Below are 55,610 nucleotides of genomic sequence, written 5' to 3'. Positions count from 1 at the left end.
ATATTATTGTCGTTCTCGGTTCATCGTTTGTCATCGGGGTAGAGAATACGATGTACACGGGAATTTCCATCTATATCAGTACAAAGATCCTGGATTACTTGATTGATGGTTTCGATACCCGAAAGGCCGTCACGATCATTTCCGCTCATACCGACGCCATCGCTGAAAAAGTGAGCGCCGAAATGGACCGCGGGGTGACCGTCATTAATGCAAGAGGTCACTATTCGAAAGAATCAAAGGATATCTTGTATGTCGTGATCAATAAACAGGAGCTCTTCCTTTTGAAAAAAATGATCCAGCAAATTGATGAAAAAGCGTTTGTAGTGGTCCATGATGTAAGGGATGTGTTTGGGGAAGGGTTTACGTTTCCGAAGACATGAAAAATAGGACCTGTCCCGTGGTGGATGATCGGATTGTCGATTGTCGTACCACGGGACAGTTTTATTTGGTCCCCATTCGCCCTGTGACTTGTCTCCTACACTCTGATTTTATGTAAAACAGTCCCTTTTTGACTCTAATCATCTGAAAATGTTCTATTTTCAAGCAGCAAGAATTGTCATAAAAGGTCTATAGCCTCTACAATCACCCTCCCAGCCACTTTTTGAACCGGTTTTCACTCTTTATGATCCACTTTTCAAATATATGAACCAGTTTCCCGCATTTATAATCCGGAATTCTGAAATATGGACCCCTTTTCGAATATTATGAACCCTTTGTCGAAAAATGTAGTTTCACATTGTTAAAATGAGGAGGATGGGTAGTCCTTCTTTTTTAAATTAGCCTTCATCAATGCTGAAATCCGTTGCTCATCTGTATGTGGAATGTGGTCAAGCTGATTGATCACCCGCTCTTGTCGTTGCAATGAATGATTTTGACTTAACTTCGCTTTCCCTTCTAATTTACTGATTTTTATTTTGAAACCCTGCACTCCCTTGCTCATACCAGCAAGATACTCAGCACCAGCATCTTGTAATCTATATGGACTCTCAGGAGCCTCATACTTCATGACCATATCATGGAACGAATCCATTAACTCCTTTTCATCCTCCAGAAGCTCGACTTCCCCATACGCATGAACGGTCACGTAATTCCATGTCGGCACTGCTTTATTCGTCTCATACCAGGACGGAGAGATATAACAATGAGGACCATGGAAAACCGCCAGGACGGTTTGATCTTCAATATCTTTCCACTGGGGATTCGGCCGGGCAAAGTGTCCGTATAAGTACTTCTCCTTTACTATTAACGGTAAATGAGTGGCACATGGCATTCCATCGTGTTGAGAAAAAAGAGTCGCAAAACTATGTTCTTTCATGATCTCGTAAGCTAATGATTCATCTGTGATCTTAAAATCCTTTGGGATATACATCATGATCCACCTTTCAGCTATCTATTTGTTCGACTCTCCACTGCTGCTACCGCTTCGATTTCCACCAATTGATCTGTGTACCCCAGCACAGTCACTCCTGATAACGTACTCGGGACGTCATGATCCCCAAACTCTTCTCTTATCGCGTTCCAGGCCGTCACTAAATCTGACTGATTATGAGAAGCCACAAGGACCCGGGTATATACGACGTCTTTCAAGGAGGCACCACTCTCTTTCAGTACTTCCTTCATATTGTCCACACACAGTTTGGCTTGAAGTTCGTAATCATTGATATAAGGAACTTCCCCTTCTTTGTTCAGAGGACAGGCTCCGGCCAAAAACAGGAGATCCATGTCCGAAGGTACTCTTGAAGCGTATGCATAATCAACATGCGCTAAATGTCCTGATCGAATCATTGATATTTTTTTGTTCATGTTGTTCCCTCCATTTGCTTTTACAAACCATGTTTAAGAGTTCAATACCCCTAAATATTCCTTCCATGGTCCCACATCTTCCATATAACGATTGGAAAACACCCGTACAATCTGAGAAAGATGGGTCAGATCATGCACCACCCAAGTGGAGATGAGTTCACGGGCACTGACCCTTCCGAAAGCAGGATGCATACCCGTTGCATCAAGGGAATGCTGAGCCGCTAACTCTTTTAACTCATTCACATTACTTGCTCTGAGGGAAGCAAATTCCATGATCTTTTCCTCAAGACTTCTTGAAGTTCCCTCTTCTAAATGTGAAAAACGATCAAAAACAGGAAACACCGTACTTTCACCCTCCTGGAAGATCATCTTCAATCTCGGAATCCAATTGTGTTTTTCCCCTTCGATTAAATGCTCCACAACTTGAGTGGCATTCCAGGTCCCTTCCCCTTCATCACACTCCAACCATCCTTTTGACAAACCGGAAAGGAAATATCCAAGGGTCTTCGGAGTCCTCTCCAAGACCTCGATTCCTTCATTTAATTCAAAGTTCATACGCTTTCCTCCTCTATGCTGTTCCACCTTCCACCTCTATGCCTTGCCCAGGTTAAGGAAACAATCCTATTGATCTCTTAAGTTAAGTTCGACGTGAAATAATGAATCCCTTGTTATATTCGTCTACATGCCCGACACACAAAAAATAGGCTGCCCGCTCGTCAGGGGCAACCTATCTGAATGAATTACATAAAATGTACCACAGTTCCAACCACTAAATATCCAATACAAATATACGTGACGATCGTCTTCACTTTCGAGTCGCCTTCCATGTTCATCATGCCATGGTGATGACCGGATTTCATGAACAGTCGATTCAAATAGATGGAAAGCATCGCAACGACGGCAAATACGATGTTTAACCAGAAGGTATAATCGATTTGAAAGGGTGATTCATTCATCACTTGTTTGGCGCTTTCCGGGATCAATCCGATAGCCGTAAACGCATAGTGCATCCCCATCGCAGTCAGGATAATGGATAAGTAGAAAATGCCTGCAATGTATAAGGCCGTCTTCAACCCATAATACTTTTTGTGAACCGCCACTATCGGTGGAACGACCAAATCAGAATAGATGAAGGCCATAATCCCTGCAAAGGCCACTCCGCTCGAAGCGAGGATCGTGGCAATGGGGATATTCCCCATGGACCCGATGAATGTAAGCATGGCAACGATCGGACCGATCAGTGCGTTCTCCAGTACTTTCAAGAATGAGTCCGGTTGATCGGCGAGGAAGAACATTTTCCACGTATCTTCTGATATGAATGTCGCCATGATCCCCGCAATGGTGAATCCGATGGTAATCTCTTTCCACACCATTTGCCAATTCATCACAAATTCATGTCCGACCTGATACCAGCCCTCTTTGGACTTGATTTTCTCCTTCCAGTTGAATCCTTCTTCGTCTCCCTCTTCGTCCTCTACATGATCCTTTGCTTCCTCCACCAGCTTCTTAGGATAGGTGGCTTTCACAAGAATCCAGGTAATAAAGATCAGAACGATGCCCCCGATCATCTCTGCAACCACAAACTGCCAGCCAAGAAAGATATAAATAAGTATGCCTAATTCAATCACCAGGTTGGTAGAAGCAAATAAAAAGGCCAGGGTAGGAATAAAATGAGCCCCTTTTTTAAAAAGGTTCCGTCCCGCTGCCAGGGCTGCAAAGGAACAGGAGGAACTGATCGCCCCGAAGATTGTCGATAACCCAACGGACTTCAAGCTTGGATTCCCCATATACTTCACCATTTTATCCTTCTGTACAAAGGCCTGAATCATGGAACTGATTAAATATCCAAGTACGAATGCCCAACCGGATTTCCAGAAATACCCCAGTGAGGTCTTCGCGGATTCTCCAATTAACTCTAACAAATGACCATCTCCTTTTCTGTAATTGATATCTGCTATAGGTTATTGTTACCCATTAATTTTGCAAAAACTATGCACATGTACGAAAACGGTTCTGCTCCCCCACACATTCGTTGTACCTTTACCACTAACTGTCTTCTGTAACACTTCAAATGTACAAAAAAATGCCTGCCCCGTTGCGTTCATACGATAACGCAACGGGGCAGGCACCAGAATCGGACCAAGGAACCTGTCCCCTCGGCTCCCTCATTCCACCACCCTCGGTCCCACCACATGCAGCACAATATCCGCTGTGAAATGAGCGATCATGGCGAATTCCAGTCCCACAAAGACGAAGAGTGCTCCGAACACAAGCCCTCCTATCCCATTGATGACGAGCATGCTGAGGAATAGGCCCAGGGTCATCTCAAAATTAGATGCCGCCACACCATAATGCATGATGCCGAAGACTAGGGAGGCAAGGACAATGGCCGTCCATTTCTTAGTCTTTGTCGCCGTTCCTTTGAATAATTTCATCTGGAGCCAAATCAGCAAGGTGACAAGGAACAGACGGAAAATCGATTCTTCATTCACCGCCGCGCCGAATGACCCCAATGTCCCGAGCCACCATACTGGTTCATTGAGTGAAGAATTGTCCACTCCAAGGGGCTTCGATACGATCAGGCTGAAGATACTGATCGCAACACCTGCCAGTACCCCATAGAGGGCGGATTGCAGGACTGGTTTGTTGAATGAACGAAGAGGCTGATTCTTGTTGAAAAATGCTTCAATGATCGGTGTCTTGAGCTTCACCTTCTTTGTGAGCCATAAGGCGATAAATAGCAGGATTCCCGCTTCCAACAGTACCTGGATGACGTAGAACAGGGTGAAGGACAGCTTGCTCAGTCCCATGACTTCATGAAGGTTCTCACGCTCCATGGCATAGGGGGAAATCGCCAAAGCTCCCAGTATGTTCAGGACAAGTAGAGTGAAATAGACCTTCCAGTTGATGATACTCGGTCTTTTCCCCTCATAAGCGGCAGCGACCAATCGATGTTCTTCCATGTCTTCACTTTCATCATAGCCGTCCACTTTTTCCTGAAGATCCATGATGAACGGTTCCGGGTTGTCCATCGATAGCAAAGCTTTCTTCACTTCTTTTTTCTGGCCGAAATAACCTCTAGCGTAAATCGGCTCCTTGAAGATGATTTCATATTTCAGTTCATCCATCATGCCGAACACACGGGTGAACACCCTTGGAAGCATGCTGACATGGTAGGCATTCTTCTCATGGATGATGCCGCCGCCCTTATTATACTGCGTCCTAGCCGGCTGAATCGCTGCCACATCCCTGATATGAAAGGTCAATGACCTTCTCACCCCGATGTTCATGACGACTTTGTTCCCTTTTATCCGGATCGGCGAGTTCCTGACTAAGTTATAGTCCCCCAGCATGTAGAGGATACTGTAGACATGCAGCACAACCAGGATATTTGCCCTGAGGGGATCGATTTCTTTTAAGTAGATATGAAAGACAATCCCTTCAATTACCTGCTCATGAAGGAGCGCGATGAACAGCCAGAAGTAATTCGATCCTTTGTGATAATAATAGCTCTGGATTCCTTTAGCATTGCCTTTCTTCCTCTTCCATTTAAACAAGGCATAGAAAAGAATGATCCACTCTTTTTTCAGGATGGTCATGAACGGGTTGCTGTCCATATCCCCCCTTCTGTATTTCACAAACAGGATGACGGCGCCGACCTCCGCCAGGGTGATGAGTATGATGATTGAGATGATCAACTGAGTATCCATCTGTTTCCCCCTTTAGCTGAATCGCTTCATATGGAACCAATAAATGAAGTATTGAACGACGCCCATTCCGATTAATAGAATGATAGGAAAGTAAGGAATATGAGTTAAATAAGCCGTGAGCGCAATGCCGAGGGGAATCGCGAAGGCAAAGAAGATATACACCTTCCTCGTCGCCTTGAACGTGAGCCACTGCATCCCCTCATCTTCTTCCCGCAGCTCCATCGGGATTACGCTCGGCTTGATCCGATTTTGCGGATGCCGTCTGTTATAAACGGGAATGATCGCCATCATGATGAGGATCGGAATCCCGAGCACCATCGAATCCACCACGAGCCAATCCGGGATATGAGCCGCATAATGATCTCCCAACATGATGATCCCAAAGCCAATGATGAGAACGGCATTGAACAATGGTGACTGAAATATCTTCTTTAACATGAACCTCTCTCCTCTTCCAAGCGAAATATCTCTTCCACTGGCACATTAAATGCGTGAGCGATTTTCAGAGCCAGCGTGATGGACGGTGCATAATCCCCTTTTTCGATCAATCCGATCGTCTTTCTGGTGACGCCGATTCGATCCGCCAGATCCTGCTGGGTAAACCGGAACCTGGCGCGCAATTCACGAACAGAATTATTCAACATCTGCCATTTTTCTCCTTTTATGGATTTATTACCTTAAATGTAAGGTATCCATTGCATTATGTATAGGATGATTTACTTTATTTGCTAAATGGACAATTGATTGTGTCTAAATTGTTAATAATTGGATTTAAAATTGACAAGGATGGGTTTATATGGAGTTGTTATATACTTTTATGTGACTTTGGGTAATCCTTTCTTTAGGAGATAGTAACGATAAAAAAAGAGGTTGATCAAACGTTGGCAAAGCAAACTTCAAAGCTTGATAAGGTAGAAGATCTTTCCTTCGAGGAGCAACTTAAACGGTTATCAAAATCCATGGGGATCATTGATTTTGGCGGAAATTTCGATCAACTCTGCCGGGAAGTTAGAGGAAAAGAATGATGACTGTTTACTTCCTTGAAAACAATAGCATCCCCGGAAACGATGATCCGGGGATGCTATTATTACATTCTATATTCAAGGATACGTCCTAACACCTCACATACTTACGCTTAAACCCAATCTTCCCTCTCTCCACTTGCTTCAGAATATCATCGGCAGCCTTGAGGATACTGTTCTTTTTCCCTTCCCGTACCATTTCCACAGGTCCGATCTCTTTTGCCGTCTGAAGAGCCAGTTCATGAAGAGGTACATAAGAAACCCCGACTGTTGTGACAAAATTACTCATTGCGGATTTCGTCCGTTCGGGGGCATTGTGGATGGTTTCTTTCACTTGCTCCAGCATACTCGCAAGCTTCGTTTCCGAAAACTCTTCATCCTTGCGATTCCCGAGCAGCCAGCAATAGCAGCTCCACCCCGCGGACATTTTCAACTCTTCCCCGCTTGAAATCCACTTATCGGCAACGTCTTGTCCGATATCGGCTTCAGCCAAAGTGACCGCCACCACGTAATCGGACAGCATATAAAAATACGCCCCATTGATCCATCGGTCAAAGTCTGCCTCCGTCATGGCTTTCGGATCGGCAATGACGCCGGCAAAATACATGGCGTCGTAGTTCCCCGTTGCATATAACTCTTCAGCCAATGCCTGATCCTTCTTGATTTTCCTGGCGATCGGCTTCATCGCACCTGTCGCGACGCCAAAAACCGGCTCATGGGCACCATTGGATATGTACATTTTCTTCGATCGTTCCTTGCCGAGAGCTTCCAGTTCCTGCATGACCGTTTGTGAATCCATTCTATCCACTTCCTTCCTATTATAGGTGGTCATCTTACCATAACTACACTTGAATCAAACCGGTTTATGATTTTTTTGCAAAAGACAGCCCTTTTTCTTTCAGAGCCTCATTCAGAATTCGCACTGCTTTCGGTCCTACCCCATGAATCTTCAGAATATCGGATTCCGACACGCCGGTAAATTGCTCAAGGCGATAAAAGCCGGCGTTATGAAGCTCACGGTACGCAGGCTTACTCATCTTGGGCAATTCGCTTTCTGGTGTTGAGTTATTGGTCATGCCCCTGTCCCCCTCTCTTTTCATCTGTCTTGCAAACTAAATCGAATGCTCTTGTTTAATATAAGTATTCTCCCTAAATAGTGCTGTTCCTTTATTTCATCACAGAAAAAAGAGCTGCCACAATGACAGCTCTTTTTAAGACTATATTCACTCAAGGGCAGGTGCAGGCTTCCCTGCTTCGATCAGCACTTGGTCGCGGCCCAGCATGACGGAAAGAAGAATGGTCAATACACCTGTTCCGATGAGGAGCCATTCAATGTCGATGATATCTGCCAAGGGTCCGAATATCAGCATGCCAATCGGCATCATCGAGGTGGAGATCATCCCCATGACCCCGAAGACTCTTCCCAAGTAATTCTCTTCGATTTTCTCCTGCAGCAGCACCATTGTCGGTGTATTGAAAATCGGCATGGCCACTCCAAATAATGCCATGAACACGAGATAGAACCAAAAGACCGGCACGATGCCAAGAGCGAAGGTGCAGAATCCCATAATCAGACTTGAGAAAGTCATCGTGGCAATCTTATTTTTAAATCCGCCCCATGAAGCAATGATGGCACCGCCTGCCATCATCCCGATGGAAAAGGCAATTTCGATGGCCGTCAGTCTCCAAATATCGTCCCCGAAGCTTCTGGTGACCTGCAGCGGAGTCAGAAAGGCTGCAGGTGCCATCAGAACAAAGAAGATCGAGAAGAACAGGAAGAACTTCTTCAAGAATCCATGGTTGTTGACATATTGCAAGCCTTGCTTGAAGTCACTGAAATAGCTTGTTGTTTGTATGCCAGCTGCCTTCTCATGCACCGAGATTTTCAAGAAGGCCAGCAGTGTGATGATCGCAATAGCTGCCGTAATGACATCGATGAAGAAGATGATCTCAATTGATGCCATCCCAAGTAATGCCGCACTGACCATTGGGGACACGAACATGATGACAGCCTGGATGCTCCCATTTGCCCCATTCACCTTCGTCAGCTTCTCCTTTGGGACAATCTGCGGCAAAATCGCGCCGACAGCCGGTGTCTGAATCCCGGTTCCAAGGGCCCGGACCGCTGCCATGACAAACAGCAGCCAGATCGAATCGTATCCCATTAAGAAGAGAATCGCGAGAACCAGTGTTGAAGTCGCGATTAATCCATCCGATAACACAATCAGCAACTTCCGGTTATAGCGATCCGCCCAGACACCCGCAACCGGGGACAAAAGGAAGGTCGGAATAAATCCGCAAATGATGAACAACGTCATCATCAACCCGGACTCCGTCTCTAACGTGATATGCCACATGATCGCGTATTGTACAAGGGACGACCCGAATAATGAGATCGTCTGACTGCTTAGAAAGAGAATGATATTCCTTAACCAATCTTCCTTCAGATTTTGATTTATTTTATTCATTTCCCACCAACTCATTTCTATTATATTTAATATAAAAATAAGCCTTGCCTACTTGTTATTTTTAAGACACAAAAAAGAGAGGAGACTCCTCCCCTCTTTAAAAATACCGACAAATACAGGTTTTCTTAAAAATAGACAGATCAATCCCTTTGCTCTGAACATAGGCAGAGCCTTCAAACGTATTCAATTAACGAGTGAAAAGCGGGAAACGCAATCTAATTGATGCTGTCAACAGGAAAACCTCCATTTCATTTATAAGTAAGATAATCATAGCAGAGGGGCCATGCTGGCGCAATCGTTTTTGAAGAAGAGGCCCTACCATCTATTCACTTTTGTATAAGGTAAATCAGGTTTCTCGTTAACATCTGAACCGAAGACCATAACTGTTTACCATTAAGAAAAAGAGGCCTGCCAACGAATGGTGTTAGGCATTTACCATGTAGTGAAGTATTTCACTCGTCCCTCTATTTGTGTCCCTTGCTTTAGTCAAAGCATTAAACGTGGGAAACGATCAGTTCTAGCACGCCGTCTATTTCAAATGTTCCTATAGTTGCTGGAAGGATAAAGTGATTACCCTTTGTAAGAGGATATACTTCACCTGCAACATTTAGTAACCCATTTCCATCCAATACACTTACAAGTTGGAAAAGTTTATCCTGAGTAAATGAGGCCCCTCCATCTACTTTCCATTTATAAACAGTAAAATATTCTGCTTCTACAAACTTAGTAATCTCAACCCCATCACGGTGTTCAACCATTGGTTCCACAGCTGCATTTCGGTGAGGAATGGTTGTAACTTCGATAGATTTATCAATATGAAGCTCTCGTATGTTTCCATCAGCATCCGTACGATCATAGTCATATATACGGTATGTAGTATCAGAGCTTTGCTGCGTTTCTAATACTAATGTTTCTTTACATAAAGCATGGATAGTCCCGCTTGGAACATAAAAGAAGTCACCTGGCTTCACTGGAATACTGCGCAACAAATCATTCCACTCACCTTTTTCAATCATGGATACAAATTCTTCTCTAGTCTGAGCCGTATGACCGAAAATCATTTCCGCTCCTTCAACGCAATCGATGATATACCAGCATTCCGTTTTCCCTAGTTCACCACTCTCATGTTCTTTGGCGTATGTATCATTCGGATGCACTTGAACCGATAAATCTGCGTTGGCGTCTAATATTTTCGTTAATAAAGGGAATACAGGTGATGTGTGTCCTCCAAATATATCACGGTGTTCACTCCATAGCTCTCCAATCGTCTTCCCCGAGAATTCTCCATTCACAACAGTAGTTTGTCCATTGGGATGACCGGATATTGCCCAGCACTCCCCTGTTTCACTGGAAGGTATATCGTAATTGAAACGATTTTTTAATGCTGTTCCACCCCAGATTCTTTCTTGGAATACCGGTTTTAAAAATAGTGGTTGGATCATGGCAGCCTCCTGTTAACATACTTTCTTCAATCATTGAGGTTGTGCAATTCCTCGTCAAATTGATCCGCTGCTTGATTATCAAGTTTAATACTGTCTAAAGGTTTCCTTAACCATATGATTGGATGTAAAATTCCTTACCACTTTCTGACGGGCAGCAAGAATGATGCACTTTCTTAGTTCCCAATCGGATTTTAATGATATGATCTTTTCACAAAATACTTCAAGGCAATGATTGTCTACCATCATTCCCGTTTCCCCGTCTGCAATGGCTTCCGATATTCCTCCCCGGTTAATCGTTACCACAGGAGTGCCTGTCGCCATTGCCTCCAGGATGACCATAGGGAATACCTCCCTCTCTGAAGTAAGCAGGAGTGCATCCATTGATTGGAGAAATTCATGGGGTTCTTTTACTTCACCGAGTAATGTTACCCGATCACTGATACCTGACTTTTGAATTTTTTCTAGGATAGATTCCCTTTCCGGCCCGTCCCCGGCAATATAGAACTGTATATCTTTTTCTGCCTTCATGGAGGCAGCAATATCTAAAAACAAATGATGATTTTTTTCTTGAGACAATCTTGCAAGGATCCCAACCTTAAATACATCATGCTGAGGCTTTTCAGTGAAAGGAAACTTTTCTAAATCAACCCCATTGTAAATGGTGGTGATCTTTTTTTCCTTGACCCCGTATTGTACGAGCACTCTTTTCTCGTACTCACTTACCGTAATGATGCCTGTTACACAATGATTCATCAAAGTCGAAAATAATTTGGGGAATTTTTCAAGAGAAGTAATGTTATGCTTGGTATAGACAATTTTCATCTTTCGTTTCCAAGCAAACATTCTTAAACATCCGGCATACAAGACCATCCGCAGGCTGTTCGCATGGATGACGTCGATTTCCTGCTTATTAATATGCCGGGTAAGTAGCCATAAATTTAGAATGTGATTTTTCCTGGATAATTCCATATAGTTATGCTTATTGGAAATATTATCGGTAAGTTCTCCTCCACCGGCAGCAGAATAAAAACGGAAGCCAGTGCCGTTCATTTTGTTTTCCAGCTCAATGAAATAATTTTCTGCTCCACCCATGGTCAATTTATCCGTCAACATCAATACGTTCATCCCTATCCTGCCTCCTTTTTCATATATACGTTTTCATTGCTCACACCAGTTTTTCTTTCATAGGAACAGTATGTAGATAAGATTGCAAGAAATAGTAAGAACATGTCATTAAAAACCAGAGACAGAAACATCATCTGAAAGATGAATCCAAGGAAAGTCAAAAAGAGAAATGGATGCTTCCTATGAAAATTGGCTTTGAAAATTTGAAAGAGTACGGTGAAGACAAACAGAAGATAGATAAGTAGTCCGATAAGCCCCGATTCTGTCAAGATTTCCAGGAATGTATTGTGAACGACAAGTTGATCACCGTATTTAAAAGCGTTGTAATCGGCGAAATTGCTAGCTCCAATTCCGAACAAAGGATTGGATGTAAAGAAATCCCACGCACGTCCCCATAACTCAAGCCTTCCGCTTCCTCCATCATTGGAAAAGTCCTGAAACCTGTTCTGGAGTATATCCAGGACACGGAAACCCAGAAGGTAGCTTGCCACCCATGCAATGCTTAGGAAAAAAAAAGTGGATATAAATAACCGCCATTGGTTAGCAGGTTTGTTGAGGAAAAAATAAACCATGAAGATTACCATAAGAATCAACAATCCCCCTCTAGAAAACGTGAGTACACTCGTTATTAAACACAAAAAGAGCCCGAAATTATTTTTCCACGAGTCACGTTTACATAGGTAGAAAGTAAAAAAAAGAGTATTATAAAATACAAAATAGTTAGGGTCCTCTATCAGGCCGATCAATCTGGGGTAATCTCTGTCAAACCAAGCCCCATATCGTATCACTCCGTCTCCAAATAAGGAAAACCCATTGCTTTTCAACCCCCACACATAAAGGAGAAGACTCCCACCGTTAAATAGAAGGCCAGCATTCGCAATCCCGTTTTCCAACTCCCTCTCCTTGAACATGCCGAGGATCCCCTTCATCAAGATATAGAATATGACATATAGAATAATCCCAAGCATAATTCTTAGACTTGAAGTAGCATACAGTGAAAAAGCACCGGAAAATACATACACTAAATAGAAAAAAAGAAGCATCACCTCAAAAACCTGCAGTTTTTGAAATCGAAAGGAAGCCGCAAGGAACAAGACAAGAATGCCTAAATACATCATATACGGTTTGAACGCGAAGCCGATGTAGATGTGATACTTGCCAAGCATAACTGAAAATAGCAATACAAACAGCATCAGGCTGTTTCGCGGTATGTTAGATGCATCAGGATACCCCATCGTGTGCCTCCTTTCTGAATTTCGCCTTCCATTTTTGGTACAAGGGAGACTTTCTCCTAAATTCCATGCTTTTCTTCCTCCATTCCTTGTCCAGGCCTGCAAGGGAAAGAATAAGAAGAAAATGGATGAAAAAAGCAAGGATCGGGAAAGAAGATAAGAATAGCTCTACCGCCAAAAGGCTGAGAAAAAAGGAACTCAAATATGGGAAGACTGCTCGTTTGAATAGGAAAGACCGATCCGGATGCCAGAACAATAATCCAAATAACAGAACCAATTCAATGAGAACTCCCGCTGTCGCTGCTCCTGCCAAACCGTAAAATCGACTGAATACTGTATAAAAAAACACCCCCGATGCTACGGCAACAGCTTGTATAATCATCCTTCTCGACTGAAGGGCCCTTGTCGTCAACCCATCCCCGAGAGCAATGCTCACACCCTGAAAAACCATGACCAAGGATAATAGTTTCAGTAAAAATGCGGCTTCCATCCATCTCTCCCCAAATAAAAGTGAGATGACAAAATCAGAAAGATGGTAAAAGGGTATGGCTGCCAGCATCCCAACGAGCCCCATCAATTTCACCTGTGAGATGCTCTTCCTTACATGCTCCTGATGGTCACCAGCCTGGAATAAACGGAATAAGACTGGATAAAATGCGCCGGCAATGATAAAGGGTACTTGTTGCAAAGCTTGCGGGATCCTGTAAGCTACAGCGAAAAAACCGACTTCTTTCCATGACAGTGTCTGTTCCAATACAATTGGACCAATCTGCGGCAGAAGGATAAACAATAAACCTGTCACCATAAAAGGAACCCAGTTCTTGCGAAGCCCTTTATAAAATGACGATTTGAAGGAAAATGTCAGATTTTTCGCCGTCCAGTATATTCCAAAGCATCCAGCCAAAAAATAGGCAGATCCATATAGGAAAAAGACGATCTTATGATCTAAGTAAAACCATTTTCCTACCATGACAACCGTAATCAGCAGCCCCGCGGAGATGATTCGTATTAATCCGGAATATTGCATCTTCTCTAACATCTGAAAATAGGTAATACTGATGCTCTGCATGGAAATCCCGGTCACAAGCGGAATGATCAAGCAGTAGGAAAGAATAATTAATTCCGTGTCATTTTGGTAAATCCAATGAATTAAAAGGAATCCAGTCACTAGCGTTGCCAGTGTCAATGCTAGGCGCAGTTTTATAAAAGATGCCATGATTTCCGGAATGGGGGCTTCTTTTTTCGCCCCTTCACGCAGGACAATCTGGTTTAAGCCGGCCTCCGACAAATAGGCCATAATCATAGCAAAGGCGAGCACCACACTAAATCTTCCATAATCCTCTGTGTGGATAAAAGACGCAAGAACAATCAATGCTGCTGCATTCATGATGCTTGATAGCGCGGTACTGTAAAACAGATGAAAAACATTCTTCACAATGGAATTTCTATTCTCCCTCATGAATGGTAACCCCTTCGTCATGAGTCATTGTTGGTAAACCACACCGATTACTTTACATCCTGCGGTTTCAAGCTTGGCTTGGATTTTCCTAATATCTTCGGTTTTATCCTTACGTTGAAGGACCAGCACCACCTCCCTGCACTCTTCAGCAATCAACTCCATTTCAACACCGGAATGTAAAGAAGGAGCAGATAATACAACCCGATCATAGGTCTCCCGCCAAGACACGATATGTTTCCTAAAAGACGGTGAAAGCCAGATATCTATCGGCTTTCCGGAATAATAGTTTGCCAAAACCACATCCAGACCAGGCAGAAAAGTCGGAAAGACGGTTTTTAAAGGCTCCTGATGAATCCCACCAGGTTGCTCTATATGGAACCATTCATGGAGCGAAGGTTTCTTCCAATCCCCTTCCACAAGAAGTACTCTTTTTCCTTGAAGGGCAATGGCTGCCGCAAGTTCTGCTGTAACCATGCCTACTGATTTTCCAGCAGGAATCGAAGTAACCATTAGCACTGAAGGACCATGCTTCTCTACTTTGCTACTGATTACTTTCATTTGATCAAAGTTAATAATCCCCTTTTTTTTCTGGTCCTTTCCACAGATGATATCCTCAATGGGACTTTGCATGGATTTCTCCTCCTTTTCCCACATTTCCTTTCGACTCTCTAAACTGTTTTCGGTAGACTTTCGGCAAATCGTCTTTAGTGGATACCACTACACCTAGCACTGGCAAACCCAATTCCTCTTCAATTTGAACTACACTTTGTACGGAATCATCCCAGTGGTCTTTTAACAAAGCCAATCCAATACCACAAAATAATCCCACCATCGTTCCTATCATTAGGTTTACGATTGGGTTCCCCACTTTTTCTGGTTTATTTGATCCCTCTTTTTTATTGAGCATTGTTATATCTTCCATTTCCAAAGAACTCTTCATCTTTTCCACTGAAGTGGTAGCCAGAAGGTGAGCAAGCTCACTGGACCGTTCCATATCCTTATCTCGTATAACAATCGAAATAATCTGGGAATCTGAATTGTTTTTTACTGTGATTCTTTCCTCCATCTCTTCTGGGGAAAGGTTGAATTGATCCTGTACAGTTTCCAAGACAATCGGACTGGTAATAAAATCAACAGTTGAAGCAATCAGCCTGTTAATCGTTTGGGTATCCGTGTATACCTCCCCGTCATAACCGAAGTTTCCTATCAGGATATATTCTTTTGCTTCATAAGTGGGTTTTAATAAGAAAAAAATAGCTGCACCACTTAATAGAGAAATGCAGATTGTGGTGATTAAAATGGTCACTAACCTTCGTTTAAATATACGGAAGAATTCTTTAATATCCATCTGTTCCCTCATGAACTCACCTCCTCAAACCTGCAAGAGATTCCTGCTGATAGAAATGAACGGTATCCGATAGTCCTTCTGGAAGTGAATGGCAAGGTAACCAGTGCAGCATTAATTGTGCCCGATCATTTTGTAATACACTTGAGCGAATGTCCCCTTCTCTCCCTGGTCTAAAAATAGGTTGGATAGGCTTCCCCATAATGTTTTCCAATTGATCAATGATTTCTTGTATTGATATTTCCTGACCAGTCCCTATATTAAGGGTTTCTTGATTACCGTTTGTTAACGCGGCAACATTTGCACGTGCTACATCTTTTACATAGATAAAGTCTCTGGTCTGCTTTCCATCCCCAAATATAATAGGTGATTCTCCCCGGATTAATTTCTCGATAAAGACAGCTATGACTCCAGCTTCTCCCCTTGCATCCTGCCTTGGCCCATAAACATTGGCGTAACGCAAAATGGAATAATCAAGATGATGAGTTTTTGCGAAGATTTGGATACACTTTTCTGCGTGTTCTTTAGTCAGTCCATAAAAGGATATAGGCTTAAGGGGATGCGCTTCATCTACGGGAAGATAAACTGGGTTACCGTATACGGCTGCGGTAGATGCAAATACGACTTTTTTGACATTATGACGAACACAGGCTTGTAGAATGTTGAGTGTACCAATTATATTTTCTTCACAATCATATAAAGGGTCTATGAATGAGTGACTTACAGAAACTTGTGCTGCCTGATGAATGACATAATCCGGCTGCTCTTTGGCAAAAAGATCATCTATATTCCTCCGAACATCCTGCTGATAGAAACGCACATGAGGTGGAATATTTTTTAAATGTCCTGTCACTAGGTTGTCTACCACGACAACCTCGTATTGCGTATCAATAAGTGCTTCCACAATATGCGATCCTATAAAGCCCGCCCCACCAGTTATTAACACTTTCATGGCAACCTTCCTCCCGATATTTATCGTAGAATATCCTATAACAATCGGTCACTCTTCCAAGGCTGATAAACGGTTACCCCGCCCCTCATCTTCGACCCTGTCTTGCGTTAAATTCAATTTCAAAAGATTCTCCGACGAATCTTTGGTCAATTCTATTAAGGCTTGACGATCTTTCATGAAAGCAATGTCCCACACCATACCCTCTATGATGTTATTGGATCCGGATAACATCACTACTTTGTCCGTTCGCTCTGTCAGTTGGACCTGAAGATTATCAAACATGTTACCCGATACCTCATTCGGAATGGTCACCCCGCTGTTGATCTGTATACAGACAATACAGTCATCCAACGTCATATTGACGAACCGGTTACCATTTATGAAATTGTAGTCTTCTCCTCCCTCAGGCGGTGTAGCCTCTAAAAGCACAGCTGAGTGAAATCCACTTACGTTCACTCCCGAAACATTCACAAAGCTGATAAATTCTCCAGATGATCCTGCGTTAAAAAAGATTCCTTTTCCACGATTGGTACCGCTGGAGTTGTACAAAGTCACATTTTCAATATTAATTCGATTAGTCGTCCAGACCTGTTCCTTACCACTAACATAAATTGTTGCGTCACGAAATTCAGGAGTCGTAATTTCAATGGTTCCGTTCGTAATCGACGTTTTTCCCTCTACCTCCAAAACGTTAAAATTCCCTTCAACCAAAAGTTTCGTAGCCATCCCCATTTCAAGCATGACTCCCTCTTTCAATTGCAGGCCACGTTTCAGTATGTAGCTCTTCCCCAGTAACAGGACAGGCTGATTATCGTTTTCATAGCTAAAATCAATTGCTGCTTGGATGGCTGAAGAATCGTCTTGTTGATCATTTCCATCAGCTCCAAACGCTTCTACCTTGACACCGCCAGGCTCTTTAATAACCTCTTTGGATAGTGAGCCAATTAACAGCACGACCGTTGCCGCGAGCAGGGCAATGGTTACGATATATATATACTGCCTCTTCATATTTATTCCCCGCCTATGAGTACTTCGAATACACTTGCTTCTTCGTGTCCACCTCAAAACTGTTGTTTTTTCTTCGATGTTCCATCAAGTGTTCCCCACTCCGGATGACGATCATTTCCATATCACTTCCCGCCTTCCAGGAATAAGTTTTCCCTGCTGGAATCGTAAGGGTGGTACCAGCGCCGACTTTCGAGAATTCATCATTCAAGACCAATGTTCCTTCACCCGCCGTCACCGTCCACACTTCCCGGTCCCCTTGACCCTGTTCATGTAAATTCCTGCCGGCGGTCACATGAACTTTTTCTGTAAGTGTTTCTGTCCCTACTTCCTTTTTGCTATACTCAAGAACCCTGCTCCATCCCCACCAGTACTCTTCATACATCGGACCATCTTGGAAATGGGTAACATACTCCTTGATTTTGTGGCTGCTCTTTTTATCCGTCACCAACAATCCATCCGGGCTTGCAGCCACCACGATATTCTCCACTCCAATCAATATGATGGGAATTTCCAGTTCATTCACGATACAAGATTTCATTACATCATTACTTATGACCCCATTTCCGATTACCGGGGTTTTCATTTCATCCGTCAGGGTGTTCCACGTTCCAAGATCTTTCCAGTAACCTGAATATGGAATGGCGATGATATTGCTCGCCTTTTCAACTATTTCATAATCAAAGCTATTGGATTTGAGCTGACCGTAATATTTCAGTAAAGCATCGTATTGTACTGGGATATTTTTACTTTTGAGCAGTTGAATAATATAACCCAGCCGGAAACTAAACACACCACAATTCCAAAGTGCACGCTGATGAATCAGCTTTTTTGCTGTTGTCTCATTCGGCTTTTCACAAAACTTGCTTACTTTAATAAAGTTGGCTGGCATTCCACTTTCCGGAACAATATACCCATACTTTTCAGCTGGGTAGGTCGGTGTTACTCCCAAGAGAGCTAAATCAGCACCACTTTCGTGCAGCGCACGTTCAAGCTCGATTACGGTTTCAAAAAAATGGTCTTCCACGAATGGATCAACAGGCAGTACTCCTATGACCTCATCCAGGCTACATCTTTCCACGGAATAAAGATACGCGGCTACTAATGCGATTGCAGGAAACGTATCCTTCCGCTCTGGCTCGACAACTACGGGAATATTCGGACCGAGCTGTGAATGGAGCATTTCTACCTGAGAACTGCTTGTTGTGACAATTGCCTGATCAGCAAGGTTAACTTTCCTGAGCTGCCTCCATACACGCTGAACCATTGACTCCATTTTTCCATTTTCATTTTTCAGTACTTTTAGAAATTGCTTGGACCTAGCATCGTTGGAAAGCGGCCATAGCCGCTTTCCTGAACCTCCTGATAACAATACAATCCGCATTTAATCACCCTCTTTCACTAATGAACGAGCATTTGCAGCATTTTTTCCGATGATTTAGGATCTCTATGCATAACGGCATCCTTCCAGGTTTGGACTAACCTGGAACAGTTATGTTCCCAGGAGTAATTTCTTTGGACAAAAGCTTGGCCTGTAACGGCATAATGCTCTCGTAATTCTGGACTTTCAATCAGACCCTTAACAGCGGCAATTATCTCTTCTTTACTTCCCGCGCAAATCAGCTCATCCCCTCTCCTTCCTGAAATCCCCTGCAAAGCTATTGGATAAGCGATTGTCGGAAGTCCGCACGCCATCGATTCCACAATTTTGTTTTGCATTCCTGTACCTGATTTCATTGGATAAATACCAATTTGCGCCTGTAGTAGTCGACTACATATATCTTCAACGAACCCTGTAACCACCACGTTATCTTTGCCATGCAAAGCTGTCACTTTCTTTACAGGATCTTTTCCTACAATATAAAATTGGTAATCCGGGTATGCATGATGAATATGTGGCCAAACCTCTTTTACAAAGTCAACAACAGCTTCGACATTTGGATAGTATTGCATGTTTCCATGAAAGAGAATGATTTTTTTCTTTGTAGTGTCAGGATAGTGGGACAAATGCTGTTTCGTGATAGAGGTTCCATTTGGATTTACGACAATATGTCCGTTACTTAAGTATTTTTTATCACTTTCTGAAACGATCATTGCCCGGTCAAATTTCTTCAATATCTCTTTCTCATATCGTCTCATCAGTTGTGACTCCAACTGGAATAACGGCTTTAGCCAATTGCTTTCCGTTTTGGCACGCCGCTCCATATTCAGTGACAGAGCATCAATCATATCGATACATTTCGGGACATTGGCATCGATGAAATACTCGGCAACCCTGGCAGTCTGGACGTGAATAATTTCCGGGTTAATCCTTTTATAAATATCCATCACACGTTCTTTTACGTTAGGATAAAAAAATAGGTTGACTTGAATCGGTTTTAAATTATATATCGTTTTTAACGACCTGAGCAGGCTTTGTAATGGATGGGCAGTAAATAGAAAGACCTCCTTACAGTAAGGGGCAAGTTTATCCCTAACGAGCTCCCTTTCTTGCTCCGATTTTACAAATGTAATCAGATGAACTTGGTAGCCATTTGCTTTTAGTTGCTTGATCTGTTCCCACGCAATCAGCTGGTCCCCTTTATGTGGTGGGTATGGTGGCCTGGAAGACATATACATTACGTTCATTAATGTTCCTCCTACTCATTTATCTAGCACCTTCACCAGTCATCACAACTTTGAAAGTCAAAAGAAGTATTTTTACATCGAGGAAAAAATTTCTCTTATGAATATACTCTAAATCGTAAGCGAGTTTTTCTTCAGGGGTAATATCATATCCTCCGTTTACCTGGGCCCATCCTGTCAACCCTGGCTTGATGGACAATCGCTTGATAAATCCAGGTGTTTTCTGATTGAAAATCTCGGTAAAGACAGGGCGTTCCGGTCTTGGGCCAATTATACTCATATCCCCTTTTAACACATTGATTAGTTGTGGAAGCTCATCGAACCTTTTCTTTCGAAGATACCTGCCGATTCTGGTTACCCGTGGGTCATTGGTGCCTGCCCATCTCGGTCCATCTTTCTCGGCATCCATTTCCATAGTGCGGAGCTTTAGCAACAGAAAATATTTTCCTTTCACCCCTACCCTCTCTTGTCGATATAACACCGTACCTTTCGTATCCAATTTTATAGCTATAGAAAAAATAACCAAAAGCGGAAAAGCTACTACTAAACCAGCAATAGCGAGAACAATATCAAATAATCTTCGGACCATGAGATATATAGTAGATGACAAAGAATTGTTTTCTATAAAGAACGAATCATCATTCATAGAATTACCTCTAATAACACTGGATTTATCGACTTCTATCGACAAAACCATCACCTCCTAAATAGTATTCAATGAATTTCACTGATTACTGTTCATTATAAAGAACTTAAGCTTGCATGTATATTAACAGATTTTCAGTTTATTAGAAAGTGTTTTTTAAAATTATCCCCTATTTTTTCATGTAACTGTGATCAACCCGTTCTGACACTTTGAGAATAGGTTGATGTTCCCGAAAGAAAAATACGTGACGATTAATCCAGAAGGGAATCAAGCAAATGAAAGTAAAAAATTTTGGAACAATTGGTATTTTCATAGAATAAGATAAAAGACAAGCATTACATTTGTGATGATTCTCATGGAACCATGCTAAACATAGGAAAGTAGGAACAAATGATGAATGAAGACATCTATGTGGAAAACTTCAGCGGTGCGAATGACTCCCTTAAAATACAGACTGCCATTGACTATGCTAGAAACAATAACGGAAAGACCGTAAAGTTGGGAAATAAAAATTATTTAATTACAGCACCAATCGTTATTAAGCAAGGCGTCAAATTACTGTTCGATTATGGAACGAAGTTTATCGTCGAGGGGAACTTTCGGGTATTAGAAATTCAACAAAACGCCTCACTGGAAGGAGCATATATTGCTATCAATGACCCGGCATTTAATTCAGAGGTTATCTTCTTAAATGGGAAATACAAATATTACAATACCTGGCACCGGACCCAGATAAAAGATATAAATATTGTCAACTGGCACAGTAGTCACAAAGGGATCGGCTTGTCATTATTCTCCGGCGGTGCTGGCCATGAAATCTCTTTCGTTCATTTTGAAAATATCAAAATAGCTGGAATGAAAATTGGTTTAAAGCTGGTCGCCAACCGGCCCTCTACTGGATTTGCCTGGATCAATGCGAACCGATTTCTCAGCTTGTCACTGGATGATTGTATTGAAATGATCACCATGACTAGCAGCTCTACAATCCCATATGAAATCAGTGGGAATCACTTTAAAAACCTCCAAATTCAACCCACATCCATAACAACCAAAATCATGAAAGTCACTGGACAGTTCAACTATTTTGATGGAATGATTTGGGATGTGTCATCTATCCCGCACAACGGCCCTGTGATTGAACTGACCGCTGACAGTATGGATACAACCCTTAATACTCCCTCCGTACCTGACAACCGAATTATCGATAATGGGCAGCGAAATAAGGTCAATCTCTAAGAAATAAATGTTGCATTCTGATTGGAAAAGAAAACGTATAGGAAAAACTGAATTAAACACAACTCCAAATGGAATTGAGCCAGTACTACACCTGTGGCATTCTCTTTTAACTCTGTCTTTAACCATTTATGATTAGAGTAACGGTTACAATTTCCTTACATTGCATTAAACTCCCCCTAAATCAAAAGAAAATAAAAGGTCCGTCCCTCATCACTGTAAAACTTTACCGCGATGAGGGACGGACCTTTTTCTTTTTTTATTATTGTACTATCCATTACGACATGGATTTCATTCTACCTTTCAGTTTTAAATTGCCGATCACGATTCCACATAAAATGATGACAACTCCCATCCATTGTGAAAAACTGACTGCTTCGGCTAATATTAGAGCGGACATGGTTACAGCCACTGGAAGTTCAGAAGCGGTTAAGATCGTACCAAGTCCTGGTCCAACATGGGGCATGCCGATTGAAAATAAAAGTGGTGGTAAAGCTACGCCAAAGAAGCCGAGCAATAAACCATATTGTGCGACCCCCGTCAAAGTAGGTAAATCAAACAAAAACGCCGGTGGAAAAATTAAAAATACGACAATTAAACCACCTGTTGAAAGGAAGGCACTTTTCAAGACGGGTGGAGAATCTTTTCCCACAGAACTGCTCAGTGAGATAAAAGTGGTAAACGTCAAAGCAGATAGTAATCCCCAGACAGTCCCTTGCATGGATAGAACGACTTCACTCTTTGCAACTGCACCAGCAGCTAATATGGAGCCGATTATTAATATGCCAATTGAGATGATTTTACCTTTAGTTGGCTTTTCTTTATATAAGATCCACTCGAATAACGTGCCAATCCAAACAAATTGAAATAGAAAAATGATGGCAAGCGAAGCATTCAGTGTCTGCAGCGCCTGGTAATAGAACACACCTGTCAATCCAAATGGAATTCCAGATAATAATAGTTTAAAAGCTTGATTGAAAGGTATTCTTTTCTTTTTTGTAAAAAGAACCAGCATCCAGGTAAGCAAAGCTCCAAATAAATATTGGCCACCTGTCACCTCTGTTACTGAAAAACCTGCTGAATAAGCAAGTTTGACAAATGTGGATAAGATCCCATAACAGCATCCACCCAAAAAAACAATCAATGCATATTGCCACGATTTCATTTTTCTCCCCCTTTTTACACATAAAAAAACCACACAATGGTCAATAGACATTGTGTGGCGAAAATAGAGCTGACTCTATAAAAATCCACTTCCTAAAAAGGTTTTATCATTATAATAAAATGTACGAGATTAAAACTACAGACTGCTTTTAACGCTAACTTTCCTACTAAAAGATTATACCATTTCCGATTTGCACTGTCAGGAGCTAGCCACTTTATTTTTTTCCAAATAATCTCTCAAGGAATCCAAATCCTTTGCGCAAGCTTTCTTAAAGACGCCTGCCATTAATTTACCGAACCATTTCGACAGGCCGGTCAATCCTCTGATTTCACCGAGTAACGTCACTTCAGTTTGATCCCCTGATGAGGCCAGCAAATAGGTAAATACAAATTCCTCTTTACCTGTCGTCCTTTTCGTACCGTAGCATCGCCACACAATCTAATTAGATCCTTTAAGCTCCACTACCTCAAAATGTTCCGAAGCCTCTTTGCCGAACATCTTCCTCGTTTCCCCCATTGACTGCCTTCACGGAGTGGTCCTTCATTCATCCGCTCTATTCCTACCAACCCTTGCATCCAGTGGTTGGCAGCATCAAGGTCTACTAGACTGCTATATGCTTCTTCTTTGGAAACAGGAAAGTTTCTTTTTACTTCGAAAGGGATACTCAAATGGGATGATCTCCTAATATAGCGTGCTTATGAATAGATTTGACAAGTTTGTCTTAATTCCCCTTTTTTCTTAATAAGGATGGACTATCGGCTTAAACCCGCCTAACTCCACCAACTCTTTCTTTCCATTAACCGTCACCAGGTAGAAGTCTTCCCGGTCTGTTCTCGCTATGTCTTCCACAGTCCATCCCTTGTCAGCATAAAACATTTCAATTTCCCTTCGATCATGAGGGGATACTTCGACTTCTAGCAGCGCTTCTGGAGGAGCCGGTTTGGACGTTTGCGATGTGGAGGGTTCCCGCTGGTTGAAGATCCCTTGAAGAAGCTTGATGATTTCGGAAAAACCGAAAAACACAATCCCCCACACGATTCCGTTTATCATCAAAGCGAACCCCAGCATTGCCTGTAGGGGACTAGGCTGAACAAATTCGTCATTCTGTCCATAAAATAAACTGCCAGAAATGATACCGATTGCGATGACGAAAAAACCCACAACTTTAAGAGCTGATGCTACTTTGTTTTCTTTGTTGGTCAAAATGGATCCTCCTCCCTCTATTAATAGAAGATGTTTAGTTATAAGGACATATTCTCTTTGCTCAGCACTATTTCCTTTTTTCAGGGATGATGGCCATTCAGTATTTAAATGAATGCTTGAATCTCCATTTGTGAATACTATGTTAAAATTCACCATCCTTGGAAGCTTCAAGCTTTCAATAAAAATTCTAATCTATTATAATGATAATTAAGAATTATTATAATTATCACACTTTTAATCGTGGTAGTTTCTTCACTCTAATCTTTGAAAACAGGAAGGTGAATCGTAATGGAAAATAATCATCGCCCAGACCAAAAGGATCACTCAGCAGCATCGGGCCAGTGCCCTGTCACCCATCATAAGGATAGTGCCATCACGACGACGACAGCTCCTGGGGGTACGACGAATAAACACTGGTGGCCGAACATGCTGAACTTGAACATCCTTCGCCAGCATGACACGAAATCGAACCCAATGGGGGAGAACTTCAATTATAAGGAAGAATTCTCGAAGCTGGATTATGATGCCTTGAAGCAGGATCTTCACAATCTGATGACAGACAGCCAGGACTGGTGGCCAGCAGACTACGGTCATTACGGTCCATTCTTCATCCGGATGTCTTGGCACGCAGCAGGTACATACCGGGAGACGGACGGACGCGGAGGCGGTTCGTCAGGTTCACAGCGCTTTGCCCCGCTTAACAGCTGGCCGGATAACGTCAATCTGGATAAAGCCCGCCGTCTGCTATGGCCAATCAAGCAAAAGTATGGGAATAAGATTTCATGGGCGGACCTGCTTGTATTAACCGGTAACGTCGCCCTTGAATCCATGGGCTTGAAGACGTTCGGATTCGGTGCAGGACGCGAAGATATCTGGCATCCTGAGGAAGACGTGTATTGGGGTAATGAAAAGGAATGGCTTGCCGATAACCGCTATTCCGGCGACCGTGAGCTTGAAAATCCACTCGCTGCCGTCCAGATGGGTCTGATCTACGTCAATCCCGAAGGCCCGAATGGTGAACCGGATCCACTGGGAAGTGCCCGTGATATCCGCGATACGTTCGGACGCATGGGGATGAACGACTATGAAACGGTAGCCCTTGTCGCCGGCGGTCACACGTTCGGTAAGGCCCACGGAGCCGGTGACGCTGATCTTGTCGGTGACGATCCGGAAGCTGCGGAAATTGAAAATCAAGGATTCGGCTGGCTCAGCTCACACGGAAGCGGGAAAGGCCGCGACACGATTTCAAGTGGTGTCGATGGTGCCTGGACGACGAATCCGACAAAATGGGATAACGGCTACTTTGATCTTTTATTCGGCTATGAGTGGGAGAAAACGAAGAGTGCGGCAGGCGCTTCCCAATGGGCACCGGTCGGCATGACGGAAGAACATATGGCACCGGACGCAGAAGATCCATCGATCAAAGTGAAGACGATGATGACGACGGCCGATATGGCGTTGCGTATGGATCCTGACTACGAAAAGATTTCCCGTCGTTTCCACGAGAATCCGGAAGAATTCGCCGATGCCTTCTCCCGTGCCTGGTTCAAGCTCCTTCACCGCGACATGGGTCCGAAAGCAAGATACTGGGGTCCAGAGGTTCCGGAAGAAGAATTGATCTGGCAGGATCCGGTTCCTGCGGTGGACTATGACTTATCGGATAGCGAAGTGGCTACTTTAAAAGAAAAAATCCTGGACACAGGCTTATCTGTAAGCGAACTGGTGAAAACCGCTTGGGCATCCGCAAGCACGTATCGCGGTTCCGACATGCGCGGAGGTGCGAACGGTGCACGCATCCGTCTTGCTCCTCAGAAAAACTGGGAAGTGAACGAACCACAGCAGCTTGAAAAAGTCCTGGGTGTTTACGAAGACCTTCAAAGCAAGCTTGATAAAAAAGTCAGCCTCGCTGATTTGATTGTACTCGGCGGAAACGCAGCCATCGAAAAAGCCGCTCGTGACGCAGGCTTCGAGGTAACCGTTCCATTCTCTCCTGGACGCGGCGATGCAACGGCCGAGCAGACTGACGCTGAAAACTTCGGAGTACTGGAGCCCGTGTCAGACGGATTCCGTAACTACCAGAAGCAGGAATACGCTGTCAGCCCGGAAGAAATGCTTGTCGATAAATCACAATTGTTAGGACTGACGGCACCGGAAATGACCGTCCTTCTTGGTGGTATGCGTGCCCTTGGCGCCAACCACGGTGATACGAAACACGGCGTATTCACAGATCGCGTCGGTACGCTGAACAATGACTTCTTCGTGAACCTGTTGGATATGGGCATTGAATGGAAACCGGCAGGCTTCAATCAGTATGAGGGCCGCGATCGTCAAACGGGTGAAGTGGTGCGCACGGCATCACGCTTTGACCTGGTGTTCGGTTCCAACTCTGTCCTTCGTGCACTTGCAGAAGTATATGCGCAGGATGACAATCAAGAGAAATTTGTCCGTGACTTTGTTGCCGCCTGGGTGAAAGTGATGGATGCGGATCGGTTTGATTTGAGACAATAGAAGATAGATGAAACACGCCTCTTCCTTGTTGAGATGGGGCGTGTTTTTTTTGCACATTATGGTCTTACCTATGAAAACAGTAGAGCCCCTCTTAATAGGGAGAGGTTTTTCGACAAAGCGATCATAAAATGAAATTCTGATTCATAAATCAAATTTTCGGATCATAAGTCTCCGAAAGCGGATCATATATTTTTATTGTGGGTCATAAGAAGCGAAAAACCGGTCATAAATCCGATAAAGGCTCCTATTTGAAATAGATTCAGCCTTAAAATGACTTTTAAGCCTCATCAACAGGACACTTTTCAACCCTATTTGTGCAAAACCATTATGATTTCAACCCAAAGGGCAGTATTTCCCCCCCCCAAAAAACCTTCCTCATGCAGCCGCCCTTATCCAATAAAAAAGATCCCTCCCCGGCTGGGAAGAGACCTATTTTTCAAGTGGGAACCCTTCAAGCCCCCACTCTCTCACGTTCACGAACAACACCCTGTTTCTCATCCGTCCGCTTCTCCAACTTATACACCAACACTCCGCCAATCAACAATCCGATCCCAAGCAGCTTCTCCCAGGACAATGCAGACGGTTCAAAGCCGAACCAGCCTCCTGTATTGACGATAAACGCGATGGTGATTTGAGAAATGAGCGCGATCGAGATCGCATACGCCGGGCCGATCAACGTGACTCCCCTCATCAGGAAGAACACGATCCCGACTCCGAATACTCCGCTGAACAGAAAGACGGGATTGACCCCGCTGAAGTCCAGCAGGCTCTTATCTTCCATTGTATAAAACACCGGCAGTGAACAGACGAGACCGAGGCCGAGGACCAGGCTAGTCGTTGCCCATGGGCCTGTTTTTTCACTGACTCGTGCATTGAATACATTTTGCAAACTGATTAAGATTCCGGCCATGACGGCTAGTCCAATTCCGATCATATGAGATCCTCCTTATTCATAGATGTTTCCTTTCGTAAGGATGCTGAGTTTTTCCAGATCTTTGATGGTGATGGACCCGTTGACCCGTTCGATGAGGTCATCGGTTGCCATCTTCTTTAGTACCCGGTTCAGGTGACGGTAGCTGGTTCCGATCCATTCTGCGAGCTCCATGAGATTGGACGTATGCATTTCCTGATGGAACATGGTCCCTTCTCCCGCTTCTGATATGGATAGTAGATAGCTCGCCAGGCGTACTTCGACGGGATACAGCATGTGCATGCTCGTGATATGGGATTCCGTGTAAAACTTGTGGGCCACTGTATCAAAGAGAAAGCGCATGATCGCTGGATGCTGTTTCTCAAGTCTTGAGAGATCCGTGAACGGAACCGATAGGAACACCCCGTCCGTGACGGCTTCCACGGAATTCAGAACCGCCGTACCCTTCGCATATTCCACATCCCCGATTAAGGCGAGGGGCCGCTTGAACCGGTTGATCAACAGCTTCCCTTCCGGTGTATGGGTGAAGATCTTGATTTTCCCCTCCATGAGGAAGTATAGTTCATCGAGCTCTTCCCCTGTCGAAAAAAGATTGTCCCCTTTTTCAAAGGAATACATCTTGATATATTGTCTGAAATCCGCCGGGAATAACGCATCAAGCTCGAATTGTTTTATATAATGGTCTGGTTCAACACTCTGTATTTCTTTCATCGTATGACTCCTTCTTTTACAATTGGAAAAGGACGACCCCTGCAAGCATCATCGAGAGGCCAATTGCCTGCCTCGGCGTAACCGGGATTTTCTTCTCCCCGAACCATCCCCGTGACTCGATAAGGAATGCTGTTCCGATCTGTGCCACGAGAAGGATCGCAATGGCCGATGCCGGACCGATCATGTGAATCGCCGTCAGTTCCGAGAACACCACGATCACACCGAAGGATCCCCCGATCAAATAGAGGAACGGCACCTGCCTGAAGCTCTTCCCTTTTCCATCTCTTACTTTCATATATATCGTCATCGCAATCGTAAAGGCCACTAGATGAACCATCGAAGTCGTATGCCACCCGCCGATCGCGTCACTCATCCTTGCATTGAATATCCCCTGCATGGTGATACAAAGTCCACCAAGCAGCGCAAATAAAGCACCTTTCATCGTTCAACCTCCTATTCTTTGTTCTATTAAATAGGAGGACGGCGTTTTGTGAAAGGACATATGTCCTAAGGGTTGCCGATTTTGTGATTTGGTAAACCGGGAGCCTAGGGGACAGGTACCGTGGCTCGATTTTTCATCCCCTCAAATGAAGACCAACCGATTAAAAGATAATAATTGGCAACACTGATAGTAAAAAAAGGATGACAATGCATGCAAAATCTCTTTGAAACCGCTTTTGATTACCTGCGGACCACCTTTGATACGGAAGCAAAGACACCGCCACATATCGGTGAAGCGATGGGGTGTTGGATCTATTTCACTGCCCTGGCAGAAGAAGTACCTGTCCTTGAAGCTGCCTTGAATACAACGACAGACAACGAATTGATCCAACTCATTAACAAATCAAAGGATCTTGGGGAACACCAATTGAAAATACTTCAACAATTTATGGTAGAAGAAGGCATCCCCCTTTCGAAAACCTCAGAACCCAGACCTAAATCCGACCCCAACAGTGTTCCCTTGGGGGCCAAAATGACAGATGATGAAATCGCCAACTTCATCTCCATTAAAATTGCCACGAATATTGTGATGTGCGCGACAAACATGAGCCAAAGCATTCGCAATGATATTGGTCTCATGTGGGCACGATTTCAGGCAGAAAAAATGGTGTTTGGGATGGAACTGAAAACAGCGATGCGCAAAAGAGGATGGCTAAAGGTGCCACCGTACTATTATCCTCCAGGGGCACCTAAAAATCAGTGAGCACCTTCATTTAAAAAAAGCTGAAGATCCTTTATCTGATCTTCAGCTTCTATGGTCTTGGAAGTCATGGGAACAAGTACGTTGACACCCTTTGACCACCAGCAAGTAATCGATAAAAATCAATCATTACCACTATAAATCTCAGACTAAAAAAGATCACTTGCCCCAGGGCATTATTTCGAGCTATGCCCCCGGACTCTCCAGAAATCCATCACTATCAGCACCAAAGTGATAACGACAATGACATAAAGAAGGCTGCTATTAATCAATTGCATAGTCATTTGAACCGCAAATAATAGCAGCAAAAACGACGTCCTCCAGATCAATTTTATCCTGCTCACCTTCTCCTCACCAATACCTTTACTGAATCTGGGGTAATAGATTCCCAAACCGAGCAGGACGAGGATTGTAAACAGATTGATAAAAGGCGTAAATCCTCCAAACAGATTCAATCGACTGATGGAAAAATAGAATATGATTAAATATAAAACCAGAAGGTACAGGTTGTACCGCAGTATGTATGCCATTTTATTGTTATCCCCCTTCTAATTTGCCTCCGGGCCTAACCTTATCCATGTCTACTCACTCTTCCCGCGTTCTTCCGCTTCCGAATCAACGACCCCCACCAAACGATCACATACATATAACCGAACATAAGATAAAGAGCCCATAACTCCCCTTTTCCCAGGTGGCTCAGCCATTGCTCAAACTCATTCTGATTTCCCTCTCGATAAATTCCATTCACAAAGCCGACAACCGGAATGGAAAGGGTGACAAAGATGGTGATCATGGCCCTCCATATATCCTGTTGTTTTTTAATTGAGAAGAAGGCTGATGCGATCGTTAATAGCATGAGAGAATAATAGAGTAGCCAAAACCAATTTGGCAGGGTTTCTGTAGAATACATGTATCTTCACCTCTTTGTTTATGTATTTTTCGCGAGCATTTCTCTTTATGCTCTCATTCGACAGGCAGGAATCTAATCCTGCACCACTTCATAAATTCCACTCCGATGGCTTTCATCAATCAGTCAAGCTGACGTAATAATATCCCACATCCTCCAAAACTGCCTGCACTCCTATAAATGACGTAATCGCATAATACACCGCGCCAAGAGCCAAACAGGCTATGATCACCCCACTTACCCGGGGGATATGTTTCGTTTTTTTATAGAAGACCAGTGAGGTTATGCAGACAATAATAAGGTATGACATGGATAGAATGAGCCCGAATGTATGACCGCCAAGCTCATTCACAGCCGTTCGAAAACGATCCAGATAATCTTGATTCCCCTCGTTCTCGTCAATCGTCACCAGATGATCTTGATAACCGATTTTCCATATGAGCCCATCTTCCCCCTTTAAGACCGTGTACTGATAACCACCCGCTTCCCCTTCCCCGATCACTAATGGCGACCCCGCATAGATATGGACGGGAAGCAGGGTGAAAATCGTCATAAGCAGGACAAGCAATTGTTTCTTCAACTCAAATCTTCCTTTCTATCAGAACCTCAATCTTTTCCCTTGACAAAGAAACGTATTTATATAATAATAAATATCGAATTAGAATTATTATAATCTATTAATGATTCTCAATCACACAAACTACTAGGAGGAATTTACACTATGTCATTAATCGGTTCACAAGTCGTACCATTTAAAGCAGAAGCATTCAAAGATGGTGAGTTCATCACTGTTACAGACGAAAGCCTGAAAGGTCAATGGAGCATTTTCTGCTTCTACCCTGCAGACTTCACATTTGTATGCCCGACAGAACTTGAAGACCTTCAAAATAACTATGAAACTCTTAAAGAGCTTGGCGTAGAAGTATATTCTGTTTCTACGGACACTCATTTTACACATAAAGGCTGGCACGACAGCTCTGAAAAAATCGGTAAAATCAAATATGCAATGATCGGTGACCCGTCACAGCGCATCACTCGCGGTTTCGACGTATTAAATGAAGAAGATGGTCTTGCTGACCGCGGAACATTCATCATCGATCCGGATGGTATCATCCAGGCAGTTGAAATCAATGCAGGCGGAATCGGCCGCGATGCAGACATTCTAGTAAGCAAAATCAAGGCGGCACAATATGTGCGCAACAACCCAGGCGAAGTGTGCCCGGCTAAATGGCAGGAAGGTTCCGACACTCTTAAGCCAAGCCTTGATCTAGTTGGTAAATTATAAGGAGTGCTGAGCATGCTTGAAGCAGATATTAAAGCACAATTAGAACAATACCTGCAAATGATGGAAGGCGACATCGTCCTGAAAGTCAGTGCAGGCGACGATGACATTTCGAAGGATATGCTGGCTCTTGTCCAGGAGCTCTCTTCCATGTCATCACGCATCAGTGTTGAAAAAGCAGAACTGACAAGAACACCAAGCTTCAGCGTGAATCGTCCTGGTGAGGAGACCGGTATCATTTTTGCCGGGATCCCTCTTGGACATGAATTTACGTCACTGGTTCTTGCCCTCCTTCAAGTGAGCGGCAGAGCACCGAAAGTGGATCAAAGCGTCATTGACCAGATCAAGAGCGTCAAAGGCGAACACCACTTCGAGACGTATGTCAGCCTAAGCTGTCACAACTGTCCTGATGTCGTACAGGCACTGAACATCATGAGTGTCCTGAACCCGAACATCACGCACACGATGATTGACGGAGCTGCCTTCAAGGAAGAAGTGGAGCGTAAGAACGTCATGGCTGTTCCCGCTGTCTACCTGAATGCTGAATTCTTCAATGGCGGCCGCACGACTTTAGAAGAAATTCTATCTAAAATCGTGGAAGGTCCCGGCGCAGATGAGCTATCGGACAAAGATCCGTATGACGTCCTTGTCGTCGGTGGCGGACCTGCAGGAGCCAGTGCCGCGATCTATGCTGCACGTAAAGGCATCCGTACAGGAATCGTCGCGGAACGCTTCGGAGGTCAGGTCCTTGATACCATGAGCATCGAGAACTTCATCAGCGTGAAACAAACGGAAGGTCCGAAGCTTGTAGCAAGCCTTGAAGAGCATGTGAAGGACTATGGCATCGATGTCATGAACCTTCAGCGCGCAAGCCGTCTTGAGAAAAAAGACCTTGTCGAGCTTGAGCTTGAAAACGGTGCGGTCCTGAAGAGTAAGAGTCTGATCATCTCGACAGGTGCACGCTGGCGTAACATCGGCGTTCCTGGTGAGCAGGAGTTCAAGAACAAAGGAGTGGCGTACTGCCCTCACTGTGATGGACCACTGTTCGAAGGCAAAGATGTCGCTGTCATCGGTGGAGGAAACTCCGGAATCGAAGCAGCCATCGACCTTGCAGGAATCGTCAAGCACGTAACGGTCCTTGAGTTCAATCCTGAACTGAAGGCGGATGACGTTCTGCAGAAGCGTCTTCACAGCCTGCCGAACGTGACAGTACTTACGAATGTCCAGACACAGGAAATCACCGGTACTGATAAAGTAAACGGAATTACCTACACGGATCGCGATACACACGAAGAGAAACACATCGAACTGCAAGGAGTGTTCGTCCAAATCGGTCTCGTTCCAAACACAGACTGGCTCGGCGACCTTGTAGAACGCACGAAATTCGGTGAAATCGTCGTGGACAAACATGGTGCCACCAACGTCCCTGGCGTATTCGCCGCAGGAGACTGTACAGACGGCCCATACAACCAAATCATCATCTCCATGGGATCAGGCGCGAACGCCGCACTTGGCGCATTCGACTACCTCATCCGAAATTGAGATTTTTAGAGGTCCGTCCCTCGTTTTGAGGGACGGACCTCTTATGTATTACTTAAAAGCCTCTCCCGATTTCTTCACGAATAACTATAAATAAAGCTATCATGAGCAAAGTAGCATCGATTTCCTCACCTTATTAACCTACTGAATTTTAACATATCTACTCGTTTATTGCCTGTTAACAAGTGAGGGACGGACCTTCTGTTTCAAGGAAACAGAAGGTCCGTCCCTCCAAAAGAAGTTTTATAAAGGCTCTAAACCGGCACCAAATCCCTATACAAGAACCGATCCCGTCCGCTTCCCATGTCCTGGGTGACTCTCTCTTCCCCCAGTTCGTACCCAATCGCAAACCCGAAATTCGGTCCATCAAACACAAAGGAGTGAAACTCCCCGTTCTCCCCGCAGATATCATGAGTCTCTTCAGGATAATCCTTTATGAACGCCTCATCATACACTCTACCTGCGAAAGACCGATCCAATTGATCCATATCCACACAAGTGATGACGGTTTGAAACCCAAGGTCAATGAATTCACGGCCGAGTTCCCCGACAGGCCGATCCCAAAGTGGAAAGACCGGAGTGATCCCCGTTCCCGAAAGCATCTTCTCCCTATACTCCCGAACATCCTGAAGGTGAATATCCCCGTAGACCATGTGCGTGATCCCGTCCTCCAGCATATCTGAAACCGCCCTCTCCATCCTTTCCTGATACATCTCATTCGAACACTCCTGCGGGATCCAGACTTCACGAAGCGGAATCCCTAGCGACTCCGACTGCTTCTTCAACAGCTCATGCCGGACTCCATGAATCGAAACCCGGTCGAAACCTTCCGTCAGGGTCACGAGCAAGGAATCTATCTCGTACTCAGGATTTTGTTGAATTTTATATATCGCCAGGGTGGAATCCTTTCCACCGCTGAATGCTATGACTGTTTTCATGTTCGACCTCCATGTATACGATTTTGTCATTCTTCCACTATCTTAAAACCATTATTTCAAAGGCTAGCAATGAACTCAATCATTACTTCGTGGAGATACATTTATGTAAATTCCACGAACGCCGTGAAATAATCAAAAAAAAGCTTGGGTACCCAAGCCTATTTTCAAAATTACAAGTTGAATCTTCCTTTGATAACCTTCGCCACTTCTTCTTCACTTAAGTCTGTATTGTTGATCTTTATATAGTTTGAATATTTTATTTCACCTTCCAAAGAATTCAATCTGTAGGTCTCCATCGACGTCTTCAAATCATTTTCAGACCATTCGATATCCCTCTTTGACGGCTTATGTTCAAGTCGATTAGAACTTTTATTTCTCTCAAGCCTTTCTTCTAAATCTGCCTCAAGCTCGACAAAGTAAACCGTGCCTCCCCTGGACTCGAACAACCGGGAGACTTCATTAACATAATCCCAGTCCTCTTGCATATCAAATGCCCAGACGTAAGTGAAAATCATTCCATACATATCACTCTTTGCTGCTTCTTCAAATATCTCACGACGAAACAGACTGACTAATCTCTTTCCTTCTTTCGTCCCGTAGTCAAAGAAATGAGCGACCAAGTCAATCGTCATGTGATTATGGAAAAGTTTCAAATCCGTTATTTTAGCTAATTCTTGTCCAACTGTCATTTTACCAACTGCCTGAGGTCCAAATACAAGAACAAATTTCATAAGCTCCCTCCTCCATTAAGAATTTACAACATTATGTATCACCGTTCTGGAACTCCCACACCTCTATTGATGCCGAAAATCAAACTCCTCACCAGGCACATCCAATGACACCTCATTGATCACAACCGTATCCTCATCTGTCCACGTAATCTCTGCCGTCTCTTCTCGGTAATTCCAATAGATATTTTTCCTCTTGCCCTCTTTTTCGTTATAGACTAACTCACCCCTGACAGCATAGGCAGTCGTCGCTCCCCCATTCGTCACATAGGCCCGCAATGTGTACTTCCCGTCCGGGGACGATTCTTCTATCAGGAACTCCCCTTTCGGCAACCTGTCCATATCATAAAAAGCCCAATAGACCCCATATATCACGAATGCCGCGACACACAAACAAAAGATGCCCAATATAGTAAAAACTACTTTCTTTTCGGTTTCTACACCTGGATTTGACCCCATGTTATGTACTCCTTTTGAAATGCTTGCATTATTGTTATCAATTTCTCAGTAAAAATGGCCTCTTAGGTGAAAAAAATAATCCTGGATCGGCCAATATACTAGAGTCACACCACCACTCCGCTCCATCATAATAATTCACATCCATATATCAGCGAATCGCCTCAATCAGGGACGGACCTCCATTCTCTAAAATACGAACTCTTAAAGGAGCGTTTGGAGGTCCGTCCCTCTTTAAACTCTTCTCACAACCCCCGTCTCAATATAACTCCTCACCAACTTCCAATCGTCACCCTCCACTTGCTTAAACGTATCAAAGAACAAGTGACATGTTTCCATCGCTTTCCCATTTAACACAATCGTTGCAGAAAGAATCGCCATCACTTCATCATCCTTCAAAGGAATGACCGATACCTCATTGATTTCCCACTCTGCGCGCTGTTTTTTCACAAAAGCAAACCCCTGCTTCCAGCCTTCAATGGATTCCTCATATCCAAAATCCACGACTTCTCCAGCCCTGATTTCCCTTGCTTGAAAATCCGAAGAAATGAATGTCTCCAACTCTGTAATAGACGAATTCTTCCAAGCTACTATAAATGCATCAAGAAACGGCTTAAATATATGTTCGTTCATCCTTACCTCCTAAACTATGTCACTACCAATTATTTCAAAAATGAGCCATGAACTCAATCCCATATAAAAAAGAAGCTCAACTATTCGTCGAGCCCCTGCTGATCATTATAATACTTCCCGATCTCCCGCCCCTGTGCAGAGTATCGTTCATTCCCTTGTAAGGAGAACTCCTCCCCGCAGGCCGAATTTGTCACCTGGAATTGATCATATACAATCTCTTTTCCATCAGAACTGGTCACGTCTCCACCTCCTCTATGGTGAATACACTCACCTTCAAGGCGGGTCCGATTTCCTTCTTCATCCACATAGAAATACTGATTCTGATTTATGCTATAACCCCTGTCCTGCGTAGAGGTTTGATAAATTCCATACCGTTCAATATCCGTCCTCATCAACGTGGGCAGACTCTCAATCTCTATAGGAATGACAGTAAACTCTCCATCTTTTTCAAGGGAAGGTTGGTCGGGCATACCATAGAAGATGACAATCGTACCTTCGTATCCTTCAGGAATCAGGTAACGGTTTTTGATTATTTCTCCTTGATCGTTACCGGATATCCAATTCACACCTAACATCACAATCGCCACAGCGCAGACCACGCTACCTAATGTGAAATAAAATCGCTTGTTCTCCCGGTGAGGACCCGGTGTCTTTTTCCTTTTCAACCATTCATCTATGAAGAAGAATATTATTGCACAAATGACAGCAATCCACGCAAACCCGTCTATCACAAAATACGTAATAGCTCCAAAGAACGCATGGATGAATGCCGCAATAAACAACCGTCCCTTGACGAGCTTTCTCGTTAACCAATCCGATAGCAAGGACACGGGTGCCCCATACGCGAGGTTACCGGCAAAGGAATATGTAAAGACAATAGGAAAGAGCCAGATGCCCCCGTCCAGTATGGTAAAGATCATCAAAAAAGTAGAAAGAATCAAACTCGTATAAATGGCCGGCTTTAATTTATTCATTCCATCAACCTCCATATGAGATTGTGAATCATTTCACATTATAAAAGTATCATAACTTGTGATTTGTTGGAAGGAAAATATGCAGGTTTTTTTCTGAATGTATCTTACCTCTCTTCCAAAACACCCCATACCTCAATGTGCTTCCCATTGTTTAATGTTATTCTGCAGGGGAAAGACACTAATACAACTAATAAGGAGGAATTCATTATCGCACACGATCCAAAACAGGCAGCCGCACAAATGAATGAAGACAAAAAGGAAGAGATCCTGCAGCATTTCGACTCTTTCAAGAACTATTTAGGAAATCAAGTCCAAAAGGGTGAGAAATTAGGTCTTGGTGAGGAAGCTCTTTCTAAGGGGGCTAAGCGCGTGGCCGACTATTTAGCAGAGCATGAGGAGCCACGAAACCGGGAACAGAAAGTACTGAATGAGATGTGGACTGTGGCTAATAAGGAAGAACGGGAACATATGGCCCATGTGCTGGTAAAGCTTACCGATCAAACCAACTGAATCACACACGGACGCCCCCAACGGTATGACCGCTGGGGGCGTTTTCTTATTATTCTTCCTGAACATTTATATGCATATAAGCAAGGGCATCTTTCACTGTAGCAAGCGTTGTGATCGATGCAAAATCGATGTTCTGGTTTATGGCACTCATGGCCATTTCCGGCCGTAAACCCGTAATAATCGAACGTACGCCAAGTAAAGCCAGCACACTCGTAATCTTAAAAAGGGCATCTGTGACGACTTGATCCAATGAATAGACACCGGAGAAATCAATGATCACCTGATTGACGTTCTGTTTTCTTACTTTTGCCGGAATGATATCGAGGAGCAGGTGGGCTTTCTCTTCATCAATCTTCCCGACGATCGGAAGGACAGCAATATCGTCCAGCAAGGGAACCAGCGTAGCAGATAATTCGTTTATTTCATCCACCATTTCCGCTTGCTTCTTTTCCCTTTCTTTCCTGTCCGTGATGTCATGTACATACGTTTGAATCGCCTTGGTATCCCCTATCATGAGGGGATGACAATACAATTCGACTTCCACGGTTGATCCGTCCGTTCGATAGACCGTTTCCTCAATGACATCTGCGGGGTTTCCATATGCGGATTGGATTCTTTTCCTGATTGCGTCCTTTGAGGATTCCCGGAAGATATCCAAGGGACTTTGGCCCATGACACCTTCTTTATCCGTCCGAAAGAATTCCTCCGCCGCCCCGTTCACATAAATGATTTTGTAATCCGTATGGATGATGAGTGGATTTAAGGAATATTCCATCACCTCGAGATATTCTATTTCTGCTATGTCCTCACTCACGATGCTCACTCCCTTTCCCTAACGATAGCGTTAATATCTATAGTACGCAAGAGATAAGAGAAACCTTCCCCCTCCAACACATGACCTTTATCACTTACATGTGTCAGGACTAAATATTAATAGCCCCTGGACCGGTAGACATAAAAAAGACCTGTCATAGATGTTTGACAGGCCTTTTGGGTTTCCGGAACGATCCGGCAATTTAGTTGTTTGAGTTGTTAGATCTATTGGAGCTATTGGAATTATTGGAGCTGCTCGAATTACCGGACTGGCTTCCGCCTTTCGCCCCAATTTCCTGATAGAATTTCTTGTCGTGATTTTCTGAAGTTGCTTCTCCACCTTTTTCACCGATCTCTTGGTAGAATTCTTTGTCGTGGTTCTTTGCTGTTTGTTCGCCGCCTTTACGACCGGCTTCCTCGTAACTCATTTTGCTGTTGTTGTTATTGTTGTTACTGTTAGACATAAATAAAATCCTCCTTAAGTTTAGTAAAATGGTGTTGTACGTTTGTACATTGGTTTTATACCTCGTGAGTTGAGGACTAAACACAAATGTATCTTTTTAACAATTTTGTAATTTAATTTACACTGAAGGAGGATTCATGAATCCTTACTATTAGAAGTGCTTCCCCAAGAGGGGTATGATAAAGGTATCAAAGAAGATTAGTAGAAAAGGAGTCTTGCTACATGGATTACATCAAACGGGGAACACCGGCCTTTAAACATGCAAATCTTGCCCTGTTTGCAGGCGGCTTCAGCACTTTCGCCATCCTGTGGGGAACACAGCCCCTGCTTCCGGATATCGCAAATGAGTTCCATATCTCACCGGCCACCTCAAGCCTTAGCCAGTCTTCCACTACGATTGCCCTCGCTATCAGTCTATTAATTGCAGGATCCTTATCTGACGTCTATGGAAGAAAATCCGTCATGACCTTTTCGTTACTGGCATCTTCCATTCTTGCCGTATGCACAGGATTTGCATCAAGCTTCCATATGCTCGTTGCCGGCCGGATCCTGTTGGGGATAACGCTTGCCGGACTTCCCGCCGTCGCCATGGCCTACTTGGGTGAGGAAATCGAAGCGAAGAGTCTCGGGATGGCCATGGGATTATACATCAGCGGAAACTCCATCGGGGGAATGTCGGGCCGGATCATCAGCGGCGTCCTTACCGACCATTTCAACTGGCATATCGCGTTGATGGGTGTGGGGATCATCAGCTTGATTTCAACCGTCATCTTCCTTGTGCTTATCCCGCCGTCTGCCCATTTCAAACCGCAAACTTTTCAGCTGAAATCATTGGCGGGATCCCTGTTCAGCCAATTCAAAGTACCGGGGCTCACCCTTCTCTTCACCATCGGATTTCTGTTGATGGGAGGATTCGTGTCCCTCTACAATTACATTGGATTCGAACTGATTGCACCACCCTATTCACTGAGCCAGACCGTAGTCGGCTTCATCTTCATCGTCTATATCGTCGGTACCTTCAGCTCGACCTGGATGGGGATGCTAGCCGATCAGTATGGAAAAAAAAGAATTTTGCCTCTATCGTTAATCATCATGTTATCCGGGGTATTCATCACCCTGCATCCGAATCTGTGGGTAAAAATCATCGGGATCGCCATCTTTACCTACGGATTCTTCGCCGGCCACTCCATCGCCAGCAGCTGGGTCGGACGTCTCGCCATCCACGATAAAGCACAGGCGTCAGCTCTCTACCTATCCGCCTATTACGCGGGATCGAGCGTCGGTGGTACCGTCAGCGGTAGCTTCTATCACCATTTCGAATGGTCCGGTGTGGTGTGGATGATCGTAACTCTTTCCGTGATCTCGATCGGGATATCGATACGATTGGGGAGAAGGAACGTGGCACAAACATAAAAGAGGACTTGCCATCAAGTCCTCTTTCTTAGGAGTTACCCCTTCACACCAGCTTGCGGATCCCACGACCCCTGTAATTTTCTAATATAAAGAATTTGTCCTGCATGGTAAGTGGTGTGGATGGTGAGGTGGGCAATGCTATCAGTCCAGTTATTCAGGTTCGCTTCATCTGCCTCTTCAACCGCTTTCTTCCAGTCAGCCATCAATTGATCTATCCTCATGATCGTTTCTTCCCAACTGAGACCTTCCCTGTTCAAAAACGTGCTCTCACCTGTACTCTCTTCATTATCGACCCCATTCAATCGATTTAAATGGCGCTGATTATAGTAGATGAGATGATGGATGATTTCAGAAATCGAATTGGTGGCCTCATTCGGCTTCCACGTTGCCTGTTCCTCCGTAAGACCGTTGATGGAATTGATCAACGAGACGAACCATGTATTCTGATCGTGGCAGGCATCCAGTTGCATAAGTAAGACTTGTTTAGCATTCATTTTATTTCCCTCCTGCATTTTCATATCACTTATACTTTCAAGCTGGAGAGGGGTGTTTCCTTTTTACATATGGATTCTCCATTCAAAAAAGTCCTCTTTTTTTAAAAAGGGACCTCCACCGTTTCATGAAACGTCATCCCGAAGTACCGATACTCGATCATCACACGATTGACTTCTTCGTCATGAAACACATTCACCGCATGGATGGTATCGTCTTTTGTGGCAGTTCCATCCTCCAACTTCTTATACTGTTCTTCCTTAGATGGGACCGCTTTAACCGATACATCCTCTATATTTTTAAAGCTTATTTCTTTTGGAAGCTCATCTTGATCATCGTCGTCTGTGATGAAGTACCCTTGGATGAGGTTACTCACCTGCATCTTCACCTTTTCAGGAGCTTCATCGTTATTGACGGTGACTCCCACCACTTTCGCATCACTGAAACCATGATTCGTCACCTCCACCAGAACAGATGTCCCATCCACATTTTGACCAATGACGCCAACCTCCATTGGGGGATTTTCTCTTATCCAGAAATAAGTGCCTCCCACTACGGCAACCACCACGAGCAGTACAACTGCAATCCAACGTTTTTTCATCCGCGTAGCCCCTTTTATTATCTCCCAAAAAACTCCGGCAACGGTACACCAAGATCGAATAATGCGCTCGTCACAAGAAGGATCAGCAGAAGTATCACACAGAGCATCACGATCACCGTCCAGATTTTATGGGAAGAGTCCTCACGCTTTTTCTTCCGATATAGCTCTTGAACCCGTTTTTGCTTTTCATTTGTATGTTGAGTCATGTGTTCCTCCTTACCTATCGCAATATTTGATTCTCCAATAAATATCCGTCCCCTCATTCCCTGTTTTCACTCTAAAATATTCGCCAGCCCATAATAATAATCCTGTTTTTCCCAAGTTTAATATATCTCCAATTCTATGTTGAGAGCACTATATCGGAATAAAAAAACGATCCTAAGCGTGGACCGTTTCGATTACAGTATGGTTCTCTCCGCATTACAAAAGTATTTCCTAATGAACTGATCGCGCACTCCTTTATAATAGAGAGACTTAAAACCCTGAACCCATATCAGCCTGTTCACCTTTACCACCAGAATCATCATGAACTCCTACTTTTAAGGGAGCGGACAAATTTAACCTACAAATCACTTTCCTTTTTCACTTGAAGCTGATGATATCCCCACAATACAGCCACCAACCCCATCACAAATAATATCCCGCCACCTACCAAAAAGGTATTCATATATCCTCTTATCACAATGTGGAAATATCCCGTATCCGCTTCTCCACGACTGGCTAACCAGGCATCTGCAAAGGAAGTTCCGAAGTAAACGTTAAAAAACAGCATGATAAAACCAACAATCACTAACGCAGCACCTAAGATGATGACATTGGTCAAATAATCTTTTGACATCGCTTCTCCCCCTATATGGAGTTCATCTAATTAGAAATAAGTAACCATCATCATCACAAAGCTGATCAACGTAAACAAAACCGCTCCATAAAACACTCCCCCTACATTGCTTTTCAGTTCATTATCCTTTTGAATCTTCCACCCTGCCTCGCTCGCTTCCAGAGTGGCCCCCTTGGATAACGCACCGCCACTGCTGTTGAAAAAGAAAAGTCCCACCGTTATTCCGAGACCGATGAAGAAGCTCCATTCCCCGTAAGAAAAATTGAATAGAAGGCTCCCGATCCAGATAGCAATAGAAAGAATCGCAGCCGTTACTAATGACGTTCTTGTTATGAATTTCTTCATATTTATACCCCCTCGTATGACTTATATTTACGAATGGAGGCTCTGAGAAGTTTCAATTTTCAGTCAACGTTGCATTGTAATACTTCCACTCCTACTGCAAACTAAGCTTATCTTCTGTTGATAAATTCCCTTAAAGCGCTTTATCCATGTACCCAATCAATAGAAATCCTATCACATGAGGTAATATCTCACTCATAATCCCTAAAACCATGAAAAACATTCCATACCGTTTTTTCTCGTAGTCCTTTTTTAAGACCAGCCCCACACAAAAGGCGATGATACCGTGAAAAATCCAGGGAGTGAAGAAGGCCAAAATGACCGACAACCAACCGACGAATATCAGTATGTTCGTGCCTTTCTTATCTTTCATAGTATCTCTCCTGTCTTAAATAGACTGGTTTCTTGGAGCAGACTCGAAAAATGCCCCTCTCACATAAATCGTATAAATCAAGACGATGACCGAGAAAACAACATTTCCTATAAAGGGCTGTTGAAGTTCGTTCGTTAATAATAGGAAACTAATGACTCCAAATAGGACCGAATACATGATCAATAACCAAAAACCCCATTTTTTCATTCTCATGTATCCATAAACCATCCACAAGGAAAAGACCGCCACCACCATTCTCATGATTCGTTCAGGTACGACCGTTACTCCAAATCGCTCTGAAATGCTAATGGTGTCGGCACCAGCTTGATAAAAAATAGCAGTATACAATAATACGATGCTACCAAAAATATAAAAATAACTAATGATTGATACACCTAAAGGTCTTTTCACCCTTTTACCTCCAGCGGTTTTTATGTCATCTAACTAACTACCAATTATGTTAAGAAAACCATAATTAGAACTGTACCTACTCTATGTCCTTCTCCACCCAATACCCCTCTTCAGAATTCCTCACCACTACATCAAAATTCTCATGCTTCGGATGCATAAATACCTCATATTGAATTCTGCGCTCGTCGTGGGTTTTCCTTAAATACTCCACATCCATCCCTCTTTCGGAAACATCGCGGATTCCCCTTCTCATGAGCTCGGTTTCACCATCCGTATAGAAATAAATCTTAAGGTCGTAAAGATCCGGTTTGCTGAATGCAACAGACATCCCTTCTACAATCGTCAGGCTATTTCGGGACGAGATGAGCCGACTTCGCTCATAGGGGACGTCCAGTGTGTAGAAATCCATTCCCTCCCTCACCATCTTGACGTCCCGGTCGAGGGCGAATAGATGGTGGGCAGCAGGATGGCAGGCGGTCATTTTGGATTGATGGATGTCATTGTTGTATTCATATTGAATGGAGGTGTGCTTCCTGACGTCGGAATTGACGATATAGGAATCTGTGTTGATATAATTGACCCTATTTTCTTCCAGGAGCGTCAAAAGTTTTTTGGCAAACGTAGTTTTACCGGAAGCACCGTGTCCTGAAATGCCGATGACCATTCTGCCATCCTGCTTGTTTAATCGATTGACTATGTTATGTAAGACCTTGTCCATGAATTCTCTCCTCATTCTTAAGCTATTCTCAATCATCCCCGCTGACATCGATTTCTGAATCACCCTCGTCCCCATCCTTGTGCCGATCAAGATTCCGGTCTGGATGCCCCATTTCAAACATCCGATTCCGCAACCTTAATTGCTTGATGACCATTGCCAGGAAGAAACCGGCCAACGATAGGTAGAGCAGGTAATCGAGATCGAAAAACAAAGAAACACATAATAATAGAATGGAAGGAAGGGCAATTAGCCATTGTATCTTTTTCATCGGGAAGCTGCCAATCTCACAAATTCCTCGCTATCCTCTACACATAGCCTCATCCCTTTTTCCCAAAAGGCTTCCTCCGTAATGTCTTCCCCCAGATGCTTCATGACAAGATCTTCAGCCGACATGCTCCCTGAATCCCGCAAGAGGTGCATATAATGATCCTCAAATTCTTTCCCCGTTTCCTTCGCCCTGACGAAGAGATTCAGTGCGAGTAAATACCCAAAGGTGTAAGGAAAGTTATAGAAAGGAGATTCTGTTTTATAAAAATGGGGCGTCCATACCCATGAATGAACCGGAATCTCATCCAGGGAACCGGCATAACCTTCTTCCATGGCAGCCCCCATCAGTTCGTTCAAGCGTGCTGCCGGGACAAACCCCTTTTTCCGTTCTTCGTGAAAATTCTTTTCAAAGATGAATCTGGCATGGAGGTTCATGAAGTTCATGACGCTGCGCTTCAGTTTCTCATCGAGGAGAAACAGCTTTTCTTCGTCCGTCTCCGCTTTCTCCATGGCCGATTCCAGTATGATCATCTCAGCGAAGGTCGATGCCGTTTCGGCCAGGCTCATAGGGTAAGCTTTGTTCATCCCGTTCACCGATTTCATCGCATGGTTATGAAAGGCATGACCCAACTCATGCACAAGGGTCAATACCCCTTTGAATGTGCCGGTGAAGGTCAGGAACACCCTGGACTCCCCCGTTAACGGGAACCCTGCACAAATGGGAACCGCTGACTTACCCGGACGATTTTCTGCCTCGACCCAGCCTTCACGGAATGCTGTCTCCGCAAACTGCCCCATTTCAATACCAAATGTACGAAATTGCTCCTCGACCAAAGCCGCCGCCTCACCGTATTCCATTCCTTGATGGCGATGATTCATCGGGGACCAAAAGTGATAGGACTTCATTTTGGCATCGCCGTTCATTTCTGCCTTCACATTCAAGTATTGGGCAAACGGTTCCTTATATCTCTCCATCACCGAAAACATCGCATTCAGCGTTTCTTCCTTCATCCGGTTTTGGGCCAGAGGAATATGGAGGACGTCCTCGATCCCCACGCTCCCATACATATTCAACCGGAAACCGGCCAAATGATTCAGGATTTGCGCAAACTGCCCCTCATGCTCGGTCCACTTTTCCACCAGCGCTTCATGAGATTCTTTTCGAACGGAAGCATCGTGGTGCGAACGCAGATTGATGGCCTGCCCAACAGAGAAATCCTGACCATTCACCTGGACTTTAATGCTGCTCATGAACGATTGATAGATCTGTCCCCAGGCGTGGTACCCGTCTGCCATAAGTTCAGACACCTCCTGCGAAGGCTCACGGTCCGCTTCATCCCGCCACTCTTGGAGGGTGAAGCGATACTCCTTCAGACCCTCTGATGCAAGCAGGATCTTCCACTCCGATTCCCCTGCAAGTGCTAATTTCTTTTTCAGGTTACTCGTAATAGAGTCATATTTTGATTGAAGAGCCGTGGTTTCCCCTCTGTAGAATTGTGCTCCCTGGTCTTTCGGATTTTCTGAAAGAAGACAGATGGCGTAGGATCTTGCTTGTGATATGGACATCTTTATGTCCCTAAGTCGATCAAGAACATCGACCAGTTGATTCGACTCCAGCATCACCTCTCGCATGATTTCTTCCAGGTCGGAAATTCTGTCTTCCGTCTGTTTCATATGATTATGTAATTCAGGTGATGTGCTTCCACCTTTGAAGATGCTGTCGAGATTCCATACTGGTTTATATTTTGTGTGAGTCATCATTATTCCCTCCTATCAAGCTCCGAACGAAACGTATGTTCTTACTCTACCTTATTTTGTAATTTGTTCCAACTTATACTAGTCTGAAATTCAAAAAGTTTGAATCCTACTAATTTTAAGGAATGATAGCTTGAACCCCACTCACAATAAGCTAAAGAAAGTTTCCCTTTCTTCTGATTCACTAAAATCCTCAAGATTTTTTGACAAAAGGATCATAAGTTGGAAATTAGGGGTCATAACTCAAAAACCCGGATCATAAAGTGCTGAAACCGGGTCATAAATCCTCAAAGCGGATCATAAATCACGGAAACCGGATCATATATTCCAGGAAGGCATGAAATTTTTATAAATGAACAGACAAGTGAACCTACATTGAGGCTTAAAAGCACACTTTCAAGCCCAAAAGTGATTATTTTATCAAAAAAAAGCAGAATTCTATCTCAAAATGACGAACTCGATAAATGTCCCGCCCTGAACCTCAACCATCTAACGATTGACCATCACTAATCTATCCCGGCCGGCTCTTAAATAGTTCATAAACACATCCTTCACCATCTCTGTCTTTCCAACCTCGATCAACTTGTTCCCTTTTACCGACGTGTATCCACATACCTCTTCGTACAATAACGGAGATCCTGTCCCTACCAAGTAGACCTTCTCTTCCACCAGGCTTTCCCCATTCACTTTAACATCGGAAATTACGCCATCATGACGACTCCATGTAACTCCAGAAAACCCTAAAGCCCCAATCGGGATGCCATGCGGCCTGAATCCATTTCCGTATACCTGTTTGGAGGTAATCTCCCCATTAAAACTATCCTCTATCAATCTCGCAATTTGTTCACCTTTAAGCTCCATCAACACAGGGGAATGCATGCTTTTGCATCGATTGTACACATCCCCCTTCGTCACATCGCCCGATTCCAGGTCTTGGTCCACTGCTGCTCCCCCATACATAATGCCAATCTCAGACTTCCAGTAGCCCCGAACAGCATCTGCCATTAATTGAATGACATCACCATGGGTAAGTTCTTCCCTCGTCGTGAACAATACCTCAGACAGAAATTCATTCGTTTCCTCACGACCCTTTTGTAAAATGGCTTCCATGCTGGCATCGATTTCGGATTCGAGAGTGATTTCTACTAATTTCCCTTCGAATGATTCAATCGTATAAGGACCCTTCTCGGTATGTAAATCCAATTGCAACTCCCCGACAAATTGCCCGTGAGAACCGGCTTGAACAATCACGACACCTGATTCCACAACGGGACTTTGAAGCACCGTATGAGAATGAGCCCCTACGATCACATCTACCAGGCCACTAACATCTTTCGCGATTTCCACATCGGCACCATACCCCAGATGGGATAGAAAGACGATGACATCCGCCCCCTGCGCTTTCAAATCAGACACGGCTTTTTTGATGGCCGTAAGGGTTTCCCGATTCCTGAATCCATGCTTGTTCTCATAAAGATCCTCGAATTGATCGGTCGCTCCAAATAAGCCAACCTTCAAACCATTATCCACTGTCACAAGAAGCGTTTCCTTCATCCCGCCGATGGGAGTCCCATCACCCTCAACAAGATTCGATAACAACCACGGGACACTGGACTCCAGGCTATGCTTTCGAATCAACGCCGGTGTCGATCGCAGCAGCTCATTATTCCCCACCGACATCGCATGATACCCGACATCCGCAAGCATTTCCAAATGCATATCGCCATTCGTCGCAAGGCACTCATTGATGCTCATATCCAAATGATCCCCGCCATCCAGTAATAAATAACTTTCCCCTCTCTCTTTAAGTTCACTGACACGTTTCTTTATGTATGCAGCCTGCCGTACGACCAGATCATAGTTTCCGTGAAGGTCATTGGTGTGAAGAATGGTGATGGTTTTATTCATATGTAGTTCCCCCTTTTTATAAGTGCTTGCTTAACTCGATGTCCGCGTAGTGATCAGGACCGTGGTCTTTGTGCCCCAATGTACGACAAAATCTTCTCTTTCAAACCAGCATTACTTGTGAACAGAATATACGTTTCTGAACTTGTCTGGATGACGACTCTATCCGTATGTCCATATGGATAACCAATTCTCATTGCTGTTTTCTCTTCACCGCCATATGTATCGTCATTTTTCACTTCTTTAATATCAGATAAAGGAATATTGATGTTACTCAATTGCCACTTAATATTTAAGTTATCGTCATTTTTTGATACCTTTACTTCCATATCTTACACTCCTAATTTTATTTACATTTACGAAAATTCCGACAAAACCTTCCAGATTGGTCACGAAAGTATTACGAATTTGTAGCCTCTTTCCAAAATAAACTACTCCCCCACAATCCTCATATCCTTAAGCGGATAAAACACCACATTCGTAGTCCCTACAATCTCCTCCATAGGAATCGCGCCAATATGCCGGCTATCCATGCTATCCCTTCTGTTATCCCCCATCACAAACAGATGACCTTCCGGAACGGTCGATTGTCCAACAGCCGTATCCTTCAAGGTAAAAGGTATGGTCAAGTCACCCTGTACATTCTCTTTTTGCTCATCCAGGTAAGGCTCCTCATACGCTTTCCCGTTTACGTATAACGTGTCTCCTTTATACTCGACCGTATCTCCAGGGAGACCGATCACACGCTTGATATAATCCTGTTCCTCATTTGCGTGAAACACAACGATATCAAACCGCTCGGTGTCCCCTAATTTAGACACAATCATCCGTTCCTGGTCCTTGAGCGTCGTATTCATGGAAGATCCCTTCACCATGATAGGAGTGACCAAGAAGGTACGGACAATAAATACAACAACTAATGCGATCACCAAAGCTTTCACCCATTCTAATACCACATTTTCCTTTACAACCACGCTCTCCATCCTCTTTTCTATCCTTAAAAATGAAAAAAAGCATCTTTTACACTGCTGCCCTTTTTACTTTTTCTTACATACGTTTGAAACTGGTGAAAGTTTCATTTATTGGAAAAAACACAAAGAAAGCTGAAGATCAGCTGGTATAATTGAACTCTATCTCTTGGACAGTTAATCTAAATATGATTATTCAAACAATCCCAAAAAATCAGTGCTGAAGATCAATAACACCGACAATGAAAGAAAGACTAGCTGAGAAATAGTGAATTTATAATCATTCCTATTTTCTGCGTATCGCTTCTCCATAACAGCAGTAACTGTTTCAGACAAAAGAATGAGAACAATAAGCAGGATATGAGTTTTCAAAAACCATATTCTCTCTAATGGTGACTGAGTGGCATTATAAAAACCGCCAACGACAATCAGAAGAGCAAAAGTTATTCTAATCGTCCAATCTATCTTCTTATGTTTTTCATTCAAATGATGATAGGAGAAAATCTTCTTCTTTTTAACATTAAATAACTTTCGCATTCCTTTATTAAACAAAAATATCAGTAAAGCATAACCCGCTATAAACAGAATGAATTTTAACCAGAATGGATCCATCATACCTTCTCCTCCCCCTTGTCTATTGGATTCTATAAATCTACCGAATCAATGATTTCCCGAGTATCCTCACGCAGCAACTTAACCTGCTGAGCATTAAGGTTTTTATCGCTTTCAACATACCAAAGATATAGCCCCTCCAATTGATATTCCTTTACTATCGAGGGGGATAACATGGCCAAATCTAATACCTTAGCTTCTTGATCGTCAACCATCACCACTCTTTCATCACCATTTCTGATCAAGCCATACACCAAGCCCTCTCCATGGCCTTCGATTCCCTGCAGCTTTTTATATTCTCTTTCAGGATCCATCGACCCCCAGGTAAACACCCCGCTTTTCCAACCGAATATTCCCTTTCGAACCACCGTAGCCCCTAGATTGGTTTTATCTTTAATGAAAAAGTACAGGGATTCATCCCCCATCTTATAGGCAGGAATCAACTGGAGACCCTTATCCACGGCTTGAATGGCTTGGTACGGTTCCGTATAAGAATCCTGGTCTTCTGCATAAGTCCAGGAAGCGGATAGGGCTATAACAACTATCAATAAAAAAACATATTTTAGAATGGTAGATTTTTTCACGTTTTCTCCCTTCTTTATTTTAGGAATAATAAGTGGGAAACTTCAGCGCAGATTTCATATAATCAAAGTCTCGATGTGGTTCATTCCCTCGATCGCTGAAAATCCTCAACGGTCAGTTAGATTAAAATCAAGGGCTTCGAATAAATAGCTATTCCCTGCATGAACCCATCATTCAAGGTATTGTTTCCAACTCAATAATAGTATCATTCCGACATTATTCCAAAGCAGTCTTCCCCTTATTTATATGGTGAACGACAACCCCAGGCCAAGTCCCCTTCCAATCCTTCTTCCTGATCCGCTCTTCATAAATGGAAACCCGCTCTTCCGTCTCTCTAAAAAAAGGAGTCGGCTTCACTTCAAGATTGATTACATCATCCAATCCACAAGGAGCCGTCAGGACCAACTCACCTTCCCTGTCCATCCTCACTCCAAGAGCCGTGACTGTCTCAGGAAACTTTGAAATTGCATCCTCGGATGAAGTATAGGGAGGAAGGTCGTTTACAACATGCATCCTTGCCTGATTCTTAACAGACCAGGGGATGAGGGGCATGATGGATCGTAAGTCTGCTTCTAACCTTTTTTCGATTTCTTCATCAAGATTTTCTTTATCAAAATAGATGACGTCCACATCTTGCGTATGGGCTCTCTCTTTATATCCATGAAGAGTGTCCCATATTTTTGAACGCACAAATCCTGCGCAGATCCACCAATCCGGTAGATTCAATGATCCTGCGGTCTCAATAACCTCTATCATGCCGGGATCGTTCTGAATCAACTTGATGACATCTTCTTTATTATTAACCATCTAAAAAAATCCCCTCCAGCCAAACGAACATACATTCTCATCATAGCATAACAGGTATATTATTCCATTAAATACTGTAAAACAAAAACCTCCACCTCAGATTATGGTACCATTTTTATACAATCAAAATAATGTAAAATTTATTTGAACCAAATCCCAAATTTTCATATCTAATGATAAACGGCCAGGAAGTACGTAGGAGGTGTGGGCTTTTTGCCGGATAACAAACTCATCAGGAAAGCGAAAAAAGGACATCATCCATCATTTATAAAATTGATGAAACAATATGAACAATCCATGTACCGTGTTTCAAAGGGAATTTTAAAGAAAGATGAAGATTGCGCCGATGCCATCCAGGAAACGATCTTGATCTGTTACAAGAAAATGTCTGACCTGAAGGAAGAGAACTATTTCAAAACGTGGTTGATCCGAATTTTGATCCATGAATGCTATGCTCTGCTAAATAAACGAAAAATGGTCATTCCTGTCCGGGAATGTCATGAACGGGATAAGACGGAATTCGATTTGAAGCTTTCTGTGCAGGAAGCCGTATCATCCTTAAACGATTCTTTACGAACGGTGATCACTCTTTATTACTTTGAAGACCTGACCATCAAGGAAATAGCAGAAATTGTGAATATACCGGAAGGAACCGTGAAGTCACGGTTATCAACAGCGAGACAGCAGTTGATGTCGTTTCTGGAAGAAGAACAACCCCCTTTGAAAAGGAGTGCCTGGAAATGAAAGGAGAACAGTTTGACTCGAAAATGAAAGAGTTGTTTCAAGATGAGCCACTCCCGTCTTCTGTCAAAAAAAGAATTGAAGAAACGTATGACATGATTGAAACAGAAGGCAGGAAAAAAAGGCGTTTTTTTTCGTTACCCTTAAGTAAAGGCATTAAGGCCGCGCTGATCGGTGGAGGACTCGTTACCGTTTCCACTGTGGGCGTACTTGCTTCACAAGGGTTTCAGCTGTTTGATTCAAATGGGGAAGTGGTCATGGAATTGACTCAGCCTGATTCAGACATCAAAGAGTGGGATGCAGGGGCAGCCGAATCGTTTAAGGAGAAGGTGAAGCCTGGTGAAGCCCTTATTTACTATAATGTAAGTGACTATCCCGAGAAGAATTTCACGGTCTACAGGCAGCCAAGAAGATTTTCGGATTTTGACACGTATAGTGATTCCATTCAGCATTCCTATAGCCCAAGTGAAACCCTTCCTTTCGGCTTCCGATTTGCAAGCGGCAAAATGACCGTTGATGCAGAACCAAGCCAATTCAAACGAGCAGAATCGGAGCTTTATGCCAAAGCCAGACACAGCGATAAAGACATTCTCGCCAAAATAGTGGAGGTAGAGGAAAAGGACGATCAAATCGTGACCGTGACCGAGTATCGAAATGACGAGACCGAAGTCTTTATACGAAGCTCCTCCAAGGTGGAATTATACGAAAATATGCCTTTGGATGACGGCGAGCTGGTCATTACCAAAGTTAAACTGAAGAGGCATGATGCCTTTTACCTTAAACAGGAGATGGGGGAATTTCCTTATCAGTCCATCTTATGGATCAAGGAATATGACGGAGAGAAGATCATGTATGAAGTGCTCACCTATTCTCTTGATAAAATGACGAAACAACAGCTGATTGAAATCGCTGAGAAGGTCGATACATAAATGAATAAAGGAGATTTAGTATGAAAAAAGCAGGATCATCCATCTTACAAATCGTGATGATAGTAACCGGAATCTTTGCCATCAGCCTCCTGCCTTCCATCATCAATGAAGTATGGCAGATTCTCTCGGGGTTCTTTTCCATCGCAAATTTAGTATACATCAACCCGATTTCCGGGGTGAAAAGAGAGCTTTTCCCCTTCTTTTGGAATGCATATGAATATTCACTGATTGTCTTTTTTTCAGCGTTGTTTCTTTCCTTGTTGATCGCCATCGTCGTCCTGTTCTTCTACTTCCTGATCGGCAAGCCCTTTCAGCTAGTGATTGATTCCATTTCCTTTGTCTTCAGCTCACTTCCAGACATTTTCATCATTGTGGGAAGTCAACTGCTCGTCGTATGGCTGTTCAAGAAGACAGGTGTTTTTCTGTTCGACTTTGTGGCACTGGGGGAAGATAGGGCTTATCTGTTGCCGATCCTTTGTTTATCCCTCCTTCCGACCATGTACTTCATCAAGACCCTGACCGTATTGATGAATGAGGAATTTGATAAGCAATATGTAGAGCTTGCCAGAAGCAAAGGTTTGTCTTACTTTCGCATCTTGATCATCCATGTGTTCCGGAACACCATCATCAGTCTTGCTTACCACGGTAAGAACGTCATGGCACTAATGTTGTCCAACCTACTTATCTTGGAATATTTATTCAACATGCTGGGAGTAACCACTTTCTTGTTCTCTTATAATACCCCCACCCTTTTCGCCGTTACATCGATCCTGCTGTTCGTCCCGCTTTTTTTATTTTTGAAAATGGTCCAACGAACAGCCAATTCCATTACAGGTAATGAGGTGGACTTATAATGTCGAGGGTCATCAGACAGCCCCTATTCATTTTAGGATTTCTTACGATCTTTCTTATTACACTTGCCAGCATTATTCACGCGACCCATTTCGATTCAGCCATCCCACAGACTGAGTGGTTGAAAGACAGTGAAGGAAATATGATCGCCGGAGCTCCCTTAGAACCAGCCAAAGACTATCCTTTTGGAACAGATAAATATGGGAACCACATGCTTGAAAAGCTTCTTCAAGGGGCCAAATATACGTTTGGAGCCACTTTTTTGACATCTCTTCTTGGATTTTCACTGGCTTTCCTATCGGGAACCCTTCTTGCCTTTTGGAAGAAACAAGGATCGATGGCCATGGTGAAGGGAATGTCATCGTCTTTTTATTTTGTTCCATTATCCATCATCGCTTATAACATCCTTCATCCTGTTCTTTGGGAGCCACCTGAAGGCTTTGTCTACTCATTAACCGGAAGAGTCATCTACGAAATCATCATGCTGGCCATTATCCTCACCCCAACGACCGCTCTGTTGATTGCGGATGAAACGAGGGAAATTTTAAAGAAGGAATTCATCGAGAGTGCCATCACTCTGGGGGCATCTCCCTTTCACATTTTCAAGAAGCATGTGATCCCTCACCTGCAGCCAAGACTCTTCATCATATTCCCGAGGATCGTCGTTCAGGTGCTGCTCATCATTGCGCACCTTGGCATCTTCCAAATTTACTTTGGAGGAACCTCGGTATGCTACGACATCTATTGTGACCCGCCCATGCCCATTGCCAACGAATGGTCCGGGCTGCTCGGCATGTATATCAAACTGATCAATTATCAGTGGTGGCTCGCCATTGGACCTTTAGCCTGCTTCACCATCTCCATTTTGGCGGTCAACAGCATGGCAGCTGGTATTGAAAAAGGGCTTGCTCCGCCAAAAGTGGCTCATAGAAAAATCAGATCCCGGAGAAAAAAGAGAGCAATGTCCATTCAAGGCACTACCTACAAAATGGATCCTAAAGATTTCAAAAGAATCTCAAACGGATAAAGCAAAGAAAGGGAACTCCAGGATATCACGGAGTTCCCCTTTTCCTATTCTTATTTCTCTACTTTCACCACAAAACTGGTCAATTTTTCTTCATCCACCATCACGTCAATCTTCCAAAGCCCTTCTCTCCCAAGGGCGAATATCGCACCACTCCTGTGATTGTCGATTCCCCATTCATATAGATGTATCGTTTCATCGGTTTCCTTATGAGTGGCTAACATCACACTCTTCTTTCACACTATCTCTTCAGAGTGAACTCATCCTCTTTCCCATCCCACTGAATCACCACATGAAATTCATCGTCTTCATCAGGTTTGGCACAACCGGAACAAGCTGTTGAGTGTGTAAAAACTTTCCCGTTCACATTGATCTTCCCACTACTTTCCCCTGCACGGGAAGTGATGTAATATTCGATCTCGCCTATGCTCTCTTCCCCGGTATATCCAAACTTAAATTCACCATTTTCACTGTTTGAAGTCTGATTACTGATATAACTTCCTTCCCAATAATCTCCTTTCCCTTCAAAGGAAAGCGTTTTTTGCTGACATCCCGTCAGTAAGGTAACAACGGTATAGAAGGTCATACTGACAAGCAGCATCCTTTTCATCCTGTTCACCCCACTTTTTCTACTCCCATCAATCCCTTGGCAACATCTTTCGTATCATCCTTATTTGACCTCTATGATTGATTTCATCCTCGTATACGTGAAACCATATAAAATAGTGATTAGAAGGATGGCCATCCCATTGTCGATCCTCATACAACCAATCATCTTGCAGATGGGCAAATTCCTCAAGCGTCCTGCGTCTTACTTCTTCAAGCTTCTCAATATAAAACTCTAACGGGTTCCCCTTGATGCTCTCTCGACCTTTGTCCCCAAGGCTGTACGGAGGTGCCCAATCCTTCATCTCTTGTTCATTCGGGCGTCTCCCATCAAATATTTCGATT

Annotated in this window: 68 protein-coding genes and 2 pseudogenes (2 of these 70 running past the window's edge); 13 read left to right on the top strand and 57 right to left on the bottom strand. The window is 43.6% G+C overall.

What is annotated here, in order from left to right:
• Positions 1-380, top strand: partial view of a YitT family protein gene (locus ACOSV2_RS12840; RefSeq protein WP_428975422.1) — the 3' portion only. The gene continues 454 nt to the left of window position 1, outside the view; the window shows 380 of its 834 coding nt (coding positions 455-834); its start codon lies beyond the left edge, outside the window; its stop codon occupies positions 378-380.
• Between the two features lie 359 nt (positions 381-739).
• Here ACOSV2_RS12840 and ACOSV2_RS12835 read toward each other — a convergent pair whose 3' ends face one another.
• From ACOSV2_RS12835 to ACOSV2_RS12805, 7 genes are all read right to left on the bottom strand, one after another.
• Positions 740-1,369, bottom strand: a complete 630-nt coding sequence (locus ACOSV2_RS12835) for an FMN-binding negative transcriptional regulator (RefSeq protein WP_428975421.1) — start codon at positions 1,367-1,369, stop codon at positions 740-742.
• 17 nt (positions 1,370-1,386) lie between these two features.
• Positions 1,387-1,803 carry a RidA family protein gene (locus ACOSV2_RS12830; protein ID WP_428975420.1) on the bottom strand — a complete coding sequence of 139 codons (417 nt, stop codon included), beginning with the start codon at positions 1,801-1,803 and terminating at the stop codon, positions 1,387-1,389.
• Between the two features lie 33 nt (positions 1,804-1,836).
• A complete protein-coding gene (locus ACOSV2_RS12825; RefSeq protein WP_428975419.1) occupies positions 1,837-2,358 on the bottom strand; it encodes a DinB family protein in 522 nt (173 codons plus the stop codon).
• Between the two features lie 185 nt (positions 2,359-2,543).
• Positions 2,544-3,725: a permease gene (locus tag ACOSV2_RS12820; RefSeq protein ID WP_428975418.1), complete on the bottom strand. Its 1,182-nt coding sequence runs from the start codon at positions 3,723-3,725 to the stop codon at positions 2,544-2,546.
• A 243-nt stretch (positions 3,726-3,968) separates the two neighbouring features.
• Entirely contained in the window at positions 3,969-5,513 is a 1,545-nt protein-coding gene (locus ACOSV2_RS12815; RefSeq protein ID WP_428975417.1) for a CPBP family intramembrane glutamic endopeptidase, read from the bottom strand.
• A 12-nt stretch (positions 5,514-5,525) separates the two neighbouring features.
• A complete protein-coding gene (locus ACOSV2_RS12810) occupies positions 5,526-5,951 on the bottom strand; it encodes a hypothetical protein (RefSeq protein ID WP_428975416.1) in 426 nt (141 codons plus the stop codon).
• A complete protein-coding gene (locus ACOSV2_RS12805) occupies positions 5,945-6,157 on the bottom strand; it encodes a helix-turn-helix transcriptional regulator (RefSeq protein ID WP_428975415.1) in 213 nt (70 codons plus the stop codon). Before ACOSV2_RS12805 ends, ACOSV2_RS12810 begins: the two co-directional genes overlap by 7 nt.
• Before the next feature lie 237 nt (positions 6,158-6,394).
• On the opposite strand from ACOSV2_RS12805, the gene ACOSV2_RS12800 reads away from it, so the two are divergent.
• Positions 6,395-6,538, top strand: a complete 144-nt coding sequence (locus ACOSV2_RS12800) for a hypothetical protein (RefSeq protein WP_428975414.1) — start codon at positions 6,395-6,397, stop codon at positions 6,536-6,538.
• An 88-nt stretch (positions 6,539-6,626) separates the two neighbouring features.
• Here the strand turns inward: ACOSV2_RS12800 and ACOSV2_RS12795 are convergent, their stop codons facing one another.
• The 14 genes from ACOSV2_RS12795 to ACOSV2_RS12730 all read right to left on the bottom strand — a co-directional run bounded on the left by ACOSV2_RS12795 (position 6,627) and on the right by ACOSV2_RS12730 (position 20,834).
• Entirely contained in the window at positions 6,627-7,334 is a 708-nt protein-coding gene (locus tag ACOSV2_RS12795; RefSeq protein WP_428975413.1) for a DNA alkylation repair protein, read from the bottom strand.
• Positions 7,335-7,398: 64 nt separating this feature from the next.
• Positions 7,399-7,611 carry a DNA-binding protein gene (locus ACOSV2_RS12790; protein ID WP_428975412.1) on the bottom strand — a complete coding sequence of 71 codons (213 nt, stop codon included), beginning with the start codon at positions 7,609-7,611 and terminating at the stop codon, positions 7,399-7,401.
• A 147-nt stretch (positions 7,612-7,758) separates the two neighbouring features.
• On the bottom strand, positions 7,759-9,003 hold the full coding sequence (locus ACOSV2_RS12785; RefSeq protein ID WP_428975411.1) for an MFS transporter: 1,245 nt from the start codon (positions 9,001-9,003) through the stop codon (positions 7,759-7,761).
• 494 nt (positions 9,004-9,497) lie between these two features.
• Positions 9,498-10,445: a mannose-6-phosphate isomerase, class I gene (gene manA, locus ACOSV2_RS12780; protein WP_428975410.1), complete on the bottom strand. Its 948-nt coding sequence runs from the start codon at positions 10,443-10,445 to the stop codon at positions 9,498-9,500.
• Between the two features lie 84 nt (positions 10,446-10,529).
• Positions 10,530-11,570 carry a glycosyltransferase family 4 protein gene (locus ACOSV2_RS12775; protein ID WP_428975409.1) on the bottom strand — a complete coding sequence of 347 codons (1,041 nt, stop codon included), beginning with the start codon at positions 11,568-11,570 and terminating at the stop codon, positions 10,530-10,532.
• A 2-nt stretch (positions 11,571-11,572) separates the two neighbouring features.
• Positions 11,573-12,805: an O-antigen ligase family protein gene (locus tag ACOSV2_RS12770; protein ID WP_428975408.1), complete on the bottom strand. Its 1,233-nt coding sequence runs from the start codon at positions 12,803-12,805 to the stop codon at positions 11,573-11,575.
• Positions 12,792-14,261, bottom strand: coding sequence for a lipopolysaccharide biosynthesis protein (locus tag ACOSV2_RS12765; protein ID WP_428975407.1), 1,470 nt, complete (start codon positions 14,259-14,261; stop codon positions 12,792-12,794). Before ACOSV2_RS12765 ends, ACOSV2_RS12770 begins: the two co-directional genes overlap by 14 nt.
• Before the next feature lie 24 nt (positions 14,262-14,285).
• A complete protein-coding gene (locus ACOSV2_RS12760; protein ID WP_428975406.1) occupies positions 14,286-14,891 on the bottom strand; it encodes a hypothetical protein in 606 nt (201 codons plus the stop codon).
• Complete coding sequence (locus ACOSV2_RS12755; protein ID WP_428975405.1) at positions 14,875-15,621, bottom strand: YveK family protein; 747 nt, start codon at positions 15,619-15,621, stop codon at positions 14,875-14,877. Before ACOSV2_RS12755 ends, ACOSV2_RS12760 begins: the two co-directional genes overlap by 17 nt.
• A gap of 4 nt (positions 15,622-15,625) precedes the next feature.
• A complete protein-coding gene (locus ACOSV2_RS12750) occupies positions 15,626-16,558 on the bottom strand; it encodes an NAD-dependent epimerase/dehydratase family protein (protein WP_428975404.1) in 933 nt (310 codons plus the stop codon).
• 48 nt (positions 16,559-16,606) lie between these two features.
• Positions 16,607-17,566, bottom strand: coding sequence for a hypothetical protein (locus ACOSV2_RS12745; RefSeq protein WP_428975403.1), 960 nt, complete (start codon positions 17,564-17,566; stop codon positions 16,607-16,609).
• A 13-nt stretch (positions 17,567-17,579) separates the two neighbouring features.
• Positions 17,580-18,947: a sugar phosphate nucleotidyltransferase gene (locus tag ACOSV2_RS12740; RefSeq protein WP_428975402.1), complete on the bottom strand. Its 1,368-nt coding sequence runs from the start codon at positions 18,945-18,947 to the stop codon at positions 17,580-17,582.
• A gap of 17 nt (positions 18,948-18,964) precedes the next feature.
• A complete protein-coding gene (locus ACOSV2_RS12735; RefSeq protein ID WP_428975401.1) occupies positions 18,965-20,191 on the bottom strand; it encodes a glycosyltransferase family 4 protein in 1,227 nt (408 codons plus the stop codon).
• A gap of 19 nt (positions 20,192-20,210) precedes the next feature.
• Entirely contained in the window at positions 20,211-20,834 is a 624-nt protein-coding gene (locus ACOSV2_RS12730) for a sugar transferase (protein ID WP_428975887.1), read from the bottom strand.
• A gap of 396 nt (positions 20,835-21,230) precedes the next feature.
• On the opposite strand from ACOSV2_RS12730, the pseudogene ACOSV2_RS12725 reads away from it, so the two are divergent.
• Positions 21,231-22,070, top strand: a pseudogene (locus tag ACOSV2_RS12725) (hypothetical protein); the annotation flags it as partial.
• A 274-nt stretch (positions 22,071-22,344) separates the two neighbouring features.
• Here ACOSV2_RS12725 and ACOSV2_RS12720 read toward each other — a convergent pair.
• The 4 genes from ACOSV2_RS12720 to ACOSV2_RS12705 all read right to left on the bottom strand — a co-directional run bounded on the left by ACOSV2_RS12720 (position 22,345) and on the right by ACOSV2_RS12705 (position 24,435).
• Positions 22,345-23,232 carry an EamA family transporter gene (locus ACOSV2_RS12720; RefSeq protein WP_428975400.1) on the bottom strand — a complete coding sequence of 296 codons (888 nt, stop codon included), beginning with the start codon at positions 23,230-23,232 and terminating at the stop codon, positions 22,345-22,347.
• A 198-nt stretch (positions 23,233-23,430) separates the two neighbouring features.
• The gene (locus ACOSV2_RS12715) at positions 23,431-23,667 is read right to left on the bottom strand and encodes an SRPBCC family protein (protein ID WP_428975399.1); all 237 of its coding nucleotides are present in this window, start codon (positions 23,665-23,667) and stop codon (positions 23,431-23,433) included.
• Between the two features lie 26 nt (positions 23,668-23,693).
• A complete protein-coding gene (locus ACOSV2_RS12710; protein WP_428975398.1) occupies positions 23,694-23,900 on the bottom strand; it encodes a hypothetical protein in 207 nt (68 codons plus the stop codon).
• Between the two features lie 70 nt (positions 23,901-23,970).
• Positions 23,971-24,435 (bottom strand): hypothetical protein, encoded by a 465-nt coding sequence (locus ACOSV2_RS12705; RefSeq protein ID WP_428975397.1) that lies wholly within the window; start codon positions 24,433-24,435, stop codon positions 23,971-23,973.
• Positions 24,436-24,723: 288 nt separating this feature from the next.
• Here ACOSV2_RS12705 and katG point away from each other — a divergent pair, with 288 nt between their 5' ends.
• The gene (gene katG / locus ACOSV2_RS12700) at positions 24,724-26,943 is read left to right on the top strand and encodes a catalase/peroxidase HPI (protein ID WP_428975396.1); all 2,220 of its coding nucleotides are present in this window, start codon (positions 24,724-24,726) and stop codon (positions 26,941-26,943) included.
• A 451-nt stretch (positions 26,944-27,394) separates the two neighbouring features.
• On the opposite strand, the gene ACOSV2_RS12695 is transcribed toward katG, so the two are convergent.
• Genes ACOSV2_RS12695 through ACOSV2_RS12685 form a run of 3 tightly spaced genes read right to left on the bottom strand, consistent with a single transcriptional unit; the run spans position 27,395 to position 29,027 of the window.
• Positions 27,395-27,877, bottom strand: a complete 483-nt coding sequence (locus tag ACOSV2_RS12695) for a DMT family transporter (RefSeq protein WP_428975395.1) — start codon at positions 27,875-27,877, stop codon at positions 27,395-27,397.
• Positions 27,878-27,889: 12 nt separating this feature from the next.
• Entirely contained in the window at positions 27,890-28,585 is a 696-nt protein-coding gene (locus ACOSV2_RS12690; protein ID WP_428975394.1) for a Crp/Fnr family transcriptional regulator, read from the bottom strand.
• 16 nt (positions 28,586-28,601) lie between these two features.
• On the bottom strand, positions 28,602-29,027 hold the full coding sequence (locus ACOSV2_RS12685; RefSeq protein ID WP_428975393.1) for a DMT family transporter: 426 nt from the start codon (positions 29,025-29,027) through the stop codon (positions 28,602-28,604).
• A gap of 210 nt (positions 29,028-29,237) precedes the next feature.
• Between ACOSV2_RS12685 and ACOSV2_RS12680 the strand changes: the two genes are divergently transcribed.
• On the top strand, positions 29,238-29,789 hold the full coding sequence (locus ACOSV2_RS12680) for a DUF3231 family protein (protein ID WP_428975392.1): 552 nt from the start codon (positions 29,238-29,240) through the stop codon (positions 29,787-29,789).
• A 173-nt stretch (positions 29,790-29,962) separates the two neighbouring features.
• On the opposite strand, the gene ACOSV2_RS12675 is transcribed toward ACOSV2_RS12680, so the two are convergent.
• The 3 genes from ACOSV2_RS12675 to ACOSV2_RS12665 form a co-directional block, all read right to left on the bottom strand.
• Entirely contained in the window at positions 29,963-30,316 is a 354-nt protein-coding gene (locus ACOSV2_RS12675) for a hypothetical protein (RefSeq protein WP_428975391.1), read from the bottom strand.
• Between the two features lie 41 nt (positions 30,317-30,357).
• Positions 30,358-30,696: a hypothetical protein gene (locus ACOSV2_RS12670; protein WP_428975390.1), complete on the bottom strand. Its 339-nt coding sequence runs from the start codon at positions 30,694-30,696 to the stop codon at positions 30,358-30,360.
• Between the two features lie 115 nt (positions 30,697-30,811).
• Complete coding sequence (locus ACOSV2_RS12665) at positions 30,812-31,273, bottom strand: hypothetical protein (RefSeq protein WP_428975389.1); 462 nt, start codon at positions 31,271-31,273, stop codon at positions 30,812-30,814.
• Positions 31,274-31,414: 141 nt separating this feature from the next.
• Here ACOSV2_RS12665 and ahpC point away from each other — a divergent pair, with 141 nt between their 5' ends.
• Both ahpC and ahpF read left to right on the top strand, forming a co-directional pair.
• Positions 31,415-31,978 carry an alkyl hydroperoxide reductase subunit C gene (gene ahpC, locus ACOSV2_RS12660; protein ID WP_397554154.1) on the top strand — a complete coding sequence of 188 codons (564 nt, stop codon included), beginning with the start codon at positions 31,415-31,417 and terminating at the stop codon, positions 31,976-31,978.
• A 12-nt stretch (positions 31,979-31,990) separates the two neighbouring features.
• Positions 31,991-33,517 (top strand): alkyl hydroperoxide reductase subunit F, encoded by a 1,527-nt coding sequence (ahpF, locus tag ACOSV2_RS12655; RefSeq protein ID WP_428975388.1) that lies wholly within the window; start codon positions 31,991-31,993, stop codon positions 33,515-33,517.
• Positions 33,518-33,768: 251 nt separating this feature from the next.
• Here ahpF and ACOSV2_RS12650 read toward each other — a convergent pair whose 3' ends face one another.
• The 5 genes from ACOSV2_RS12650 to ACOSV2_RS12630 form a co-directional block, all read right to left on the bottom strand.
• Positions 33,769-34,452 (bottom strand): Dph6-related ATP pyrophosphatase, encoded by a 684-nt coding sequence (locus ACOSV2_RS12650; RefSeq protein WP_428975387.1) that lies wholly within the window; start codon positions 34,450-34,452, stop codon positions 33,769-33,771.
• A gap of 170 nt (positions 34,453-34,622) precedes the next feature.
• Complete coding sequence (locus ACOSV2_RS12645; RefSeq protein WP_428975386.1) at positions 34,623-35,183, bottom strand: AAA family ATPase; 561 nt, start codon at positions 35,181-35,183, stop codon at positions 34,623-34,625.
• 63 nt (positions 35,184-35,246) lie between these two features.
• Positions 35,247-35,639 carry a DUF5412 domain-containing protein gene (locus ACOSV2_RS12640; protein WP_428975385.1) on the bottom strand — a complete coding sequence of 131 codons (393 nt, stop codon included), beginning with the start codon at positions 35,637-35,639 and terminating at the stop codon, positions 35,247-35,249.
• Positions 35,640-35,870: 231 nt separating this feature from the next.
• Positions 35,871-36,269, bottom strand: a complete 399-nt coding sequence (locus ACOSV2_RS12635) for a flavoprotein (protein ID WP_428975384.1) — start codon at positions 36,267-36,269, stop codon at positions 35,871-35,873.
• A gap of 80 nt (positions 36,270-36,349) precedes the next feature.
• Entirely contained in the window at positions 36,350-37,243 is an 894-nt protein-coding gene (locus ACOSV2_RS12630) for a DUF6843 domain-containing protein (protein WP_428975383.1), read from the bottom strand.
• A gap of 147 nt (positions 37,244-37,390) precedes the next feature.
• Here ACOSV2_RS12630 and ACOSV2_RS12625 point away from each other — a divergent pair, with 147 nt between their 5' ends.
• A complete protein-coding gene (locus ACOSV2_RS12625) occupies positions 37,391-37,753 on the top strand; it encodes a DUF3243 domain-containing protein (RefSeq protein ID WP_428975382.1) in 363 nt (120 codons plus the stop codon).
• A 49-nt stretch (positions 37,754-37,802) separates the two neighbouring features.
• On the opposite strand, the gene ACOSV2_RS12620 is transcribed toward ACOSV2_RS12625, so the two are convergent.
• Positions 37,803-38,567 carry an STAS domain-containing protein gene (locus tag ACOSV2_RS12620; RefSeq protein WP_428975381.1) on the bottom strand — a complete coding sequence of 255 codons (765 nt, stop codon included), beginning with the start codon at positions 38,565-38,567 and terminating at the stop codon, positions 37,803-37,805.
• A 256-nt stretch (positions 38,568-38,823) separates the two neighbouring features.
• Positions 38,824-39,030: pseudogene (locus ACOSV2_RS12615) on the bottom strand (KGG domain-containing protein); the annotation flags it as partial.
• Positions 39,031-39,251: 221 nt separating this feature from the next.
• Between ACOSV2_RS12615 and ACOSV2_RS12610 the strand changes: the two are divergent.
• Positions 39,252-40,442, top strand: coding sequence for an MFS transporter (locus ACOSV2_RS12610; RefSeq protein WP_428975380.1), 1,191 nt, complete (start codon positions 39,252-39,254; stop codon positions 40,440-40,442).
• Positions 40,443-40,477: 35 nt separating this feature from the next.
• Here ACOSV2_RS12610 and ACOSV2_RS12605 read toward each other — a convergent pair whose 3' ends face one another.
• The 16 genes from ACOSV2_RS12605 to ACOSV2_RS12530 all read right to left on the bottom strand — a co-directional run bounded on the left by ACOSV2_RS12605 (position 40,478) and on the right by ACOSV2_RS12530 (position 51,113).
• Positions 40,478-40,936, bottom strand: coding sequence for a DinB family protein (locus ACOSV2_RS12605; RefSeq protein ID WP_428975379.1), 459 nt, complete (start codon positions 40,934-40,936; stop codon positions 40,478-40,480).
• Positions 40,937-41,037: 101 nt separating this feature from the next.
• On the bottom strand, positions 41,038-41,535 hold the full coding sequence (locus ACOSV2_RS12600; RefSeq protein WP_428975378.1) for a hypothetical protein: 498 nt from the start codon (positions 41,533-41,535) through the stop codon (positions 41,038-41,040).
• A 17-nt stretch (positions 41,536-41,552) separates the two neighbouring features.
• Positions 41,553-41,741, bottom strand: coding sequence for a hypothetical protein (locus tag ACOSV2_RS12595; protein ID WP_428975377.1), 189 nt, complete (start codon positions 41,739-41,741; stop codon positions 41,553-41,555).
• A gap of 356 nt (positions 41,742-42,097) precedes the next feature.
• Positions 42,098-42,373 carry a hypothetical protein gene (locus ACOSV2_RS12590; RefSeq protein WP_428975376.1) on the bottom strand — a complete coding sequence of 92 codons (276 nt, stop codon included), beginning with the start codon at positions 42,371-42,373 and terminating at the stop codon, positions 42,098-42,100.
• Positions 42,374-42,403: 30 nt separating this feature from the next.
• Positions 42,404-42,718 (bottom strand): hypothetical protein, encoded by a 315-nt coding sequence (locus ACOSV2_RS12585; protein WP_428975375.1) that lies wholly within the window; start codon positions 42,716-42,718, stop codon positions 42,404-42,406.
• Between the two features lie 130 nt (positions 42,719-42,848).
• Positions 42,849-43,088, bottom strand: a complete 240-nt coding sequence (locus ACOSV2_RS12580; RefSeq protein ID WP_428975374.1) for a hypothetical protein — start codon at positions 43,086-43,088, stop codon at positions 42,849-42,851.
• A 15-nt stretch (positions 43,089-43,103) separates the two neighbouring features.
• The gene (locus ACOSV2_RS12575; RefSeq protein WP_428975373.1) at positions 43,104-43,499 is read right to left on the bottom strand and encodes a hypothetical protein; all 396 of its coding nucleotides are present in this window, start codon (positions 43,497-43,499) and stop codon (positions 43,104-43,106) included.
• A gap of 76 nt (positions 43,500-43,575) precedes the next feature.
• A complete protein-coding gene (locus ACOSV2_RS12570; RefSeq protein WP_428975372.1) occupies positions 43,576-44,217 on the bottom strand; it encodes a uridine kinase family protein in 642 nt (213 codons plus the stop codon).
• 28 nt (positions 44,218-44,245) lie between these two features.
• Complete coding sequence (locus tag ACOSV2_RS12565) at positions 44,246-44,485, bottom strand: hypothetical protein (RefSeq protein WP_428975371.1); 240 nt, start codon at positions 44,483-44,485, stop codon at positions 44,246-44,248.
• Entirely contained in the window at positions 44,482-46,245 is a 1,764-nt protein-coding gene (locus ACOSV2_RS12560) for a M3 family oligoendopeptidase (protein WP_428975370.1), read from the bottom strand. Before ACOSV2_RS12560 ends, ACOSV2_RS12565 begins: the two co-directional genes overlap by 4 nt.
• A 483-nt stretch (positions 46,246-46,728) precedes the next feature.
• A complete protein-coding gene (locus ACOSV2_RS12555) occupies positions 46,729-48,147 on the bottom strand; it encodes a bifunctional metallophosphatase/5'-nucleotidase (RefSeq protein ID WP_428975369.1) in 1,419 nt (472 codons plus the stop codon).
• Between the two features lie 53 nt (positions 48,148-48,200).
• Positions 48,201-48,473 carry a SunI/YnzG family protein gene (locus ACOSV2_RS12550; RefSeq protein ID WP_428975368.1) on the bottom strand — a complete coding sequence of 91 codons (273 nt, stop codon included), beginning with the start codon at positions 48,471-48,473 and terminating at the stop codon, positions 48,201-48,203.
• A 102-nt stretch (positions 48,474-48,575) separates the two neighbouring features.
• Positions 48,576-49,127, bottom strand: a complete 552-nt coding sequence (gene lepB, locus ACOSV2_RS12545; protein WP_428975367.1) for a signal peptidase I — start codon at positions 49,125-49,127, stop codon at positions 48,576-48,578.
• 177 nt (positions 49,128-49,304) lie between these two features.
• Positions 49,305-49,727, bottom strand: coding sequence for a DUF4181 domain-containing protein (locus ACOSV2_RS12540; protein WP_428975366.1), 423 nt, complete (start codon positions 49,725-49,727; stop codon positions 49,305-49,307).
• A 29-nt stretch (positions 49,728-49,756) separates the two neighbouring features.
• Complete coding sequence (locus ACOSV2_RS12535; protein ID WP_428975365.1) at positions 49,757-50,308, bottom strand: aspartyl-tRNA synthetase; 552 nt, start codon at positions 50,306-50,308, stop codon at positions 49,757-49,759.
• 214 nt (positions 50,309-50,522) lie between these two features.
• Complete coding sequence (locus tag ACOSV2_RS12530; protein WP_428975364.1) at positions 50,523-51,113, bottom strand: nucleotidyltransferase family protein; 591 nt, start codon at positions 51,111-51,113, stop codon at positions 50,523-50,525.
• A gap of 213 nt (positions 51,114-51,326) precedes the next feature.
• Between ACOSV2_RS12530 and ACOSV2_RS12525 the strand changes: the two genes are divergently transcribed.
• Genes ACOSV2_RS12525 through ACOSV2_RS12510 form a run of 4 tightly spaced genes read left to right on the top strand, consistent with a single transcriptional unit; the run spans position 51,327 to position 54,662 of the window.
• Positions 51,327-51,857, top strand: coding sequence for a sigma-70 family RNA polymerase sigma factor (locus tag ACOSV2_RS12525; protein WP_428975363.1), 531 nt, complete (start codon positions 51,327-51,329; stop codon positions 51,855-51,857).
• Positions 51,854-52,783 (top strand): hypothetical protein, encoded by a 930-nt coding sequence (locus ACOSV2_RS12520; protein WP_428975362.1) that lies wholly within the window; start codon positions 51,854-51,856, stop codon positions 52,781-52,783. The genes ACOSV2_RS12525 and ACOSV2_RS12520 overlap by 4 nt, the downstream gene beginning before the upstream one ends.
• A 20-nt stretch (positions 52,784-52,803) precedes the next feature.
• Complete coding sequence (locus ACOSV2_RS12515; protein ID WP_428975361.1) at positions 52,804-53,637, top strand: ABC transporter permease subunit; 834 nt, start codon at positions 52,804-52,806, stop codon at positions 53,635-53,637.
• Positions 53,637-54,662 carry an ABC transporter permease subunit gene (locus ACOSV2_RS12510; RefSeq protein ID WP_428975360.1) on the top strand — a complete coding sequence of 342 codons (1,026 nt, stop codon included), beginning with the start codon at positions 53,637-53,639 and terminating at the stop codon, positions 54,660-54,662. Before ACOSV2_RS12515 ends, ACOSV2_RS12510 begins: the two co-directional genes overlap by 1 nt.
• Positions 54,663-54,712: 50 nt before the next feature.
• Here ACOSV2_RS12510 and ACOSV2_RS12505 read toward each other — a convergent pair whose 3' ends face one another.
• The 3 genes in view from ACOSV2_RS12505 to ACOSV2_RS12495 are tightly spaced (at most 28 nt apart) and all read right to left on the bottom strand, a layout consistent with a single transcriptional unit that may run on beyond the window.
• Positions 54,713-54,883, bottom strand: coding sequence for a hypothetical protein (locus tag ACOSV2_RS12505; RefSeq protein ID WP_428975359.1), 171 nt, complete (start codon positions 54,881-54,883; stop codon positions 54,713-54,715).
• A gap of 17 nt (positions 54,884-54,900) precedes the next feature.
• A complete protein-coding gene (locus ACOSV2_RS12500; protein WP_428975358.1) occupies positions 54,901-55,269 on the bottom strand; it encodes a hypothetical protein in 369 nt (122 codons plus the stop codon).
• A 28-nt stretch (positions 55,270-55,297) separates the two neighbouring features.
• Positions 55,298-55,610: the 3' portion of a DinB family protein gene (locus tag ACOSV2_RS12495; protein ID WP_428975886.1), read on the bottom strand. Its footprint extends 179 nt past the window's final position; only the last 313 of its 492 coding nucleotides appear in the window; the start codon falls outside the window, past its right edge; it ends in the stop codon at positions 55,298-55,300.

The sequence above is a fragment of the Rossellomorea sp. DUT-2 genome (assembly GCF_052665285.1).
The sequence above is the reverse complement of the archived record's forward strand: the minus strand, read 5'-3'. Positions and strand labels throughout refer to the sequence as shown.

Bases quoted from the DNA above. Each gene is read 5' to 3' on its own strand.
- ACOSV2_RS12510 (WP_428975360.1), top strand. From the start codon at position 53,637: ATGTCGAGGGTCATCAGACAGCCCCTATTCATTTTAGGATTTCTTACG.
- ACOSV2_RS12505 (WP_428975359.1), bottom strand. From the start codon at position 54,883: ATGTTAGCCACTCATAAGGAAACCGATGAAACGATACATCTATATGAA.
- ACOSV2_RS12595 (WP_428975377.1), bottom strand. From the start codon at position 41,741: ATGACTCAACATACAAATGAAAAGCAAAAACGGGTTCAAGAGCTATAT.
- ACOSV2_RS12825 (WP_428975419.1), bottom strand. From the start codon at position 2,358: ATGAACTTTGAATTAAATGAAGGAATCGAGGTCTTGGAGAGGACTCCG.
- ACOSV2_RS12670 (WP_428975390.1), bottom strand. From the start codon at position 30,696: ATGTATTCTACAGAAACCCTGCCAAATTGGTTTTGGCTACTCTATTAT.
- ACOSV2_RS12745 (WP_428975403.1), bottom strand. From the start codon at position 17,566: ATGAAGAGGCAGTATATATATATCGTAACCATTGCCCTGCTCGCGGCA.
- ACOSV2_RS12695 (WP_428975395.1), bottom strand. From the start codon at position 27,877: ATGATCGGAATTGGACTAGCCGTCATGGCCGGAATCTTAATCAGTTTG.
- ACOSV2_RS12610 (WP_428975380.1), top strand. From the start codon at position 39,252: ATGGATTACATCAAACGGGGAACACCGGCCTTTAAACATGCAAATCTT.
- ACOSV2_RS12580 (WP_428975374.1), bottom strand. From the start codon at position 43,088: ATGAAAGATAAGAAAGGCACGAACATACTGATATTCGTCGGTTGGTTG.
- ACOSV2_RS12600 (WP_428975378.1), bottom strand. From the start codon at position 41,535: ATGAAAAAACGTTGGATTGCAGTTGTACTGCTCGTGGTGGTTGCCGTA.
- ACOSV2_RS12805 (WP_428975415.1), bottom strand. From the start codon at position 6,157: ATGTTGAATAATTCTGTTCGTGAATTGCGCGCCAGGTTCCGGTTTACC.
- ACOSV2_RS12515 (WP_428975361.1), top strand. From the start codon at position 52,804: ATGAAAAAAGCAGGATCATCCATCTTACAAATCGTGATGATAGTAACC.
- ACOSV2_RS12775 (WP_428975409.1), bottom strand. From the start codon at position 11,570: ATGAACGTATTGATGTTGACGGATAAATTGACCATGGGTGGAGCAGAA.
- ACOSV2_RS12585 (WP_428975375.1), bottom strand. From the start codon at position 42,718: ATGAAGAAATTCATAACAAGAACGTCATTAGTAACGGCTGCGATTCTT.
- ACOSV2_RS12685 (WP_428975393.1), bottom strand. From the start codon at position 29,027: ATGAAAGGTGCTTTATTTGCGCTGCTTGGTGGACTTTGTATCACCATG.
- ACOSV2_RS12765 (WP_428975407.1), bottom strand. From the start codon at position 14,261: ATGAGGGAGAATAGAAATTCCATTGTGAAGAATGTTTTTCATCTGTTT.
- ACOSV2_RS12720 (WP_428975400.1), bottom strand. From the start codon at position 23,232: ATGAAATCGTGGCAATATGCATTGATTGTTTTTTTGGGTGGATGCTGT.
- ACOSV2_RS12635 (WP_428975384.1), bottom strand. From the start codon at position 36,269: ATGAACGAACATATATTTAAGCCGTTTCTTGATGCATTTATAGTAGCT.
- ACOSV2_RS12565 (WP_428975371.1), bottom strand. From the start codon at position 44,485: ATGAAAAAGATACAATGGCTAATTGCCCTTCCTTCCATTCTATTATTA.
- ACOSV2_RS12730 (WP_428975887.1), bottom strand. From the start codon at position 20,834: ATGAATGATGATTCGTTCTTTATAGAAAACAATTCTTTGTCATCTACT.
- ACOSV2_RS12590 (WP_428975376.1), bottom strand. From the start codon at position 42,373: ATGTCAAAAGATTATTTGACCAATGTCATCATCTTAGGTGCTGCGTTA.
- ACOSV2_RS12755 (WP_428975405.1), bottom strand. From the start codon at position 15,621: ATGAGGGAACAGATGGATATTAAAGAATTCTTCCGTATATTTAAACGA.
- manA (WP_428975410.1), bottom strand. From the start codon at position 10,445: ATGATCCAACCACTATTTTTAAAACCGGTATTCCAAGAAAGAATCTGG.
- ACOSV2_RS12640 (WP_428975385.1), bottom strand. From the start codon at position 35,639: ATGGGGTCAAATCCAGGTGTAGAAACCGAAAAGAAAGTAGTTTTTACT.
- ACOSV2_RS12750 (WP_428975404.1), bottom strand. From the start codon at position 16,558: ATGAAAGTGTTAATAACTGGTGGGGCGGGCTTTATAGGATCGCATATT.
- ACOSV2_RS12555 (WP_428975369.1), bottom strand. From the start codon at position 48,147: ATGAATAAAACCATCACCATTCTTCACACCAATGACCTTCACGGAAAC.
- ACOSV2_RS12735 (WP_428975401.1), bottom strand. From the start codon at position 20,191: ATGAACGTAATGTATATGTCTTCCAGGCCACCATACCCACCACATAAA.
- ACOSV2_RS12675 (WP_428975391.1), bottom strand. From the start codon at position 30,316: ATGGCATACATACTGCGGTACAACCTGTACCTTCTGGTTTTATATTTA.
- ACOSV2_RS12770 (WP_428975408.1), bottom strand. From the start codon at position 12,805: ATGGGGTATCCTGATGCATCTAACATACCGCGAAACAGCCTGATGCTG.
- ahpF (WP_428975388.1), top strand. From the start codon at position 31,991: ATGCTTGAAGCAGATATTAAAGCACAATTAGAACAATACCTGCAAATG.
- ACOSV2_RS12630 (WP_428975383.1), bottom strand. From the start codon at position 37,243: ATGAATAAATTAAAGCCGGCCATTTATACGAGTTTGATTCTTTCTACT.
- ACOSV2_RS12760 (WP_428975406.1), bottom strand. From the start codon at position 14,891: ATGCAAAGTCCCATTGAGGATATCATCTGTGGAAAGGACCAGAAAAAA.
- ACOSV2_RS12815 (WP_428975417.1), bottom strand. From the start codon at position 5,513: ATGGATACTCAGTTGATCATCTCAATCATCATACTCATCACCCTGGCG.
- ahpC (WP_397554154.1), top strand. From the start codon at position 31,415: ATGTCATTAATCGGTTCACAAGTCGTACCATTTAAAGCAGAAGCATTC.
- katG (WP_428975396.1), top strand. From the start codon at position 24,724: ATGGAAAATAATCATCGCCCAGACCAAAAGGATCACTCAGCAGCATCG.
- ACOSV2_RS12690 (WP_428975394.1), bottom strand. From the start codon at position 28,585: ATGAAAGAAATACAGAGTGTTGAACCAGACCATTATATAAAACAATTC.
- ACOSV2_RS12520 (WP_428975362.1), top strand. From the start codon at position 51,854: ATGAAAGGAGAACAGTTTGACTCGAAAATGAAAGAGTTGTTTCAAGAT.
- ACOSV2_RS12645 (WP_428975386.1), bottom strand. From the start codon at position 35,183: ATGAAATTTGTTCTTGTATTTGGACCTCAGGCAGTTGGTAAAATGACA.
- ACOSV2_RS12790 (WP_428975412.1), bottom strand. From the start codon at position 7,611: ATGACCAATAACTCAACACCAGAAAGCGAATTGCCCAAGATGAGTAAG.
- ACOSV2_RS12570 (WP_428975372.1), bottom strand. From the start codon at position 44,217: ATGGACAAGGTCTTACATAACATAGTCAATCGATTAAACAAGCAGGAT.
- ACOSV2_RS12605 (WP_428975379.1), bottom strand. From the start codon at position 40,936: ATGAATGCTAAACAAGTCTTACTTATGCAACTGGATGCCTGCCACGAT.
- ACOSV2_RS12795 (WP_428975413.1), bottom strand. From the start codon at position 7,334: ATGGATTCACAAACGGTCATGCAGGAACTGGAAGCTCTCGGCAAGGAA.
- ACOSV2_RS12830 (WP_428975420.1), bottom strand. From the start codon at position 1,803: ATGAACAAAAAAATATCAATGATTCGATCAGGACATTTAGCGCATGTT.
- ACOSV2_RS12835 (WP_428975421.1), bottom strand. From the start codon at position 1,369: ATGTATATCCCAAAGGATTTTAAGATCACAGATGAATCATTAGCTTAC.
- ACOSV2_RS12500 (WP_428975358.1), bottom strand. From the start codon at position 55,269: ATGAAAAGGATGCTGCTTGTCAGTATGACCTTCTATACCGTTGTTACC.
- lepB (WP_428975367.1), bottom strand. From the start codon at position 49,127: ATGGAGAGCGTGGTTGTAAAGGAAAATGTGGTATTAGAATGGGTGAAA.
- ACOSV2_RS12680 (WP_428975392.1), top strand. From the start codon at position 29,238: ATGCAAAATCTCTTTGAAACCGCTTTTGATTACCTGCGGACCACCTTT.
- ACOSV2_RS12550 (WP_428975368.1), bottom strand. From the start codon at position 48,473: ATGGAAGTAAAGGTATCAAAAAATGACGATAACTTAAATATTAAGTGG.
- ACOSV2_RS12540 (WP_428975366.1), bottom strand. From the start codon at position 49,727: ATGATGGATCCATTCTGGTTAAAATTCATTCTGTTTATAGCGGGTTAT.
- ACOSV2_RS12785 (WP_428975411.1), bottom strand. From the start codon at position 9,003: ATGAATAAAATAAATCAAAATCTGAAGGAAGATTGGTTAAGGAATATC.
- ACOSV2_RS12650 (WP_428975387.1), bottom strand. From the start codon at position 34,452: ATGAAAACAGTCATAGCATTCAGCGGTGGAAAGGATTCCACCCTGGCG.
- ACOSV2_RS12530 (WP_428975364.1), bottom strand. From the start codon at position 51,113: ATGGTTAATAATAAAGAAGATGTCATCAAGTTGATTCAGAACGATCCC.
- ACOSV2_RS12740 (WP_428975402.1), bottom strand. From the start codon at position 18,947: ATGCGGATTGTATTGTTATCAGGAGGTTCAGGAAAGCGGCTATGGCCG.
- ACOSV2_RS12560 (WP_428975370.1), bottom strand. From the start codon at position 46,245: ATGATGACTCACACAAAATATAAACCAGTATGGAATCTCGACAGCATC.
- ACOSV2_RS12810 (WP_428975416.1), bottom strand. From the start codon at position 5,951: ATGTTAAAGAAGATATTTCAGTCACCATTGTTCAATGCCGTTCTCATC.